General features: G+C 45.7%; 58 protein-coding genes (1 of these 58 running past the window's edge). 47 read left to right on the top strand and 11 right to left on the bottom strand.

All coding sequences use genetic code 11. The annotated features are described in order from the left end of the window. Positions 1-284 precede the first annotated feature (284 nt). A complete protein-coding gene (locus tag BLS65_RS03595) occupies positions 285-806 on the top strand; it encodes an Imm49 family immunity protein (protein ID WP_139180945.1) in 522 nt (173 codons plus the stop codon). 385 nt (positions 807-1,191) lie between these two features. On the opposite strand, the gene hydF is transcribed toward BLS65_RS03595, so the two are convergent. The 3 genes from hydF to BLS65_RS03610 all read right to left on the bottom strand — a co-directional run bounded on the left by hydF (position 1,192) and on the right by BLS65_RS03610 (position 4,642). Beyond that, positions 1,192-2,418: a [FeFe] hydrogenase H-cluster maturation GTPase HydF gene (gene hydF / locus BLS65_RS03600; RefSeq protein ID WP_092436096.1), complete on the bottom strand. Its 1,227-nt coding sequence runs from the start codon at positions 2,416-2,418 to the stop codon at positions 1,192-1,194. Between the two features lie 131 nt (positions 2,419-2,549). After that, positions 2,550-3,716 (bottom strand): sigma-54-dependent transcriptional regulator, encoded by a 1,167-nt coding sequence (locus BLS65_RS03605; protein ID WP_092435949.1) that lies wholly within the window; start codon positions 3,714-3,716, stop codon positions 2,550-2,552. Positions 3,717-3,718: 2 nt separating this feature from the next. Then, entirely contained in the window at positions 3,719-4,642 is a 924-nt protein-coding gene (locus tag BLS65_RS03610) for a Ppx/GppA phosphatase family protein (protein WP_092435951.1), read from the bottom strand. Positions 4,643-4,886: 244 nt separating this feature from the next. Here BLS65_RS03610 and BLS65_RS03615 point away from each other — a divergent pair, with 244 nt between their 5' ends. The 3 genes from BLS65_RS03615 to BLS65_RS03625 all read left to right on the top strand — a co-directional run bounded on the left by BLS65_RS03615 (position 4,887) and on the right by BLS65_RS03625 (position 7,042). Continuing rightward, a complete protein-coding gene (locus BLS65_RS03615) occupies positions 4,887-5,408 on the top strand; it encodes an RNA polymerase sigma factor (protein ID WP_092435953.1) in 522 nt (173 codons plus the stop codon). Further along, entirely contained in the window at positions 5,398-5,976 is a 579-nt protein-coding gene (locus tag BLS65_RS03620; RefSeq protein ID WP_092435955.1) for a hypothetical protein, read from the top strand. The genes BLS65_RS03615 and BLS65_RS03620 overlap by 11 nt, the downstream gene beginning before the upstream one ends. Positions 5,977-6,058: 82 nt before the next feature. Next, entirely contained in the window at positions 6,059-7,042 is a 984-nt protein-coding gene (locus tag BLS65_RS03625) for a polysaccharide deacetylase family protein (protein WP_092435957.1), read from the top strand. A 42-nt stretch (positions 7,043-7,084) separates the two neighbouring features. On the opposite strand, the gene BLS65_RS03630 is transcribed toward BLS65_RS03625, so the two are convergent. From BLS65_RS03630 to BLS65_RS03655, 7 genes are all read right to left on the bottom strand, one after another. Next, complete coding sequence (locus BLS65_RS03630) at positions 7,085-9,007, bottom strand: M1 family metallopeptidase (protein ID WP_092435960.1); 1,923 nt, start codon at positions 9,005-9,007, stop codon at positions 7,085-7,087. A 185-nt stretch (positions 9,008-9,192) separates the two neighbouring features. Continuing rightward, the gene (locus tag BLS65_RS03635; protein ID WP_092435962.1) at positions 9,193-10,785 is read right to left on the bottom strand and encodes an Ig-like domain-containing protein; all 1,593 of its coding nucleotides are present in this window, start codon (positions 10,783-10,785) and stop codon (positions 9,193-9,195) included. A 227-nt stretch (positions 10,786-11,012) separates the two neighbouring features. Further along, on the bottom strand, positions 11,013-13,340 hold the full coding sequence (gene pbpC, locus BLS65_RS03640; RefSeq protein WP_092435964.1) for a penicillin-binding protein 1C: 2,328 nt from the start codon (positions 13,338-13,340) through the stop codon (positions 11,013-11,015). Positions 13,341-13,610: 270 nt separating this feature from the next. After that, entirely contained in the window at positions 13,611-14,726 is a 1,116-nt protein-coding gene (locus tag BLS65_RS03645) for a methyl-accepting chemotaxis protein (RefSeq protein ID WP_092435965.1), read from the bottom strand. A 200-nt stretch (positions 14,727-14,926) separates the two neighbouring features. Continuing rightward, on the bottom strand, positions 14,927-15,241 hold the full coding sequence (locus BLS65_RS17920; protein ID WP_125869758.1) for a hypothetical protein: 315 nt from the start codon (positions 15,239-15,241) through the stop codon (positions 14,927-14,929). 536 nt (positions 15,242-15,777) lie between these two features. Continuing rightward, positions 15,778-21,354, bottom strand: a complete 5,577-nt coding sequence (locus BLS65_RS03650; protein ID WP_092435967.1) for an alpha-2-macroglobulin — start codon at positions 21,352-21,354, stop codon at positions 15,778-15,780. A gap of 286 nt (positions 21,355-21,640) precedes the next feature. After that, on the bottom strand, positions 21,641-22,978 hold the full coding sequence (locus tag BLS65_RS03655; RefSeq protein WP_092435969.1) for a T9SS type B sorting domain-containing protein: 1,338 nt from the start codon (positions 22,976-22,978) through the stop codon (positions 21,641-21,643). Between the two features lie 454 nt (positions 22,979-23,432). Between BLS65_RS03655 and tnpA the strand changes: the two genes are divergently transcribed. From tnpA to BLS65_RS03695, 8 genes are all read left to right on the top strand, one after another. Beyond that, entirely contained in the window at positions 23,433-23,888 is a 456-nt protein-coding gene (gene tnpA / locus BLS65_RS03660; RefSeq protein ID WP_092435971.1) for an IS200/IS605 family transposase, read from the top strand. Between the two features lie 248 nt (positions 23,889-24,136). Beyond that, positions 24,137-26,485 (top strand): ATP-dependent helicase, encoded by a 2,349-nt coding sequence (locus BLS65_RS03665; protein ID WP_092435973.1) that lies wholly within the window; start codon positions 24,137-24,139, stop codon positions 26,483-26,485. A 92-nt stretch (positions 26,486-26,577) separates the two neighbouring features. Continuing rightward, positions 26,578-27,180, top strand: coding sequence for a DUF4290 domain-containing protein (locus BLS65_RS03670; RefSeq protein WP_092436098.1), 603 nt, complete (start codon positions 26,578-26,580; stop codon positions 27,178-27,180). Positions 27,181-27,192: 12 nt separating this feature from the next. Next, the gene (gene murA / locus BLS65_RS03675) at positions 27,193-28,500 is read left to right on the top strand and encodes a UDP-N-acetylglucosamine 1-carboxyvinyltransferase (protein ID WP_092435975.1); all 1,308 of its coding nucleotides are present in this window, start codon (positions 27,193-27,195) and stop codon (positions 28,498-28,500) included. Positions 28,501-28,588: 88 nt separating this feature from the next. Further along, a complete protein-coding gene (locus BLS65_RS03680) occupies positions 28,589-29,155 on the top strand; it encodes a nucleotide exchange factor GrpE (RefSeq protein WP_092435977.1) in 567 nt (188 codons plus the stop codon). 21 nt (positions 29,156-29,176) lie between these two features. Further along, complete coding sequence (gene dnaJ / locus BLS65_RS03685) at positions 29,177-30,328, top strand: molecular chaperone DnaJ (protein WP_092435979.1); 1,152 nt, start codon at positions 29,177-29,179, stop codon at positions 30,326-30,328. A gap of 336 nt (positions 30,329-30,664) precedes the next feature. After that, positions 30,665-31,597, top strand: a complete 933-nt coding sequence (locus BLS65_RS03690; RefSeq protein ID WP_092435981.1) for an ABC transporter ATP-binding protein — start codon at positions 30,665-30,667, stop codon at positions 31,595-31,597. A gap of 101 nt (positions 31,598-31,698) precedes the next feature. Then, positions 31,699-33,042 carry an ABC transporter permease gene (locus tag BLS65_RS03695; RefSeq protein ID WP_092435983.1) on the top strand — a complete coding sequence of 448 codons (1,344 nt, stop codon included), beginning with the start codon at positions 31,699-31,701 and terminating at the stop codon, positions 33,040-33,042. A gap of 625 nt (positions 33,043-33,667) precedes the next feature. On the opposite strand, the gene BLS65_RS03700 is transcribed toward BLS65_RS03695, so the two are convergent. After that, positions 33,668-35,824, bottom strand: a complete 2,157-nt coding sequence (locus tag BLS65_RS03700) for an elongation factor G (RefSeq protein ID WP_092435985.1) — start codon at positions 35,822-35,824, stop codon at positions 33,668-33,670. A gap of 370 nt (positions 35,825-36,194) precedes the next feature. On the opposite strand from BLS65_RS03700, the gene rpsL reads away from it, so the two are divergent. The 35 genes from rpsL to BLS65_RS03875 all read left to right on the top strand — a co-directional run. Then, positions 36,195-36,620 (top strand): 30S ribosomal protein S12, encoded by a 426-nt coding sequence (rpsL, locus tag BLS65_RS03705; protein ID WP_092435987.1) that lies wholly within the window; start codon positions 36,195-36,197, stop codon positions 36,618-36,620. Between the two features lie 20 nt (positions 36,621-36,640). Beyond that, positions 36,641-37,117 carry a 30S ribosomal protein S7 gene (rpsG, locus tag BLS65_RS03710; protein ID WP_092435990.1) on the top strand — a complete coding sequence of 159 codons (477 nt, stop codon included), beginning with the start codon at positions 36,641-36,643 and terminating at the stop codon, positions 37,115-37,117. A 29-nt stretch (positions 37,118-37,146) separates the two neighbouring features. Beyond that, positions 37,147-39,258 (top strand): elongation factor G, encoded by a 2,112-nt coding sequence (fusA, locus tag BLS65_RS03715; RefSeq protein WP_092435993.1) that lies wholly within the window; start codon positions 37,147-37,149, stop codon positions 39,256-39,258. 24 nt (positions 39,259-39,282) lie between these two features. After that, complete coding sequence (rpsJ, locus tag BLS65_RS03720) at positions 39,283-39,588, top strand: 30S ribosomal protein S10 (RefSeq protein WP_092435995.1); 306 nt, start codon at positions 39,283-39,285, stop codon at positions 39,586-39,588. A 31-nt stretch (positions 39,589-39,619) separates the two neighbouring features. Then, on the top strand, positions 39,620-40,240 hold the full coding sequence (gene rplC, locus BLS65_RS03725) for a 50S ribosomal protein L3 (RefSeq protein WP_092435997.1): 621 nt from the start codon (positions 39,620-39,622) through the stop codon (positions 40,238-40,240). Continuing rightward, positions 40,240-40,872, top strand: coding sequence for a 50S ribosomal protein L4 (rplD, locus tag BLS65_RS03730; RefSeq protein ID WP_092435999.1), 633 nt, complete (start codon positions 40,240-40,242; stop codon positions 40,870-40,872). Before rplC ends, rplD begins: the two co-directional genes overlap by 1 nt. Before the next feature lie 10 nt (positions 40,873-40,882). Further along, positions 40,883-41,173, top strand: a complete 291-nt coding sequence (gene rplW / locus BLS65_RS03735) for a 50S ribosomal protein L23 (RefSeq protein ID WP_092436001.1) — start codon at positions 40,883-40,885, stop codon at positions 41,171-41,173. Between the two features lie 5 nt (positions 41,174-41,178). Continuing rightward, positions 41,179-42,003: a 50S ribosomal protein L2 gene (gene rplB, locus BLS65_RS03740; RefSeq protein ID WP_092436003.1), complete on the top strand. Its 825-nt coding sequence runs from the start codon at positions 41,179-41,181 to the stop codon at positions 42,001-42,003. Between the two features lie 18 nt (positions 42,004-42,021). Next, positions 42,022-42,291, top strand: coding sequence for a 30S ribosomal protein S19 (rpsS, locus tag BLS65_RS03745; RefSeq protein WP_092436004.1), 270 nt, complete (start codon positions 42,022-42,024; stop codon positions 42,289-42,291). 29 nt (positions 42,292-42,320) lie between these two features. After that, complete coding sequence (gene rplV / locus BLS65_RS03750; protein ID WP_092436006.1) at positions 42,321-42,737, top strand: 50S ribosomal protein L22; 417 nt, start codon at positions 42,321-42,323, stop codon at positions 42,735-42,737. Continuing rightward, complete coding sequence (gene rpsC, locus BLS65_RS03755; RefSeq protein ID WP_092436008.1) at positions 42,737-43,504, top strand: 30S ribosomal protein S3; 768 nt, start codon at positions 42,737-42,739, stop codon at positions 43,502-43,504. The genes rplV and rpsC overlap by 1 nt, the downstream gene beginning before the upstream one ends. 26 nt (positions 43,505-43,530) lie before the next feature. Next, a complete protein-coding gene (gene rplP / locus BLS65_RS03760) occupies positions 43,531-43,950 on the top strand; it encodes a 50S ribosomal protein L16 (protein WP_092436010.1) in 420 nt (139 codons plus the stop codon). A gap of 12 nt (positions 43,951-43,962) precedes the next feature. After that, positions 43,963-44,163 (top strand): 50S ribosomal protein L29, encoded by a 201-nt coding sequence (gene rpmC / locus BLS65_RS03765; protein ID WP_092436012.1) that lies wholly within the window; start codon positions 43,963-43,965, stop codon positions 44,161-44,163. An 11-nt stretch (positions 44,164-44,174) separates the two neighbouring features. Beyond that, complete coding sequence (gene rpsQ / locus BLS65_RS03770; protein WP_092436014.1) at positions 44,175-44,432, top strand: 30S ribosomal protein S17; 258 nt, start codon at positions 44,175-44,177, stop codon at positions 44,430-44,432. Between the two features lie 2 nt (positions 44,433-44,434). Further along, positions 44,435-44,800, top strand: a complete 366-nt coding sequence (gene rplN, locus BLS65_RS03775) for a 50S ribosomal protein L14 (protein ID WP_092436016.1) — start codon at positions 44,435-44,437, stop codon at positions 44,798-44,800. Between the two features lie 19 nt (positions 44,801-44,819). Then, positions 44,820-45,143, top strand: a complete 324-nt coding sequence (rplX, locus tag BLS65_RS03780; protein WP_092436018.1) for a 50S ribosomal protein L24 — start codon at positions 44,820-44,822, stop codon at positions 45,141-45,143. After that, on the top strand, positions 45,143-45,700 hold the full coding sequence (gene rplE / locus BLS65_RS03785) for a 50S ribosomal protein L5 (protein ID WP_092436020.1): 558 nt from the start codon (positions 45,143-45,145) through the stop codon (positions 45,698-45,700). The genes rplX and rplE overlap by 1 nt, the downstream gene beginning before the upstream one ends. A gap of 6 nt (positions 45,701-45,706) precedes the next feature. Next, positions 45,707-45,976: a 30S ribosomal protein S14 gene (rpsN, locus tag BLS65_RS03790; protein ID WP_092436021.1), complete on the top strand. Its 270-nt coding sequence runs from the start codon at positions 45,707-45,709 to the stop codon at positions 45,974-45,976. Positions 45,977-45,998: 22 nt separating this feature from the next. Continuing rightward, complete coding sequence (gene rpsH / locus BLS65_RS03795; protein ID WP_092436023.1) at positions 45,999-46,394, top strand: 30S ribosomal protein S8; 396 nt, start codon at positions 45,999-46,001, stop codon at positions 46,392-46,394. Positions 46,395-46,405: 11 nt separating this feature from the next. Beyond that, the gene (gene rplF, locus BLS65_RS03800) at positions 46,406-46,963 is read left to right on the top strand and encodes a 50S ribosomal protein L6 (protein WP_092436025.1); all 558 of its coding nucleotides are present in this window, start codon (positions 46,406-46,408) and stop codon (positions 46,961-46,963) included. A gap of 17 nt (positions 46,964-46,980) precedes the next feature. Continuing rightward, a complete protein-coding gene (gene rplR / locus BLS65_RS03805; protein WP_092436028.1) occupies positions 46,981-47,340 on the top strand; it encodes a 50S ribosomal protein L18 in 360 nt (119 codons plus the stop codon). Positions 47,341-47,346: 6 nt separating this feature from the next. Further along, on the top strand, positions 47,347-47,868 hold the full coding sequence (gene rpsE / locus BLS65_RS03810) for a 30S ribosomal protein S5 (protein WP_092436030.1): 522 nt from the start codon (positions 47,347-47,349) through the stop codon (positions 47,866-47,868). 10 nt (positions 47,869-47,878) lie between these two features. Further along, positions 47,879-48,061, top strand: coding sequence for a 50S ribosomal protein L30 (gene rpmD / locus BLS65_RS03815; RefSeq protein WP_092436032.1), 183 nt, complete (start codon positions 47,879-47,881; stop codon positions 48,059-48,061). A 25-nt stretch (positions 48,062-48,086) separates the two neighbouring features. Continuing rightward, positions 48,087-48,533 carry a 50S ribosomal protein L15 gene (gene rplO / locus BLS65_RS03820; RefSeq protein WP_092436034.1) on the top strand — a complete coding sequence of 149 codons (447 nt, stop codon included), beginning with the start codon at positions 48,087-48,089 and terminating at the stop codon, positions 48,531-48,533. A gap of 3 nt (positions 48,534-48,536) precedes the next feature. Further along, positions 48,537-49,871, top strand: coding sequence for a preprotein translocase subunit SecY (gene secY / locus BLS65_RS03825; RefSeq protein ID WP_092436035.1), 1,335 nt, complete (start codon positions 48,537-48,539; stop codon positions 49,869-49,871). Between the two features lie 23 nt (positions 49,872-49,894). After that, complete coding sequence (gene map / locus BLS65_RS03830; protein ID WP_092436037.1) at positions 49,895-50,674, top strand: type I methionyl aminopeptidase; 780 nt, start codon at positions 49,895-49,897, stop codon at positions 50,672-50,674. Positions 50,675-50,679: 5 nt separating this feature from the next. Next, positions 50,680-50,898: a translation initiation factor IF-1 gene (gene infA, locus BLS65_RS03835; RefSeq protein ID WP_092436039.1), complete on the top strand. Its 219-nt coding sequence runs from the start codon at positions 50,680-50,682 to the stop codon at positions 50,896-50,898. Positions 50,899-50,910: 12 nt separating this feature from the next. Next, entirely contained in the window at positions 50,911-51,027 is a 117-nt protein-coding gene (rpmJ, locus tag BLS65_RS03840; protein ID WP_092436041.1) for a 50S ribosomal protein L36, read from the top strand. Between the two features lie 33 nt (positions 51,028-51,060). Next, on the top strand, positions 51,061-51,441 hold the full coding sequence (rpsM, locus tag BLS65_RS03845; protein ID WP_092436043.1) for a 30S ribosomal protein S13: 381 nt from the start codon (positions 51,061-51,063) through the stop codon (positions 51,439-51,441). 12 nt (positions 51,442-51,453) lie between these two features. Beyond that, positions 51,454-51,843 carry a 30S ribosomal protein S11 gene (gene rpsK, locus BLS65_RS03850; protein ID WP_092436045.1) on the top strand — a complete coding sequence of 130 codons (390 nt, stop codon included), beginning with the start codon at positions 51,454-51,456 and terminating at the stop codon, positions 51,841-51,843. A gap of 52 nt (positions 51,844-51,895) precedes the next feature. After that, complete coding sequence (rpsD, locus tag BLS65_RS03855) at positions 51,896-52,504, top strand: 30S ribosomal protein S4 (RefSeq protein WP_092436047.1); 609 nt, start codon at positions 51,896-51,898, stop codon at positions 52,502-52,504. A 17-nt stretch (positions 52,505-52,521) separates the two neighbouring features. Then, the gene (locus BLS65_RS03860; RefSeq protein ID WP_092436049.1) at positions 52,522-53,514 is read left to right on the top strand and encodes a DNA-directed RNA polymerase subunit alpha; all 993 of its coding nucleotides are present in this window, start codon (positions 52,522-52,524) and stop codon (positions 53,512-53,514) included. A gap of 8 nt (positions 53,515-53,522) precedes the next feature. Next, positions 53,523-54,008: a 50S ribosomal protein L17 gene (rplQ, locus tag BLS65_RS03865; protein ID WP_092436051.1), complete on the top strand. Its 486-nt coding sequence runs from the start codon at positions 53,523-53,525 to the stop codon at positions 54,006-54,008. Positions 54,009-54,099: 91 nt separating this feature from the next. Continuing rightward, positions 54,100-55,392 carry a phosphopyruvate hydratase gene (eno, locus tag BLS65_RS03870; RefSeq protein ID WP_092436053.1) on the top strand — a complete coding sequence of 431 codons (1,293 nt, stop codon included), beginning with the start codon at positions 54,100-54,102 and terminating at the stop codon, positions 55,390-55,392. A 453-nt stretch (positions 55,393-55,845) separates the two neighbouring features. After that, a protein-coding gene (locus BLS65_RS03875) for a ligand-binding sensor domain-containing protein (RefSeq protein WP_092436055.1) crosses the window boundary here: on the top strand, positions 55,846-57,062 show its beginning. It continues 2,083 nt past the right edge of the window; only the first 1,217 of its 3,300 coding nucleotides appear in the window; the start codon lies at positions 55,846-55,848; the stop codon falls past the right edge of the window.

Genomic DNA, 57,062 nt, shown 5'->3' on the forward strand with positions numbered 1-57,062 from the left:
AAGTTGCAAACCATAGGGGGAGCGAAAAACGGAAGAAGTGACGCAAAGAAGGGCTATGTCGAACCAAAAAAATGGCAAAATATCCACCAAGCAAACCTAAATACGCTAAGATTTAAAACCTAGCAATCGACCTGCGGATTTAAGGTTTAAATTCTTTTTTTGAAGAAAATAATATTAATAAAGCAAAGCAATACTTCTACAACTGTGGTTTGCTTGATGCATATTGTGTAATTAACTATCAAGATAGGCTATTCGATTACGATATCCATTCAATTGGCTATGCAATGCTATCGGATAATTTGCCTTTTATAAAAGATGTTTTTGCAAAACTTACCTACAGTGGTTTTTATTACGAAGATAAAACGTATCAGAAAATTCCTGTAACCATGGAAGATAATGTATTGCAAGGCGAAGGTGCGATTTTCACTCACACCATGCAACAGTTTTTATTAGGTAATAATGCCCTTGTTGAAAGAAATTTGGAAATTATGGAAAGGGTTTATTTCAGCAAGTCTCACGAAAATAGCACCATGCAATACGACGTAAATTATTTTCGCGCTTTATATCTAAATGATGTATCAAAATGTGAGAGAATATTGAATGACATGGTTAGCCCAAAAATTCACCAGAAAAGAAACGATGATGCACTTTTGAAGAAATATATATCAATGCCTGCTTTAGGTTATGCCAAATTAGCCTGGCTTAAGGGTGTCGAAGTTGAAGTAAAGTCTAAACTAATACCAAAGGAACTGCTGCCAATTTCTCCATTAGAAAAATATGAAATACCGTATGATTTTCTGAAGTAAATTAATAAAACCCCGCTCTCGCGCGAACATGCTGGTCGTGCCTTGCAGGCCTAGGACAATGCAACAAAACAGGCGCTTTGCAGCAATCTTGCATAACCGCAGCCTAGCCCCGCCGAAAAGGCGGGCCCGCCTTTTTGGCGGGGGCGAGGCAGGCTATGCTGCCCAAACTGTAAACTTGCCAAGCGCTTATAGCCAAAGGCTGCTGTAGCTGGACGAAACGTCCTGAATACCTATCGTTCACTTATTGAGGCTGCGCAGCTGCAACCAGCGTTCAACTATTTTGCTACATTTACATCTGCCGTGGCTTGTATGGCACGGAAGAGGAATCAGTCCACGCGAGGATTCGGCCTATTCTAAGTAGCCTCGGTTTTGTAAGGTTAATCTGCTACAAATACTCCTTCGGATTCGATTGCTGCTGGGTGAATGGGGCAATGGCCCGGTTGTAGATTCCTTGCACGTAGGCAATGGCCATGCCATAGTTGGTTATAGGGATGCCGGCCTCAATGGCAGGCTGCAGCCTGTTGAATATTTGCTTGCGGGTAATCATACAGCCACCGCACTGAATAACCAGCGCATAGTCGGTAATGTTGGGTAACTGGTCGAGGCCGGTAACTACTTTAAACTCTAGTTTCTTTCCGGTGTATTTGTTCAGCCAGTTGGGGATTTTAAACCTTCCAATGTCGTCGCATGAAACGTGATGCGTGCAGCTTTCCAGTATCAGTATTTTGTCGCCATCGCGGAGCTCGGAAATCTTTGGGGTTCCTAGCAGGTAGTTGTCAAAATCGCCCTTAAGCCGTGCCAGCAGCGTGCTAAAACTGGTGAGGGGAATCTCGTGCGGAATGGCGGCATCGGCCTTGTTGAAAACCTGGCTGTCAGTAACTGCCAGTGCTGGTCTTATCCCCGTTTTCTTCAGGAAATTTACAACTTCGTTTTCCTTTAACACAATAGCCACTGCATCGTTGTCGAGCACATCGCGGATGGCCTGAACTTGAGGGAGGATCATCCTTCCGGCGGGTGCTTCTGTGTCGATGGGGGTGATGAGCAATACAATGTCGCCGGCCACAATTAAATCACCCATAAGCGATGGGTTTGCGTAGCTGCGCTCGGGAATCGTCTCTTTTATAGCCGTGATTAGCGGTTCGAGCCCTTCTTTTTTGAAGGCGCTTAGGGCCACCACCGGCGATTTGAAGCGCTCCTTTAGCTGCGCCGCAAATTCGGGCAACAACGGCTCCCGGTCGCTATGGTTGTGGACTATCACATAGGGGGTTTCATATTTGGCAAACTCTTCTATTAGGTGCTCCTCATTCTCGTCGAGGGTATTATTGGTGATAACCAGTAGGGCTAAATCCACGTGCTTAATGGATTCCTTCGTTTTCTGAATGCGCAGTTGACCCAGCTCACCCACATCATCAATCCCGGCTGTGTCAACCAGCACTACGGGGCCAAAGTCGAGGATTTCGAGCGTTTTTTTTACCGGATCGGTAGTAGTTCCTGCAATATCAGAGACAATGGCCACATCCTGGCCAGTTATAAAGTTTATGGTGGCACTCTTTCCGGAGTTGCGCTTGCCGTAAATACCAATATGTGGGAATGATGCTTTTCCTTTTGGCATAATTTTTTTTGTAAAGATAAAGGATGTTCGGGGAGAATTGTTCACGATTAATGCTAAAACCGGTTTTTGTGTTGTAAATCCGTGTGTCTTACCGTAGGCACGGCACGTTAAAACATGGGGATTAGTTCACCCTATCCAAACGAAGCCGTGGCAAACATTTTAACGTCCGCTAAGCTAATTTCGGGACCACTGAGGATTATTAATCGTTCCACCACATTTTTTAACTCCCGAATATTTCCGCGCCATTGGTGTTCTTGGAGTTCTGCCATTGCCTCAACTGAAATGTTTTTGCGGGCTACCCCTAGTTCGGTGCAGAGCTGCGTAAGAAAGTGATTTACCAGTAGTGGAATGTCTTCTGTGCGCTCGTTTAGCGAAGGGACCTTTATCACGATAACGCTAAGGCGGTGGTATAGGTCTTCGCGGAAGTTGCCCGCCTCAATTTCATTGAGTAGGTTCTTGTTGGTTGCGGCTATTACCCGAACGCTGACATCGATATCCTTATCGCCCCCAACTCGGGTAATTTTATTCTCCTGCAATACGCGTAAAACCTTAGCTTGGGCCGAAAGGCTCATGTCGCCAATTTCGTCTAAGAAGATAGTTCCTCCATCGGCCTGCTCAAACTTACCCTTGCGCTGCTTAATGGCCGTAGTAAAAGCCCCCTTCTCATGTCCAAATAGTTCGCTCTCTATCAGTTCCGACGGGATGGCTGCGCAGTTTACTTCAACAAAATGGGATGCTGCGCGGCTGCTGAGCTCGTGCAGCTGGCGAGCTACCAACTCTTTTCCGGTACCGTTGCTGCCGGTTATGAGTACGCGGGCATCGGTGGCTGCAACCTTCTGAATAAACTCTTTTACCTGATTAATGGCTACTGAATTTCCAACCATTTCGTAGGTTGGACTCAGCTGCTTGCGAAGCATGCGCGTCTCCTGCAGCAGCTTGCACTTATCTGTTGCATTGCGCACGGTCACCAATATGCGGTTGAGATCGAGTGGTTTCTCCAGAAAATCAAACGCTCCCTTCTTAATTGCATCCACGGCAGTGTCGATATTTCCGTGGCCGGAGATCATCACTACAGGCATTTCGGGGTGAGTGCGGGTAGCCTCTTGCAAAACCTCTATTCCATCGAGGCCGGGCATTTTCACATCAAGAAAAACTAGGTCGAATCCGTTGTTTCGCAGGTGCTCGAGGCCCTCTTCGCCGGTTGCAGCAATCTCAACTTCGTGCTTTTCGTATTCGAGAATATCTTTAAGCGTATTTCTAATGCTTCGCTCGTCGTCTATTATCAGTATTCTTGCCATGGTTATTTCAAATGGTGATGAACAATATCCCAAACTGCACCTTCTTTCAGTGCGTAGCACGACTGTACCATGTGGGTGATACCAATCTTCTCAATAACTAATCGGGTAAAGATGCTTGCCAGCACAATCATCTCCACGCGCATTGGTTCCATTCCTGGCATCGTCAATCGCTCCTCCATATTGGATTTTAGCAGTTGCTTGTGCAGTTGAAGGTAGTCTTTAATCTCTATTTTAAAGGAAGGTGGTTTGCAGGGGTCTTCTCCCTTGGTAAGCACCGAGCGATAGGTGTCGAAACTGCCTGATGAACCAACAAGCACTTTAGGCATATGGGTTGCAGCCGCATCGAAAAGTAGCTGTAACTCTTTTTCGAGATACTCTTCAACACGCGCTACCTCATCGGCTGTAATAGGGTCGGATGGGGTGAATTTGTCCAGAAGTCGAGATATGCCAAGAGGGAAGCTATGCTTGAAAAAAATCTCTTTGTGGTTGGCGATTATAAGCTCATTACTGCCACCGCCAATATCCATGATTAAATGCTTCTGGCTCGAAAGATCAACGGCTTGGGCAACGCCGTGATAGATTAATTCCGCTTCGCGATTGCCGGTAATAATCTCCACCTGCACGTTGTAATTTTCCTTTATCAGGTTAATGAAATTGTTGCTGTTGGTGGCGTTGCGAATGGCTGAGGTTCCGTAGGCGTAGATATTGTCAACACCCATGTGGGTGATAATCTGCATATGCGCTTCAATGGCTTTCAACCCACGTTCAATAGCATCGGGCAGAATGGTCTTATTATTTATTCCCCCTTTGCCTAGCTGCACGGCATGCTTGGCGCTCATTTCTATAGTAAATGACTTGTTGTCGTTTACATTAGCGATAAGCAAGTTGAATGTATTTGTTCCGAGGTCGATAACGGCTATGCGCATAAAATCAGTTGAGGTAATCCTTTTGCAAATATCGTGCAATAAATCTACTAAACAGAATCGTGTTTGAATACTGTTCTACTTGCTCTGTTTATTCGAAATTGGTATGCTAAAGTTAATCAATAAACCTCTGTTTTGTTAGGGCGTGGATTGTTAATTCTTTATCAAACTAAAATATTTTGCCCACTTTTGTAACAGTTGCGAGTAACAATCAACTAATATAGCAGATTCAACAAAAAAGTCTTCGATGAAGGAGAGGGAAAAGGTCTTTAAGGAGTTGATCTCGGACAATGAGCATAAGATTCGCCGAGTTTGCTCCTACTATGCACATTCGGAGGAGGATCGGAAGGATCTTTATCAGGAGATTTTAATCAACGTTTGGAAGAGTTTTGAAACATTTCGGGGCGATTCGGCCGTGGGTACCTGGCTTTATAGGGTTGCATTAAATACTGCGTTAGGGTTTTCGGGGAAGGAGTTTAAGCGGTTACGCTTCAATGTCGATTTTGATTCTACCCGTCTGAACAACCTAGGGTGCGAGGATAAGGCCAGTGACGCAATGGTGCTGGAGCACAAGTTTGCGCTCCTTCAGAATAGGATGAACCAGCTCTCGGTAATTGATAAGGCCATAATTTCGCTGGTAATGGAAGGCTTGCCCATGCGCGAGATTGCCGATGTAATTGGACTTACCGAACCCAATGTAAGGGTGAAGGTGCACAGAATTAAAGAATCGCTACGCGAAGATTTAAAGGGAGGTGACTATGACTGCTAAGGATATAATGAAGATATGTGAAGGTGAATCCATCGCCAATATCGATGAATTTGTTACAAAAATGAAGCGTGAGGACGCCCATAACCTTGGGATTGCCAAGAAATTGTATGTGGTCTACTTTTTGGGAACATTCCTCTACGGTGGTTTATTCGTTTTAAGCATCATGGCGGGGGATGGATTTTGGAAAGCCTTTTCGTGGTTCCTGTTCACGCTGGCCTTTGTAGTTTGCGCCGTAGTTTTTCGAATGAGTAAGACTTTATACAACAGGGTTGATTACTCGGTTTCGGTGATAGAGATGTTGCGGCAAGCAAGGTTTCGGTATCGTTTTTGGCAACCTATGGTATGGTTAGCCCTCCTTGGGGTTTTGCTCGTGGATATCGGTGCCAGCATCAACATGTCTTTTCATATGGAAATGGGCTGGAGCATGTGGACAAATATTGGAGTAATCAATCTGTTTCTAGTTCCTCTTTTTCTTGGTGCCTTCTTTTTTGGATGGAGAAAGTGGAAAAAGCGCAGCAAACCCATATACGACTATGCCTCCGAAGTGCTAAAGGATGCCGAGCAGTAAGCTAAATAAATGAAAGGGAGGATGCTCCCTTTCGCTTGCTAGTGAAACTGGGTTATCTTTGCATCCTAATTTAAAACGGATTATGAAGGGGAAGTATATCTTAGTACTGGCGTTAGTGCTCACCACCTCCGCTACTCTTTCTGCACAGGTGGTTACCATCGCACGCTATAAGGAGTATAATGGGTATGCCGTTTCCCAACAAGGAGATTCGCTCCTCATTTTGCGTTCTTTTCTTGAGAATAGTATTCGCAAGTATTTGTTAATTAATTCTTACACCCTTCGGACGACAATAGTTGAAGAGGAAGGATTGATGACCACGCGGCTTAAGCGACCCCTGCTGGTGGAGTTGTTTCGTAATACTCCATATATTAAAGCACTAAAGGTAGCCGAATACACCTCCGATAAAGTAACCAATGCCGGCGTAAGGCGATTTCAACGTATAACGGGAGGCGTGGATCTCACCATCGACCTTTGCCCCTCCAAGCTGCCTCTCGATCGTGAATTTTTTGTTGAAATGGTGAAGAGCCTTAGTATGGTGCAAAAACCGGTACCCATGGCCATCTCGGTAACCGGTACTTGGATGAAGGGGCACCCTTCCGATTTTGTATGGTTGCTCGATCGGGTTAAGGCTGGCGAGATTGATATTACGTGGATAAACCACTCCTATAGCCATCGGTTCAATATAGACCTTCCTCTTAAGGAGAATTTCTTGCTCGAAAAGGGCACTAACCTTCGATCGGAGATTCTAAGGACAGAAATTACCATGCTCGAACATGGCGTTATTCCCTCTCCTTTTTTTCGATTCCCGGGGTTGATTTCCGATAAGGCGGTGTTTGATGCCGTGCTCTCCTATGGCCTTATTCCCATCGGGACCGATGCGTGGCTTGCTAAACGGCAATTTGCTAAAATGGGCAGCATTGTTTTGGTGCATGCCAACGGCAACGAACCGCTTGGACTCAAGAAGTTTCAAAAGTTGCTCGAGACTCAGCGCGACAGCATTCTTGCAGGAAAATGGATGCTGTTCGATCTTAGGGAGAGCATGGCCACTGAACCGGTTAATAAATAGTTAACCGCCCTAGAGTCGAGACGTGGTATCGTTACGGCTTTACTATTCTTTCACCATTTTAAAGTTGGTTGCAACTCTCTCGTGGGTTATTGTTCCTAAGTAGATGCCCTTAATCCAGTTGGAGGTGCTGATTTCCTGCCTCTCCTTACCTAGCGTGGTGCGGTAAGCTATTCTACCCGAAAGATCGTGGATGACCAGCGCCGCTCCAACCATCGTTGGGTTAACTTCAACAATAAAATCATCCTTGGCAGGATTGGGGAAAACCCTTACCTGCGATAGTCGGGTATTCTCGTTTATGTCTACCGGTGCTCCATTTCGTTTAATAAGCAGCTCGTTTTGTGGATCGAGCACAATGGTGGTAGGAGCGCCTCCCGTTTTTACCTTAAATTCTTGGTTGTTCGCGGTCCATACAAGTGTTGTATCCGTTACAACTCCATTGGTGGTGAAGCGCACATCCATGCTCATACGGAAGAAGGGCGTGGCTACGTTGCTGGCTGTTTGTTTTAGTGTTAGCGCTACTGTATCGTTGGCGTACTTGTAGGTAGATGATACCGTTGGATATCCCTTTCCGTAGTACCATTGGTCGAAAAACCAGGTGTAATCTTTTCCAGTGTAGGTATTAATCGTATTCAGAACATCCATGCCAGTAGCCGTGCTGTGTCCGAAAGTGTTTAGGAATAGACGTAGCGATCCGTAGAACTTCTCGTCGTTATCGATCTCTTTCCTCAGCATATGAATGATAACCGCCCCTTTCTTGTAGCTGAGCGTGTAGCTGAAAATTCTGCTTTCACTGTTAATTTCTGTTATGGGGATATACACACTGCCGTTGGGTTCCTGAAGGGCATATTGCCTAGCCTCTGTCATCCAATTTGAGGCAGCCACTGTTTGGTTGTTGTTTTCAAGATAGATGTATTCGAGGTAGGAGGCAAAGCCCTCGTTTACCCAAATGTCTTGCCAATTGGCGCAGGTAACATAATCGCCAAACCATTGGTGTGCCAATTCGTGGGCAATAAGGGTATACCCAAAACTGCTGAGCGTGGTAAGTGTTTGGTGTTCCATGCCGCCACCAATGGGTGCCATAACGTGGCCATATTTTTCGTTCTTGAATGGATATGGAACAAAGAGCTGAGAGTATAGTTCTACCATTCCGGGTGTTGCATCAATTGCCGTCTTATTGCTTTCGAGGCAGCCCGCTGTGCTGTAAACAAAGTGTTGGATAGGCATTGTTGTCCCGTCGATGGAGGCCGAGTTGTTGTACTGCGTATAGTTGCCAACGGTCATCGAAAGGAGATAGTAATCGATGGGGTAGTAGGTTTGCCATTCGAATCGCTTCTTGCTATTTCCCATGTCGGTAACCTTTTTAAGAAGCCCGTTTGATGCGGCAGTAAGGGTCGAAGGAACGGTAAGCCAAACGTAGGCAGAGTCGGCCTTGTCGGTAAGGTCTTGCTTTACCGGAAACCATTCGTAGGCGTGGTACGATTCCGATAGGGTCCAGAGGATGGTTTGGCTCCAACTGTTGTCTCTTGTGCTTTGTATACCTTCAAGACCCGTTGGCGTTCCCGAGTAGGTTACCTTTACTGTGGCGTATTCGTTTTGGGCAATGGGAGTATTCGGGGTTATTCTCAATTCGTCGCCGCTGCGGCTAAATGTGGCAGCCTGTTGGTTTACCACTACCGCCGAAACGGCAAGTTGGCTGGTGAGTTGCAGCACAATAAGCGAAAGGCTTGCAACCTTCGATTGCATTTTAATGGTCGTGCTTCCTGCAAGTGTCGTGGATGTATTTGTAACCGAAAGGTCGATATGGTAGAACTTTACATCGTAGTTGGCCATATCCGAAAGCTGCCGGGTAGATGGCTTTTGCCCACTTTGGCTAAACATTGGCATACTTCGTTGGGCGAAAACCTCAGTGTTTGCTGAGAGGGCCGAGGCGGCAATGGCAAAAACGGTGAGTATCTTTTTTATCATGGTTGGTTGGTTTTAGCGGAACCTAAAGTAGCGGATTTTATATAAAGTACAATACGTCTTATTGCAACACCTTTCTGGGTTCGAAAACCATGCAGAGGTCCACCCCAAGCCAGTAGTTCCTAGCAAAAAAAAGAGCAGTGCGTATTGCACTGCTCGTTTTTCTATAATGTGAACTGATACTCTAGTTATCTTCCAGCAACCATCAGCTTCATTGCAATGCCGTTTACTTTCACCATGTACACACCCGGTTGTAGGTGGCTGATGTTTATTGGTTGGGCGGGTGCTAGGGTTTGGGCTAGCATTAGCTGCCCTGTGGTGCTGTATACTTCCACCAAAGTAGGTATCTCAACACCCTTAATGAATACCTCGGCCATAGCCGGGTTGGGGTATAGCCCCAAGGTAGTGGCTGTTTCAGTTTCCACGCCAGTGGTGGAGGTTACCGTAACCACACAGTTGGCCTCGTAACCTCCGTCCTCCGTTTTAGCAGTAATGGTTGCGGTACCAGCGCTCCCTCCGGTAACCAATCCGTTGTTATTCACGGTAGCAATGGCGGTGTTGGCACTGCTCCATACTACCCCCTTGTAGGTAGAGTTGTCTGGCTTTACTGTAGCGGTTAGGGTAATGGTTTTGCCAGTTTCTACGGTTGCGGTAACTTTATTGAGTATTATCTCTGTGGCGAGTACTATAGGACTCCCGCATGTATAGATGCCTGTGGTGGGGATAATGCTATTATCATCGTAATTCACCACCCAACCTTTGGCCGTAGCATTGCTAGTATTGCTGGCCAGTACAAAGGCGTTGTTAGCATCAGTGCTGTTATAGGCGGGGCGTATAATTGCATTATCTGCTGCGGCGCGGAAGGGTAGGCTGCAGTAGAGGGCATCGATAGCTGCGGTATTGAGTGGATTTGCGTAGCAGTATATTTTTGTCAACTCTGTATTCTTGGAAACATCCAGTGCGGTAAGTTTGTTGCCGTCGCAGAGTAGGTATGTCAGCGCGGTGTTCGTGGACACATCCAGCGCGGTAAGTTGGTTGCTTCCGCACCATAGGGATGACAGTGCAGTGTTCTTGGACACATCAAGTGCGGTAAGTTGGTTGCCGTCGCATTCTAGGCCTGTCAGTGCGGTGTTCGTGGACACATCCAGCGCGGTAAGTTGGTTGCTGTGGCACCATAGGGTTGTCAGTGCAGTGTTCTTGGACACATCCAGCGAGGTAAGCTTGTTGCTTCCGCAGCCTAGGTCTGTCAGTGCGGTGTTCGTGCACACATCCAGCGTGGTAAGTTGGTTGTAACTGTAGTATAGGGTTGTCAGTGCGGTGTTCGTGGACACATCCAGCGTGGTAAGTTGGTTGTAACTGCAGTATAGGCCTGTCAGTGCGGTGTTCTTGGACACATCAAGTGCGGTAAGTTGGTTGCCGTCGCATTCTAGGCCTGTCAGTGCGGTGTTCGTGGACACATCCAGCGCGGTTAACTTTTCTTTATTCCACTCACAGTTGAAAAATGTGATGGCTCCATACACCTTTATAATAGTTCCGGTGGCGGTGTAGGTATTGTATATACTTCCTGTGCCAATATTAATAGTAGTGTAGGTGCCGGGGGTGGTTTCTACCCATGCAGGGGTGTTGTTCGCGGCAGCAGCCATCCTAAATGTTATGGTGGCGTTGTTGGTAACGGTAAGGGTTATCACCGGAGTGCCAGCAGGGGGCGTGGTTTGCGCTTCGGCAGTAATTGTTACTATAAGCAGCAATGCTAGGGTGGTAAGCTTGTAGAGTATTTTCATCGGGAAATAGTTAGTGTATTCAGTTTTAAAGTTATTCTTATTTATTTAATCTGGAACTTTTGAGCCGCCAAATATACGGTAGTTTTTTGGTTGCAAGATTCAACTCACAAATGCAACTTGGCTCAATCTCTTTCGTTGTCACATAATTGAATCTTTTGTCCTGCTGCTGCGTTTGTGTTGCAAGTCTTTCATGAGTATGTTTTGGCTGAATGCATTGTTTTGTAATCCTATCTTTTCCCAATTATCTCAATCCATATGGCATACGATTCGCCCTTGTCGTCCACCAGCAGGAGCAGGTGCTTGCCAACCTCGGCTTCCACCTCAAGGTCGTGCGTGCCGGTGGTTTTACCAATGAACTTGTCGTCGAGATGCCAGAAGATAGTGGCGGTGCTGCTGCGGTGCGATGCTCTCCAAATGGTTTTGGTGCGTGTACCGTCGGCCTGAAATGGGAGGTATAGCTTGGTTCCGGGGTAGGGGTAAATTAGTCCAATGGGGTGGTTGGAGGTGAGGTTGTCCTGACATCCGGGCATGTAGTTGGGCAGCGGTTGGTAGTCGCTGTGCGATTTTCGGTAGAAATATTCCTGCACGGGAGGTAGCACAAACCAGCTGCGGGTAACCATCTCTGCAACCGCCACGCAGCGGTCGGTGACGCGGAAGTGTTCGCTCTTGTCGAGGTGTATGGTGGTGTGATAGGGGCACACCTTGGTAAGGTTGGCCACATCGGGTATGGTTTGCACGGCAGTTTCGGGGCAATTCATCCCAGCAATATGGCCGCTTTTTAGGCATATCTTTACCGACTTCATGTCGAAAATTGGTTCGGTAAACCACTCCGAGGTTGGCATCAGCGCAAAGATATCGAACATAACCGGAGCAGCGTACCCAACACCGGTGAGGCCGGGCCTTCCTTCACCGTCAGCGTTGCCCACCCATATGCCCACGGCATACTTTGGGGTTACACCAATGGCCCAAGCATCGCGCGAGCCAAAGCTGGTTCCTGTTTTCCATCCAACTTTTTGGGGGGAGAAGAAGTAGCGCCAAGTTCCCTCCTCCTCGGGGCGGTGAACCTCGGTAATGGCGTTCAGCGTAAACCAAATGGAGGCTGGTGATATTCTTGCGGTTGAGGCATTAAGTGTGGGAGCAACTTCGTTCTCCCTCGAATAGGATACGGATAGGCTATCGTTGTAAGGTTTTAGCAACTTATGGGCGAATGAACCATAGATGGATGTTAGCTCAAGCAGCTTGCCCTCGGCACCTCCAAGAATAATGGAGAGCCCGTAGTAGGAGGCTGGCTTACGGAGCGTTGTCATGCCCATGTCCTTGAGCTGTTGGTTGAACTTCTCGATGCCATAGCTGCGCAGCATCATCACGCTGGGTACATTGAGGGAGCGAGCCAGCACTTGGTTGGCGGGCACTACTCCCTCGTAACTCTTGGAGTAGTTGGCTGGGCTGTAACCCGAAATGGAGATGGGAATATCGTTTACCAACATCTGCGGCAACAGCATTCCCTCGTTGAGCATGGAGGCGTAGAGTAGGGGTTTCAGAATGCTGCCGTAGCTCCGCTCGGAGTTGAGGATATCCACTCTTCCGCCGTTTTGTGCCCCTTCCACGGGGGTGTTTCCAACATAGGCAAGCACTTCGCCGGTTTTAATGTCGAGGACAACAGCGGCGGCGTTGTTTATGCCATTGGCCTTGTATATGTTGAAGTAGCGGGCAATCGTCTGCGATACGCGCTTTTGTAGGTTAAGGTCGATGGTGGAGTGAATGCGCTTACCCTTCATATTCTCCGAAACGGATCGGGCCAGCAGGTGCGATGCTAAATCGGGAAGCGGATGCGGAATCCCCGGAACAGGTTCTTCCATGGCCAGCGAGCAGGTTTCTGCATCAATAATGCCTTCGTGCTGCATCTGCTTCAGTAGCATGTTGCGCTTGGCTATCAGTCGCTCTTGATTCTTTCCGGGATAGATAAGTGATGGAGCGTTGGGCAGTACTGCCAACGTGGCTGCCTCGGCCCAGCTGAGGTTTTCGGGTGGAATGCCAAAGTAGCGCCAAGCGGCTGCTTCAATCCCCACTACATTTCCGCCGAAGGGCGCATGGGAAGCATAGAGACGAAGGATGTGTGCCTTGCTAAAGACTAGTTCGGTGCGTAGGGCAATCACCGATTCTATTAGTTTCTCTAGGATATTTCGACCTTTTCCCTTGCGTGCAATGCGCACCAGCTGCATGGTGATGGTGCTTCCACCGCTTACCACTTTGTGCTGCTTTATATTTTGCACCAAGGCTCGCCCAATGGAAATAGGGTTTATGCCGGGATGGTGAAAGAAGTGTTTATCCTCGAAGCAGGTTACTGCCTTAATGTAGCGCAAGGGTAGACTGTCGCTCTCGGGAAAGCGCCACTGTCCATCTTGTGCCACACGCGCTCCAAGCAACTCATCGTTGCGGGCTAGCAGTACTGTAGAATTTGGGTCGTGAAAGCGGGCCGGACGAATGGCTATAAATGCCAGTAGTAGAACTAAAGTGGCAATAACCCATCGCCTCTTGAAAAAGGATAAGCGCATTTTGTGTGCAGAGGTTAAATCAGGCTGCAAGGTAGGGTTTCAAAAAGAATTTATACGGAAGTTAAACTGAAATAAACGGAAGTTATCGGAATGATAGAAAGTCAACGAAGGTTGAAGAGCGGGCTCGCGAATTGGAATTTAGAGAAGGCAAAGGATTTAAAGAAGTTATAGGATAAGGGTGTCTGTTTTTGGGAGATATTAAAAGAGCCCAACCCCTTTCGCGATTGGACTTTCTTAGTTGAATTGGCATATTGTCACATCGTTGAACCCCTATACCTTAAAGAACTGAATGGAGTCCAGCAGCGTTTCGGCATGCTCCCGTAAACTGTCGGCCGCGTTTACCAGCTCTTCGGCAGTGCGCGACGAATCCTGCGATTGATTATTCACTTGGTTTATTGCCATGTGAATTTGCTTAGTGCCGTGGCTTTGCTCTGCACTAGCAGCGCTAATCTCCTTTACCAACTGGGTAGTTTTCTCGATTTGGGGAAGCACCAGGGTAAGGTTTTTCATGGCCAAAGAGGAAACGTCGACGCCCTGCTTGGATAATTTTGTGATTTCGTCGGCCGCCAGGCGACTTCGCTCGGCGAGCTTTCGCACCTCGGCGGCTACTACGGCAAATCCACGTCCCGATTCACCGGCCCGCGCAGCCTCTACCGCCGCGTTAAGTGCGAGAATATTTGTTTGAAAGGCTATGTCCGAAATCACAAGCACTTTTTCTGATATGTTATGGGTATAGTTGAGCGCCGAGGTTATGGTGGTGTTGCTCTCGTTCAACTTGAGGGAAGCATTTACCGCTAGTGTCTCTGTCTCCTTTGCGTTGGAGGCGTTTTGCGAAATAAAGGTGGACATATCCTCCATGCTGCTGGAGAGCTCTTCAATGGCGGCCGACTGCGACGAGGTGCTATCCGATAGGCTGGCCGCGTAGCTGGATAGGTCGGCGCTCATGGTTGTAACGCTGCTGGCGCAGCTGTTGATGCCGGTAACTACGGTGCGAATCTCCTCCTGCAGCAGCTTTACCGAGTGCGCAATCTGGCCCACCTCGTTGTTGAGGTCGAGGGTCGATTGGCTAATGGTAACCCGAAGGTTGCCCTCCGATATCCGTTTTATTTTCTCGTTTAGCTCCTTTATGGGCTTCTGAATAATCGCCTTTGCCACACGATTCACGCTCACCAGCCATACTAAGCATACAGGAACGGCCCACGAAACATGTATAAACCCTTTGTTACCCACAACGAATGCTACAATGGCACAACCCATAGAGGCAATAAATACGGTAAGTGCGGTAGACTGGATCACCGTTTTTCGGTAAAGAAACCACACAACGGCGTATCCGAATGGAAGAAGAACAAAAACTACAAAGAGGGCGAATTTTAATACTGGATCCATTTTGTTATACTCTTTAAGGTTAGGGCACTAAAGAATTGAGCAAATTGGGTCAACTATTGCTGAACAAATAAACTGAGTTCAACCGCAGAAAAAGCCAAGTTCAAAGATATTATTATTCGTTTGAGAAGCACCATAAGGGTTTATTATTTTTAGCAGCAATGAGAGTAGGTTGTTATTGTATGAGCATTCGATAGAATTATCTAGTGATATGGTTGTTGCACGGTGCTATACCTCCGTTGCCTCTTGCTTTTTTCAGAAGAAAGAAACGTTAGCAATACATGAATGGGAAAAACAGAATGAGGAGCCATAACTCCCCGGAGTGTGGAGTAGTAACTCCCCGGAGTAGGGAGTAGTAACTCCCCGGAGTAGGGAGTAGTAACTCCCCAGAGTAGGGAGTAGTAACTCCCCGGAGTAGGGAGTAGTAACTCCCCAGAGTAGGGAGTAGTAACTCCCCGGAGTAGGGAGTAGTAACTCCCCGGAGCAGGGAGTAGTAACGCTCGATAGTGTGGCCACATAACACCCGACAGTATGGCCACATAACGCTCGACAGTATGGCCACATAACGCCCGATAGTGTGAATAGAACATCCATTAAGCCATAATGTGACACACATGTTGAATAGTCAGGGTGCGACTAGTATGCGGACGAGAAGAAGTCGTGCCCTGACTCTGGTTTAATAACGGATATGCGATTGCGGCGCAGGGTTGGTTAGCCTCATTTGCCTCCAGTTGGTGTGTGCGCCGCTGCTCGTTGGCATACATTTACCCCGGGTGACAAGCCTGATAGCTGGTGAACCCGGGGCTAATGATATTTAAGGCCTACGGCCTAATTGCTTCTGTGCTGCTTTGAAAAGCCAGGGTGCGACTTGTATGCAGATGAGGATTAGTCGCGCTGTGACTGGCTCGTGCCCTACGCACTTACCCAGCACGTTATTTGGCACATAATGTTATTGTCTCATTCCCCCATTAAACAAAGAGTCCCAACCCCTTTCGAAATTGGAACTCCTTTTTTTATTGACTAATTGTCGTATTGTCACATTGAATTCATTGTCTTATTCTGTTACCACTTCAACCCACATTCCTTTTTCCTTAGCGGAAATGGTGTTGTCGTACATGGCCTCGCAGTATGCTCCAGGGAAGTAGAACTTGCCTGCGTAGGTGGCAGTTACCATCAGCACGTAGCGCTTGGTTTCGCCCGGACGGAGGCCAAAGTAGGTCATTACCCTATCGTCGCGGTAGTCTTGGTAATCGCTTGCTGCGCTGCCAAGGCTTGGCTCGTTGCCCTCCATGCGGGTGTTGCGAATTTCCCAGCCCGATGGGAACACCTCGGTAAGCGCAAGCTCCTTATACTCCCTCATCACGCCGGGGTGGGTGAGGGTTACCTCTACCATAAACTCGGTGCCTTGCTTTAGGCGGCTCACATCAATGCTGTTGCCATCGCGCAGGAACCGAACGGTCATGTTGATGTTGCTGCGGGTGGCAGCCTCTTCGCCGGGAAGTGGCACACCCACCTCACGTAACTTTACAAACAGCATGCCCTTGCTACGGTTGTTCACCAAAAGGGCATTGCTGCTCTCCTTAATGGCAATGGATTGATCCACCATGCTTAAGTCGGAGTCAATGCTCTCCTGTTTCCCGTTGATGGTTATGGAGGCCTTTAGGCCCTTTTCGCCCTTGGCATTTCCTTGATACTTGGCAATGGCCATGAGCGAGTAGGCTGTTTCCTGCGTGCTCATCCAGCGGTTGGAGTTCATCTCAACGGCCAGCTCTTTGGCTACAGATGCTGCCTGTGCTGTTTTATCCAGCTCGGTGAGGGTTTCCAGAATCATTGCTCGGTCCCTAAAGTCGGAGCCATAGGTGTAGCTCCACTCACGGTACACTGGTATGCGGTCGGGGAGTGAGGCTATCATTTGCGTGGCCACATCGCGTTTTCCTGCAAGGGCATAGGCCGCTGCAAGCCTCCACTGCGATTGGATACTCAGGTCTTTTATCTCCTTAAGCTTGTTCATGGCTCCCAACTCGGGCGATCCCGCCAAGGCAAGGGTGTATAGTCGATACGATTGGGCTAGTTCTGTATAGCGATAGGTGGCGTCCGAAGTCCAACGGCGAGCGGTAGTGGTCTGATACTCCTTCCACTTGCTAAGCATTTGGTCGGGCACCGAGTAGCCCATCTTCTTGGCCTCGAGTAGGAAGTGTCCCACGTAGCTTGTGCTCCAGTCGTCGGCGGTGCGGTATGAGCCGGGCCAATACATAAAGCCGCCATCCACGGTTTGGAACTGCATGAGCCGATCGATGCCATACTTCACGTTAACTTCGGTTCTCTCGGCCTTATCCTTAGGCAGCGAAATAAGTTTGGCCAAGTAGAGTTGAGGGAATGCTCCGGAGGTAGTTTGCTCCACGCATCCGTGAGGATAACTAATGAGGTAGTCGAGACGTTCGCCCAAGTTAATGGGTGGAATGGCCGAAAGTTCCACCGAAACCTTGTTGGTTCCTGCAATTCCAAATGGTTGAAAGGTGTTGTTCCAACTCTTACCGGGAGCAAGCTCCATGTCGGTAACCTTGGCCATAGGCACATTGGCGTTGCGTATCTGCATGTCGATGGTGTAGGTCGATTTGTTGCCTGCACCATTAGCGTAGACCTCAACCTTTGCATTACCTACGGATGGGCGTGCCTTTAGTCGGAAGAATACCACCTTGTCGCCGGGCTTGTCGAAGGTAATGTTTTGGCTATTGTTTCCCACAATTTGAAGCAGGCTGCTGGTTTTTACCTTTATGCTCACCTGCTTCACGCTCTTTTCCATGGCAAATACATTCACCGGGAGGAGAACTTCTTCGGCCGGACCAAGAACGCGGGGCAGCGTAGCCATTACCATTAGGGCTTGTTTTACGGGGGTTGCTTTCTCTGCAAAACCATAGGCTCCCTTGTTTGCGGCAACTATCATGGTTCTTACGGAACCCACGTAGTTTGGCATTCGGAACTTGTGGGTGGCCTTTCCACCTTTAAGGGTAAACGGACCCATAAACTTAACCACAGGTTTAAAACGTATGGCATTGCCATCCTCTTCGGCCTTTAAGGCTTCGTCGCCTCCAAGCGAAAGCAAACGAGCCATTTCGCCGCCAAAGGCACCAATGATATCGTCGTAAAGATCGAACGATTTTACACCTAGCGCTTCCTTTGCATAGAAGTTGCTCCACGCGTCGGGTGTCTTAAAGCGAGTAATGTCGAGTAATCCTTCGTCCACTACGGCAATGGTATAGGTCATGGGCTTACCATCTTTTTCCGAAACCGTGATGGCTACCTCTTGCTCTGGCTTGAGCGATTCGGCCATTTGGATTTGGGGCGTAAGCTTAGTTTTAGGGTCGATTACCTCCAGCGGAACGATACCGTACTGCCGTATAGGCATGTCGTTGTTCTTACGGAGATGTGGTTGAACTAGGGTTACATGGATAAATACGTTGGGGGTCATCTCTTCGGTAGCCTCAATTTCGATGGTGTTGTCGTTTTTGTCGGCATCAACCCAAAAGGCCTTAATGATTCGCGAACCGTTTTCGATGGAAATCAATGCGCGTGCCTTTTCGGCTCCCGGGATGGTAACCTTAACATCGTCGCCAACCTTTACGCTACTCTTGTCGGTGGAGAGCGAGAGCATGGTGGCCCCGCCCGGCATATCGCCCTTCGAGCGTCCGCGCGACATTGGCCAGTCCATGTAGATTATTTCACCGCAACTTTGGCCAGTCTCGGGGTTGATAACCCTCACGTAGTAGCGGCCCCAATCGGGATAATTAATCTTGAAGTCCACGCTGCCTTTGCCGTTGGAGGTGTTGGCCGTAGTGTTAATGACGGGTCGTTTGTAATCGGAGTTAACGTAGCTGGCGGCTCCATTGCCGTTGTCCTGCCACCACCAGCTCCAATCCATCTTGTAAATTTCTACCTCAAGACCTCTTACGCTAACGGGATTGCCGCTATTGTTTACTGTTACAAGGGTAATGGTTTGGTCTCTATCTACTTCTACCCACTGACCGCGGGCTGGCTGAGGGGAGCGCATACCCACATATGTGTCGAATGGGAGAATGGGCACTGTGAGGAAATCTACACTGAAATCTCCACCGGGTTCGAATACCTTTCCGCGGAAGTTGGCGTTGAGGGCCGATGGGAGCGTGCTGGAAATCTTAAGGTTGGTGCGCACTGATGCATTGCCGTTGCCATCGAGCCGTCCGTCGAATACGGGGAATGCCTCCATGGGAGCTTCAATTCCCGGATCGTCGAAGTTGAAGTTGTCGAATCCCTTAAACGTGGCGCGTGCCTTGCTTAGTGTCACATCGTAATTGGCTTCTAGGTTGCCGGCAATGGCGCCATGTAGCCAACGGGAGTTCAGGTTGGCCTGCACGTTGCCGCTAGCTCCAAATCGAACGTCTTTGTTCAGCTCAAAAGTTACCTTTAGCCTGTTTGGTTTTACCGTTTCTATCTTCAACTGTTTTGAGAAGCTGGTTCCTCCAACCTTTACGGTGGCCACGTATTTTCCAGTGGGTGCATCGGCTGTGGTAACTGGGGCAAAGGCGTAAATGCCTGTTTTGTCGTAGGTGCGCACCATGCGGCTTACCAGTTGCCCTTGTGGGTTGCGTAGCTCAAATACGATAGGGTGTCCTGCCGGTAGCAATTCCTGCTTATCCTCCACTATGAATCCTAGGAAAAGGGTGTCGCCGGGACGCCATACGCCACGTTCACCATAAATAAATCCTTTCAATCCCTTTTGAACATCAACACCGCTAATGTCGAAGTTGGAAAGCGAAAGCGAAGAACCATCGTCGAGGCGGAGGTAGCCGCGCTGCTTATCCATTTTGGCTACGAGCAAGAATGGCACCCGCTTTACGCGGAAGGAGGCCAGTCCGTCGCCATCTGTGCTTCCCTTGTATAGTGGTTGGAGCTGGTAGTCGAGCACCTCAATGTCGACCCCACTCAGCGACTTTGCGGTGCGGATATCGCTCACGGCCACGAGCATGTCGCCGCTGTTTCCCCGCTTGGCAATGAGACCAATATCGGAGGCAAGAATGTTCTGGGTAATCATCTTGTTCGAAGAGAAGTAGGCTCGGTTGCATGGATTATCTCGCTGATCCCAGTCGTAGTCTTCTCCTTCGTAGTATTCATAGTCTTCGTCGTAGTAATCGTAGTAGCCAGGACCATCGTAGGCTTTGTCTTCCTTGGCGTTGACCTCTTCGTCGTCGAAGCCGGAAAGGTTCTCTTGGCTATTGTCGATGTCGCCACAAGTCCAAATCATGTTCGATTTGCCAAAGCTAATGTTGATTTGGTAGATGGCGCCCTGCTCGGCTTTAATGAATTCGTCGAGGTTGAGGGTGAATCGGTTCCAGCGCGAAAGGTCGGCAATGCCCGAGTTGGTGAGCGGAATAGTTTTCCTGAAAACTGGGCGGCCAACACGCTTCATGTCGGAGTAGCCACTCAACCTATTTGCCTGTAGGAATTGGGGTACATTGTTTTCAAATATCTTGATGATGGTAACCTGTATCGATTTTAGGTTAACCGCCTCGAAGGGGTATACCAATCCCTCGGAGGAGGGAAGAATGGTTCCGCTCGAAACGGCACGAAGGGCTGGTTTTATGGCCTCGAAGTTATACTCCACAACAAATCCTATGGGGAGTTTCTTCCCTTCGGCATTTAGGATTCCGGCATTCACCGTGATTTTTATTTCTCCCTCAAACTGCTCGGAGAAGGTTACCTTTAATACGTTTGACTGAACCGAGAGGTGCATGGACTCATCGTGGTTCGATTCCACTAATCCGCGTAAGTCTTGACGGGGATCGAGGGGGTCGCTAAAGTAGATAAAGATGGCCTGCTCTGGGATGTTGACCATTCGGTCGCTAATCCTGCCAAAAAAGTTCTTGTCGGGAACCGAAACGGTCATATCTCCGCTATTGTCTACATTAATGGACGATCCACTCCATTTCAGCGTGAGCTCCTTCTTGGATTCGGCACGTTTGATTCCGGTGATCTTAAAGGTATGCTGCCTATTTTCCTGTTCCGAAACCCAGTCGATGGTTTTATTCTCGCCCTCGAAGGTTGCCTTTAGTATTTCGTTTAACTTTTCGGTAGCCAAGTAGTCGGCCGAGATCAGCTTGCCTTGGTAGGTATAGGTGTCGGGTTGGCGTGGGTTGTCAATTATAAGCCCTTCTTCTTGAATCTCGAAGGATTGCTCCAGCGTTCTGAAACCGAATACGAAGGTTTTAAACTCCGATTCAACCTCTTTTACCTTGCTCAGGTAGAACTTAGCTTCGTAGGTTGTTCCCGATTCCAGCAGTTTTGCCGGGCGGAACTCCACCGTTTGCGCATCAATCCAATAGGCGATACCCTCCACCGATGGCGAAAAGTCAAATAACTCCTCTGCAACAGGTTTGTTTTCGCCGGCGAAGGCGGGGGAGGCGTCGGTAAGCCTTATTGTGATGGTTGAGGCAATGGATATATTGCCGGATGTAAATGCTGAAATGTGAGCAGCGAACCGAGGGTCGGCTTGAACAATCTCGTTGGAACTTCGGCTGCAGAGCGAAATCCCGATAATGCTGGCAATTACGGCTAAACCTAGCGCAATACCAAGGACAATTTTCTTCGATTTTAGCATGAGTATGATTGTTTGGATGGGCAGTTGAACAGTGGGTTAGGGCGACAGTGTATTATGGTTGGGTAAATCTATGAAAATTTGTGGAGACGTTGTGTGTCGCTACTTCACAATTTGAAAAAATTGTGAAAGGTGAAAAGTTAAATGTGAACCGAGCGAAGCGAGATCGCCGGAGGCAAAGGATGGCTGCTGTAAAATTGTATTGATTCTACAGGTTAATGAAAAACTACAACCCGAAAATATCTGAACGCACCCTTTGGCCTAAGGGTGCGTCAGTCTTCAGTCGTTATCAATTATTTCTAAACAGATAGAAAAACCCCTTATATGGGCCACTATCGTAGCTGATGTCGTCCCAGCCTCGAGCCTTAATGATGAAGTAGTAAACCCCAGGGGCGGCTTCGGCGCCTGTTCCATCGGTCTTACCATCCCACCCGGTCCAATCTCCAACGGTTCCGGAGTAGGAATACACCTGGTTACCCCAGCGTGTAAATATTTTTATATCAAAGTCGCGGATCGATCGCACTTTCGTAGTGTCGTCGGTTTTAAATTTGAAGTAGGGGTATGTTCCTCCCGGGGTGAATACGTTGGGTATAAGGCTTGCGTCAATTTTAGATGCCAGCACGGTGGCATATTTTAGTTCCACCGTATCGCGGCATCCGCTTGAATTTTTTTTGGCAATTAACCTAAGCTTATACTTTCCCGGCAGGAGGTCTTGGGTTTCGTATTGATTGATGACGGATAGGTTTCCTACGTTCCACAGCAAGGAATCGCCACCCCTATCAAAAAGGTAGGGATCGTTGAATCCGGTCCATATTAGGCTGTCGCAGTTTTTGCTCTGGCTGGTAAGCTGCATCTTCATGGGTGCTTGAGCTTCTACTTTTTCGCCTGCGGTGCTCCAGTTGGTTCCGTTCCATATGGCTACGTCGAATTTTGCTAGTGGGGCTATGGCTGGAAGGGTTGCCGTTTGAAAGGTTGCCGACTTTCCCATTACGTCCTTTACCACTACGGTGTAGTAGGCGTCTTCCACCGGGAGGTTATCCTCCTTAAGCGTGATTATCTGCCCATAATCGAGTTCGGCTGTTTCACCGTTCTTATACCAAGTAACGTCCAATTTGTTTTTTTTACTTTTCGGGGTAAAGCTCAATTGGCTGAGATCGTAGTATAGAATGATGTATTCATAGCTCTCGGGAGCAGTATTCACGCGCATTTTCAGGTTGCTACAGGTGTTTGTAGCGGTAATATCGATAATGTCAAAGTTGTCGAGGTAAACCCATGCGGTGTCGGTCTCGATATTCCCCACGGAGGGCTCGACGGAAACCGAATAACAGCCACTTTTATTTATGGAAAGATCGGAGGAGACGGCACCCAGAGATTGATCGATTTGGACAAACTGCTTGGTAACCATATCTAACATAAACCATTTTATGCTGGAGGTAACTTTGGTAGAATGCATCGCCCTCAGATTTGCCATAACGGGTATGTGAAAAACGTAAACAGAGTCTTGATGAGGTTGCAATGAGTATTGGGTGGCCAAAGCCACATCGGAAGTAGGCGATGTAATTTGGCCGAAGCCCTCAAGCGAAGATAGGCCAACAATGGAAAGTAGCAGAACGATGTAGACGCGCATCTATGTTTTTTTGTAATTGAGCTACAATATTAAAGAATTAAGAGGCAAGAACCAAAAGATGAGCGTAGAACTCTGGTGAGTTTGTTGCATGGTAAACGAAGGGAGGTCTGTTTTATTGCCGGGCATCCGCCCCTTCTCATAGGGCTTGCCCTACGTTGGTTATGCCGGGCCGTTGGCTCTAAGATGTGGTGGTGCTGATGAGGGTGTTTCTGCTTTATCATTAGGGCGTCCGCCCCTTTTCATAGGGCTTGCCGTACGTTGGTTATGCCGGGACGTTGGCCCTCAAGCGTGGTGGAATAATATTTATATTCGTTTTTTTTCTGTAAATTTCGATTGGTGTTTGAATTGTTTGAGGCCCGAAGGGTCGATATATTTCATAGGATAGGTCGTGAGGCCTATCCTATCCGTTGTGTAAAATAAAAACCAATTGAGGCCTGAAGGGCCGACATAGCATATGCCACAATCGTTATCGCGGGTTTACGTGCACGTTGTGTTTTCAACAAAATACCGTGCAAGATACATTTCGGAGGCCATTGCTCCGGAGCTGTTCTCTTTCATGGCAGGTGTTTGCAATAATTTGGAGTGCAACCCTGTGGCCGTTGGTGGTTATTTGAACCACGTGCACATTCTCTGCCTGCTTTCGCGTAAAGTTGCCCAAATGGATTTGGTGAGCAAGGTTAAATCGAACTCCTCTCGGTGGGCTAAAGCGAAATTCCTGGAGTTGCATGACATCTTTGATTGGCAGGATGGTTACGGCATATTCTCGGTGAGCAAATCGCAGGTTGATAATGTAACTAAATACATCAACACGCAGGCCGAGCACCATTCCAACATGATTTTCGAAGATGAATTCCTTGGGCTTCTCAAAAAACACAACATCGATTACGACGAACGGTATATTTGGGATTGATTGGGCATCCGCCCCTTCTCATAGGGCTTACGCCCTACGTTGGTTATGCCGGGCCGTTGGCCCTCAAGCGTGGTGCAATCTTTTGAGGCCCGAAGGGTCGATATAACTCGAGGATTAGTCGTGAGGCATATCCTCGTTCGTGAATTATTTAGCCATTCATCAATCACCCCTAAAACCCCTCTATTTAAATTTGTAAATCCATCCTGCAACCTTACCTTTACAGCCTAATTGAAAATATAACACATCTCGTGGAAGAATTCCTCTCTCAACTCAGCGATACACAGCGCGAAGCCGTTGTCAACTTTACTGGTCCTAGCCTTATCATCGCCGGTGCCGGTTCCGGAAAAACGCGCGTGCTCACTTACCGAATTGCTTACCTGCTCAATCAAGGCGTACAACCATCATCAATCCTCGCACTAACCTTTACCAATAAGGCGGCTAAGGAGATGAAGGAGCGTATTGCGGTTACCGTGGGCGTGGCACAGTCCAAGCGTTTGCGTATGGGAACCTTTCACTCCATCTTTGCTCAAATACTGCGTGCCGAGGCCGATAAGCTTGGATACCCATCGAGTTTTACTATCTACGACACCACCGACGTGAAGAGTGTCATAAAAGCTATCGTAAAGGAGAAAAAGCTCGACGATCAGATTTATAAACCGGGGGCCGTACTCTCACGTATCTCCAGCGCCAAGAATAATCTGGTGACGCCTATGGCTTACCGTAGCAATTCCGGCGCCATGTCGCAGGATGCTGCGGCCAAGATGCCCATGATTGCGGATATCTACACTGCCTATGCCCAAAAATGCTACAAGTCGGGCGCCATGGACTTCGACGACTTGTTGCTGAATACCAACATTCTTTTCCGCGACTTCCCTGAGGTGCTTGCCAAGTATCAACAGTTGTTCAACTTTATTCTGGTGGATGAGTATCAGGATACCAACTACTCCCAATACCTCATTGTGAATAAGTTGGCCACACACCATAAGAATATTTGCGTGGTGGGCGATGATGCGCAGAGTATCTACTCCTTCCGTGGAGCAAAAATCGAGAACATCCTTAACTTCCGAAACGATTACCCCAACTATAAACTCTTTAAGCTGGAGCAGAACTATCGCTCTACACAAAACATTGTGAATGCAGCCAACAGCCTCATTGCTAAGAATAAGAATCAAATTAAGAAGGTTTCTTACAGCGAGAAGGAGTCGGGTGATCTCATCAAGGTACTCCGAGCGTATACCGATCAGGAGGAGGGGCTCATGGTGGCGGCATCCATACACCAAACTATCCTTCAGGATCAAGCGACTTACCAGAACTTTGCCATACTCTACCGCACCAATGCGCAGTCGCGTATTTTTGAAGACTCCCTGCGGAAGAAGAATATTCCCTACAAGGTTTACGGAGGACTTTCGTTCTACCAACGCAAGGAGATCAAGGATCTGCTGTGCTACTTCCGGTTGGTGCTTAACCATAACGACGATGAAGCCTATAAGCGGGTGGTGAACTTCCCTGCTCGGGGAATTGGCGAAACTACCATGTCGCGCGTGGAAGCAGCAGCCTCGGCTAAAGGGCTTAGCATTTGGGAGGCGGCATTGAATATCCGAAGCCTCGATTCGGAGGTGAAGGATGGTGCCGCGCGTAAACTGGCCGACTTTGCTGCGATCATAAAGGATCTTGCCACCGAGATTGTTACCTCCGATGCCTACAACCTCGCCTTAACCATTGCTACAAAATCGGGCGTTATCAACGATTTGCGCATGGATAAATCGCAAGAAGGCACATCGAAGTTGGAGAACCTAGAGGCGCTGCTTAACGGAATTCGTGAGTTTGTCGATGAGATGAAGCGTGCTGAGGAGCCCGATGGTGAGCCCACCCTCGACCGTTTTCTAGAGACCGTATCGCTGTTGACCGATGCCGATAAGGATAAGCCAGAGGACAAGAATAAGGTGACAATTATGACCATTCACTCGGCCAAAGGACTCGAGTTTAAATACGTATACTTGGTTGGTTTGGAAGACGAACTTTTTCCATCCCGCATGAGCATGAATACCGAGCAAGAGTTAGAAGAGGAGCGACGGTTATTCTACGTCGCCATCACTAGGGCCGAGCGCAGAGCCACCATCTCTTATGCCCTTCAACGCTATAAGTGGGGCACACCGGCTACCTGTCGCCCTAGTCGTTTTTTAAAGGAGATCGACGAGCAGTTTCTCGATATGGGCGATTCCGATCCCGACAATGAGAGTAACTCCCTGTTGAACCTCTCGACGCAAAATGGCGGTTTTACCAAAAACTACGGCGGCTTCTCCAATCCTTACCAAAAGAATGTTCCAGCTTCTCCTAATAAGATAACCTCCACGGAGGTGAAGACAAAGCTCCCCGCTGGCGCTACGGTTTTCAACGAGCCCATTGCCAAGCAATTTGTGGAATGTGCCGAGAACGATATCGTAGAGGGAGTTCAGGTTGAGCACGAGCGATTTGGCATTGGAAAAGTGATTACAGCCGAAGGGGATGGACCAAACCGAAAGGTTACCGTTTTCTTTCCTGCGGCAGGCCAAAAAACGCTGCTACTCAAATTTGCTAAACTAAAAATTGGGTTGTAATACACGGAGTTTTGTTTATTCCGTTTAATGAGTTAATTTTGTGTTTGTTAAAGTTACCCCTAAATGGGGTGTTTATACGACAATTTATTATGATGGACTATAATACTCAGCGGAGTAAACTCCCTCTTCCCGAATACGGAAGAAATGTTCAGCAAATGGTTGATTATGCTCTTACTGTTGAGGATAGGGAGGAACGTAATACCGTGGTAAAAACCATTATTTCGGTTATGGGTACGCTGAACCCACATCTGCGCGATCAACCCGATTTTAAGCACAAACTTTGGGATCACTTGGCAGTTATGTCCGATTTCAAACTCGTGGTTGACTCACCATACCCCGATCCTTCGCGTGAAAAACTGAGCGAGAAACCTCGCCCTGTACCATATGCCCCTATTCGTTTAAAGCATAAACACTATGGTCGTGTGATTCAAAGCATGGTTACCGCTGCCATGAAGCTTGAGGATGGAGAAGAGAAAGATTTTCTGGTTTACGCCATTGCCAACCAGATGAAGAAATCTTACCTCACATGGAACAAGGAATCGGTTACTGATGATATCATATTGCGTGACCTTGGCGAATTTTCGGAGGGTATGCTTAAGCTCAGTCCGGAATACAAGCTCCAAGAACGGTTCGAAATACAATCGACTTCAGCTCCTAAGAAGCGTATCCCGCAGCATCATTCCCGCAAAAAGTAATTCGGCATAAACATGGGTACCTTCGAAATAAAGGGAGGCCTTAAGCTTTCGGGTGATATTCACCCACAGGGAGCGAAAAATGAGGCGCTTCAAATTCTGTGTGCCATTCTGCTCACACCCGAAGAGGTTGTGGTGCATAATGTTCCCAGCATTCTCGACGTAAATAAGCTTATCGACCTGCTCCAAAGCATGGGTGTAGAAGTGAACAAGTTGAGCGATTCGTCTTACTCGTTCAAGGCCACCCAAGTAGATATCAACTACCTCCGTACCGATGAGTTCAGAGTAAAGGCCGCCAGCTTACGGGGTTCCATTATGGTGGTTGGTCCACTTTTAGCTCGTTTCGGCAAGGGGTTTGTTCCCCGTCCAGGTGGCGATAAGATTGGTCGACGCAGGCTCGATACCCACTTCTTAGGATTTCAGCGCTTAGGTGCCAGTTTCGATTTTAGCATTGCCGAAAATTATTACGCCGTTGAGGCAAGTAACCTACATGGTTGCAACATGCTTCTCGATGAGGCGTCGGTAACGGGAACGGCCAATATTCTTATGGCTGCCGTTATGGCCAAGGGTGTGACTACCATGTATAACGCCGCTTGCGAACCCTATGTTCAGCAACTTTGCAAGTTACTAAATAGGATGGGTGCCAAAATTACGGGTATTGGCTCCAACTTACTTACCATTGAAGGGGTAACCGAACTTCACGGTGCGGTACACACCATCTTGCCGGATATGATTGAGATTGGTAGCTTTATTGGGATGGCTGCCATGACTCAAAGTGAAATTACTATTAAGAATGTCTCCTACGATGATCTCGGTATTATTCCTTACTCTTTCGAACGAATGGGGATTAAGATGGAGCGTAGGGGCGACGATATTTATATTCCTGCTCAGGATGGCTATACCATCGATACCTTTATTGATGGCAGCATTCTGACTATTGCTGATGCCCCTTGGCCAGGCTTGACGCCTGATCTTTTAAGCGTTTTTCTCGTGGTGGCTACTCAGGCTCGTGGAAGTGTGCTTATACACCAAAAAATGTTTGAGAGTCGCTTGTTTTTTGTCGATAAACTCATCGACATGGGGGCGCAAATAATTCTTTGTGATCCTCACCGAGCCACTGTAATTGGCCAAGGTAATCGGGTGAAACTGCGCGCCACGGTAATGACCTCTCCTGATATTCGTGCCGGAGTTGCGCTGCTTATTGCAGCCATGTCTGCAGAAGGAACCTCAATTATTCACAACATTGAGCAGATCGACAGGGGTTATGAGCGCATCGATGAGCGCTTGAATAAGCTGGGTGCCCAAATTCGTCGCATCCAATAATACTTAACCGACAAAATGTCGTCTTTTGCGAAGTGGCAAGCAATTTGCAAGTGCCCTTTCGCGTAATACTTATATGATATAGTTCGATATGACCAAGCATAAGAAGCAAAGCGGTGCAGAGGAGTTGCCAAAACAGGAGGCAACCGAGACAGAGGTGAATAATCAAGAAGCCACAGAAGCAGCTAACGTTGAAGCACAAGAAATACCAGCCGAACCTACTACAGAGGAGCAGTTGGCCGATTATAAGGATCGATACATGCGGCTTAGTGCCGAGTTCGATAATTTCAGGAAGCGTACCCGTAAGGAGCGCGAGGATTTGATCAAGACAGCAGGCGAATCTGTTATTGTAAACATGCTTCCTGTAGTAGACGATTTCGATAGAGCGCTGAAAGCAATGGATGTCGCCACGGATCTAGAGCCAGTAAAAGAGGGCGTGGTGCTTATTGTTAATAAGTTTAATGAGTTTTTGAAACGTCAAGGCGTTGTTGAGATTGAGGCTGTTGGCCACTCGCTCAACACCGATTTACATGAGGCTATTACCCAAATCCCGGCTCCGAGTAAAGCGTTAAAAGGAAAGATTGTTGACGTTATTCAAAAGGGCTATCGCCTCAACGAAAAAGTAATTCGCTACTCCAAGGTTATTGTTGGTGAGTAACGCTAAAAATGTATCTGCACAATGACTAAGCGCGATTATTATGAAATTCTAGGCATTTCGAAGAGTGCCTCTGCTGCCGATATTAAGAAGGCTTACCGGCAGATGGCATTGAAATACCATCCCGATAAAAACCCTGGAGACAAAGCCTCTGAGGATAAGTTCAAAGAGGCAGCTCAGGCCTATGAGGTTCTTAGCGATGATAATAAACGTGCCCGTTACGATCAATATGGCCACGCAGGAGTTGGCGGTGCCGGAGGTGGCGGCGGTTTTAGCGGCGGTGGCATGAACATGGATGACATTTTTTCGCACTTTGGTGACATCTTTGGAGGACATTTTGGCGGGTTTTCGTCTGGCGGTTCTCGTGGGGGCGGTCGGCGCGTAAATCGGGGTTCCGATCTTCGTATTAAGGTGAAACTTAATCTTTCGGAGGTTGCCAATGGGGTTGAAAAAAAGATCAAGGTAAACAAGCACGTTGAATGCAAGAAATGTAGCGGAACTGGAGCCGAGGATGGCAGTGGTTCTTCAACATGCAATACCTGTCGAGGGGCCGGACAAGTTACGCGTATTAGCAACACTATATTAGGCCAAATGCAAACTGCCTCCGTCTGCCCAACCTGTGGTGGCGAAGGAAAGATTGTCACCAATCCATGTAAGGCTTGCAACGGCGATGGGCTGGTTCGTGGGGAAGAGGTTATTGAGATTCGTATCCCAGCTGGAGTTGGCGAAGGAATGCAACTCTCTGTCTCTGGAAAGGGGAATGCCGCGCGTAGGGGAGGAATGAATGGAGATTTACTCGTCATTATTGAGGAGGAACCGCATCCTGAACTAATCCGCGATGGAAATGATATAATTCACAACCTCTTTGTTAGCTTTCCGAATGCCACCCTTGGTGCCACGGTGGAAGTTCCTACAGTAGACGGAAAGGTGAAAATAAAAGTCGATCCAGGTACTCAGCCGGGAAAAATCTTGCGTCTTCGCGGCAAAGGAATCCCCGATGTTAATGGTTATGGCCGTGGCGATCTTTTGGTCCATATTAATGTATGGGTTCCAAAGAAGCTCACCAAGGAGGAGGAGAAGTTCGTTGAGAAGATGGCTGAGTCCGAAAACTTCATTCCAAACCCTGATGCCAACGATAAGAATATATTTGAGCGTATGAAGAATTTCTTTAGCTAGTTTAATCGGCTATTCCTTATATAATTAATGCCCCGACACTGTCGGGGCATTTTTTTTGGTGGCTATTCTCTTACATTGGGTTACGAATCTTCGACTTGTTTCGTATGGTTTCAATATATTGGATGCCTAGTTATCCCATTAGACGGAATTTATTGGTGTGGGTGAATGAAATCGAAATGGTAGTCTTTTTGTAACTTTTTTTGTTTTCTTCATACTAATAGAGCAATGTTACACTCTTGTTGAGGCGAAAAAACAAATTTGGAGTTATTTTGCCTGAAGAAATTGTAATTTAGACACCTAGAATTTAGAACGTAATTCAAACAACTGATTATTACTATGGAAATATTTAGAGCCGAAAACGTTGAAAAGAAGTTTGCCAATCACTTGGCCCTCGACAATGTCAGCATTTCTGTTCCGGCCAATACCATCTTCGGCTTGTTAGGCCCAAATGGGGCAGGAAAAACTACACTTATTCGGATAATCAACCAGATTACGGCACCCGATAAGGGCCAACTCTTTTTCGAAGGGCGCCCCATGAAAGGTAGTGATGTGTTCCAGATTGGATATCTTCCAGAAGAGCGCGGTCTATATAAAAAGATGAAGGTAGGAGAGCAGGCGCTTTACCTTGCCATGCTTAAGGGGCTTTCCAAGCACGACGCTATGGAGAAGTTGAAGTATTGGTTTCGTAAGTTTGAGATTCAAGCTTGGTGGGATAAGAAGGTGGAGGAACTCTCAAAGGGCATGGCCCAAAAAGTGCAGTTCATCGTTACGGTGCTTCATGAGCCTAAACTTCTGATTTTCGATGAGCCTTTTAGTGGATTCGATCCCATTAATGCCAATTTACTAAAGGAGGAGATTCTTGGCTTGAAGAGCCGTGGCTGCACCATTATATTCTCTACTCACAATATGGGCTCGGTAGAAGAACTCTGCGACAACATCTGCTTGATTAATAAATCCCGTAATATACTTAGTGGTCATATTGATGATGTGCGCAAGAACTACGGTGAGAACATCTACGAGGTAGGTTACCGCGGTGATATCTCTTCTCTCAAGTCGATTGTTGGTCCCGACTATGAATTGCTCAAGGAGTGGGATGATAAATACACTAAAAGAGCCACTATTAAGGTCCTTACCCCGACACAGGAAAACCGACTACTTTCGCAGTTGCTTCCTAGCGTTGAAGTGATGAGCTTTAATGAGGTTATTCCTAGCATGAACGACATCTTTATTAAGGTAGTTCAAAACTACAACAGTGAGAATAAAAACTAGTTGCAGAACTTCCAATCGTATATCACTCAAGAGCATTTGCTCATGGTTGTTTAGTTCTTATGGTTTTTTGAGTAATAGCAAATAATGTAAAAGCAATTTTTATGAATAAGATATTTCTGATAATTCAAAGGGAGTATTCGGTAAGGGTTAAGAAGAAATCATTTATCATCATGACTCTCCTTGGTCCCCTACTTTTTGGCTCTCTCATGGTAGGTCCCGCTCTAGTTGCAAAGTATGTCAAAGACGATACCATAAAGAAGATTGCGGTGATTGATGAAACGGGCAAGTTCGTAAATCTGCTGCCCGAAAAGGCCACCATCAAGTTTAAGTATTTGTCCAATACAACCCTCGAGCAGGCACGAAAAACCTTTAGTTCAGATAGTCTTTATGGGGTGCTTTATATCCCGACAGTTGTTGAACAGCCCGACGGCGTACGCTTCTTTTCGGAGGATCAACCAAACCTCGAATTGAAAAACCATATGGAAAGTTCCATTGGGAAGGAGATTGAACGGAGTAAACTGGCCACCTATAATATTGCCGATATTGATACCATATTAAAGACGGTCAAGACTGAAGTTTCCATGCGGACCATTCAGTGGAATGAAGATGGTAGCGAAAAGGAGAGTAGCACCGAGATGAATATGGGTATTGCCTATATTTCCGGTTTTGCCATTTATATGTTTATCTTTCTTTTCGGTGCCCAAGTAATGCGTGGCGTTATCGAAGAAAAGACTAGCCGTATCGTTGAGGTTATTATCTCCTCGGTTAAGCCGTTCCAGCTGATGATGGGTAAGATCCTTGGAATTGCAGCGGTAGGACTTACGCAGCTCCTCATTTGGGTTATGCTCACTACAGCCATTGTTACCATTGCCAAAGCGGTGCTTGTTGTCGATTCTTCCTCTCAAGTGCAAATTCAGAACACTATTGATCAAGCCTCTGCCAATCCCATGGCTGGCAATTCCGCAGCCATGGCTCCTTCATCCTCCAAGGTGGAAGCGATCTTTACCATGCTTGGTAATGCAAACCTCCCCTATATTATTGGTTGCTTTTTCTTCTTCTTTATAGGCGGATATCTACTCTATTCTTCCATGTTTGCAGCAGTAGGAGCTGCGGTAGATAACGAAACCGAATCGCAGCAGTTTATGCTTCCGGTTACCATTCCGCTCATCCTCTCCATCTTCATCATGATGTCTACCTTTCAAGATCCAGACTCATCGCTCTCTTTTTGGTTCTCTATGATTCCGTTCACGTCACCCATCATTATGATGGCACGCGTTCCGTTTGGAGTTCCCGATTGGCAGTTGGCTCTTTCTGCTGCAATTCTGATTGCCTCCTTTATTGGAATGACTTGGCTCTCGAGCAAGATCTATCGTGTAGGTATCTTAATGTATGGAAAGAAGACCTCGTGGAAAGAGATGTGGAAATGGATGTGGTATAGCAATTAGTCGGTAGACTTAAGGCTAAATTAGAGTTCTGTGAACTTTTTGCGAGATGGGTTCTCATGTGGAACTATTCTTAAATAAATCACCTTTCGTGTGAACTATTTTATGCTTAAATGGAGAATAGAAAATGAAAAAAAGGTTGCAGATTCTGATTTTATCGTTTTATGCCTCGGGCTTATTAATTAAGTCGCTGAGCAGTATATACCGAGATGAAATGTCTAAAATGATTCTTGGATTTTGCGAAGGCATTTCACTTGTGTTTATCCTTTTAGGATTTGCGTATATGTGCTGGTGTTTGGCAAAAAACAGAACCCATTTCCAATAAGCGATGATAGTAAAGTGCTCGGTTGACGTTACATAAATAAGAGGGAACAGTAGGGTGACGGTATCGTTTCTTTCTGCAAAATATCAAGTGGTTATTCATTTTGATTACTTCTTGAATTACTGCAACTGTTTTTTTATTTAGATCGAACTTCTGTAAACAGGAGTGCTTTACGTGTTTCAACCGAAATTTATTTTCTACGCTTTAATTGTTGTGGATTTGTTTGCCAAATTAAGGTTAGAATAGATGCTGATTAAAAAAGCCACTCCGTTTGGAGTGGCTTTTTTGTTGAATAGGTTGAAGGGATTAATCTTCCACCTGCTCGGTTTCGTAAACCTTTAGTAGTTTCTCTTGGATATCCGTTGGGACTTGTTCGTATTCAAGGAAACTCATGTGGAAGTTGGCTCGTCCACTCGTTAAGGAGGAAAGGGTAGTGGAGTACTTATGCATCTCAGAGAGCGGCACGCGAGCTATAATTTTTTCGAATCCTCGGTCGCTACCCATACCCATGATGATAGCTCGGCGATTCTGAAGGTCACCCATTACATCACCCATCTTGTCGCCTGGTACCATAATCTCTACCTCGTATACCGGTTCCATGATCTTTGGCCCAGCAATCTTAAAGGCATTCTTAAAGGCGTTGCGACCAGCAAGTTTAAACGCCAATTCGTTGGAGTCTACAGCGTGCATCTTTCCGTCGTACACCGCCACGCGAATATCGCGAGCGTAGGAGCCGGTGAGTGGGCCTTCCTCCATCTTTTCCATTATACCTTTTAAAATAGCGGGTAGGAATCGTGCTTCAATTGCTCCCCCAACAATGCAGTTGTAGTAAACGAGCTTGCCACCCCAGTCGAGCTTAACCTCTTCTTTTCCCCTGATGTTTAGGTTTATCTCCTTGCCATCGACTTTAAACTTGGTTTTGTCAGGTGCTCCCTCCACGTGAGGCTCTATCACAATGTGCACTTCCCCAAACTGACCCGCTCCACCACTCTGTTTCTTGTGGCGGTAATCGGCGGCAGCTATCTTAGTAATGGTTTCGCGATAAGGAATCTTTGGCGCCACAAAGTCCACCTCAATTTTGTGGGTATTGTTGAGGTGCCACTTCAAAATATTGAGGTGGTGTTCACCCTGCCCGTGCAGAATTGTTTGCTTCAACTCCTTGCTATACTCTATAATAATGGTGGGATCCTGCTGGTGTGTGCGATTCAGCACTTCGCTCATCTTCTCCTCGTCGGCTTCATTCCTTGCCTTAATGGCTGTGCGGAATTTTGGCTCAGGGAAAGTAATGGCCTCGAATACCCAAGGAGCACCAGGTCCATTAAGGGTATGGTTTGTTTTTGTGTTTTTCAACTTTACCGTGCAACCAAAATCACCTGCATATAGTTCCGTAACCTTGGTGCGGTTCTTTCCTGCAGAGGCAAAGAGTTGGGTAATTCGTTCCTTGGTGTCGTTGTTCATGTTCACCAAATCCATACCTTCGGTTACTTTTCCGGAGATTACCTTGAAGAAGTTCACTTCACCAATATGCGGCTCGTAGTTGGTCTTGAATACGAATATGGAGGTAGGCGCTTTGGAGTCGATGGGCACTTCCACACCGGCATTGTCGGTAGGATTAATTGTTTGGTTTGGGTAAGGGCTAACGTTAATGATGAAATCCATCAAGCGTTTGATGCCGATATTCTTTTTGCCTGATCCACAGAAAATGGGGAAAAGATCGCGGTTTGCCATCCCTCTTCTAATGCCTTTGCTCATCTCCTCTTCGGTAAGGCTTCCCTTTTCGAAGAAGATTTCCATGAGCGATTCGTCGTTTTCGGCAGCCGCTTCAACGAGCGCATTGTGAAGCTCATTGGCAGTATCCATTTCGGCAGCGGGGATTTCGTTTGTAGTGCGCTCGCCGGTATCACCCTTAAAGGTGTAGTATTTCATCATGAGCACATCGATAAATCCGTTGAAATCGGTGCCCGCATTTACTGGGTATTGAACTATGATGGCTTTTTTTCCAAAACTTTGGTGGATGCTGTCGATGGTGCTGTCCCAGTTAGCCTTGTCACTTTCGAGTTGGTTCACGAAAAACATCATAGGCTTTCCGTATTGCTCCACGTATCGGCCCTGAATCTCGGTTCCAACTTCCACACCGTTTTGGGCATTAATAACCATTACGGAAGTGTTGGCCACCCGAAGGGCCGGGATGACCCCGCCAACAAAATCGTCACCGCCTGGCGCATCGATGATATTGAGCTTGTGGTCCTGAAATTCTGTGTAAAGAACGGAAGAGTAGATGGAGCGAAGGTAAACCTGCTCAATTTCGGTGTAGTCCGACACCGTGTTTTTTGCCTCTACTGTTCCGCGGCGCTCAATCACTTTGCCTTCAAACATCATGGTCTCGGCGAGGGTTGTTTTCCCACATCCGGAGTTTCCAAGTAGAACGATGTTCTTAATTTGGTTAGTTAAGTAGCTCTTCATAGCCCAAGAATTAAATTAGTGGTTACTCTATATCATAGTAAGCTTCAATTTTTTTGAGTGACGAGTTTCAAAAATAGTGATTTTTTGATCACATCAAAGAGAATCGGCGGAAGGTTTACATATTTGGTATAAAAATAATGGTTTCTTGAAAAAGAGAAACTTAACTGAATAAGTTGTTGCTAAATCACTTTTTTATCTTACTTTTGCAACCCGGAATAACAGCGATTTCCGAAGTCTATCCTAAGTGGGAATGGTCTTTGAGTCAATTTATTCTGGTAAAAGTTCTTGCAAATCAAAAAAAAGAATACCTTTGCAAGCCATTTTGTTAAAAATATAGTATAACCAAGGATTAACGAAGTAGTTGTATTTTATGCCTACAATTCAACAACTTGTAAGAAAAGGAAGGACGAAATTGCTTGACAAGAGCAAGGCTCCCGCGATGGATGCATGTCCCCAAAAGAGAGGCGTATGTACACGTGTGTACACTACAACGCCTAAGAAACCAAACTCCGCTATGCGTAAGGTTGCCCGTGTAAGGCTAACCAATGGGTTTGAAGTTACCGCTTACATTCCCGGTGAAGGTCACAACCTTCAAGAGCACAGTATTGTGCTTATCAGGGGTGGAAGGGTAAAAGACTTACCTGGTGTGCGTTACCATATCGTACGTGGAGCATTGGATGCTTCCGGCGTTGAAGGACGTAATCAAAGACGCTCGAAGTATGGCACTAAGAAGCCAAAAGCGGGTAAGGGTGGTGCTCCAGTAAAGGGCGCTCCTGTGAAAAAAGGTAAGAAATAATAACTTTTTAGTTTAAGTCGATGAGAAAGGCAAAACCAAAAAAAAGAATTCTTCTGCCAGACCCTAAGTTTGGTGATTCTTTGGTTACCCGTTTCGTAAACAACCTGATGTATGAAGGCAAAAAGAGTACTGCTTTGTCAGTATTCTATGATGCCATCGACATGGTTGCGGTGAAGATGAAAGACTCCGAGAAGAGTCCGCTGGAAATCTGGAAGAAAGCATTGGAGAACATTACTCCTCAGGTTGAAGTAAAGAGCCGCCGTGTAGGTGGTGCTACTTTCCAAGTTCCTAGAGAAGTACGTACGGACCGAAAAATTTCGATCAGCATTAAGAATATGATCTTATATGCGCGTAAACGATCGGGAAAATCTATGGCCGACAAACTAGCTAATGAAATTGTAGCTGGTTATAACAATGAAGGCGGTGCATACAAGAGAAAAGAGGACGTGCACAAGATGGCTGAAGCCAACAAGGCTTTCGCTCACTTCAGGTTCTAGTTTAAACAATTAAGGAGAGGTTACATTCAATGAGTAAGGATCTTAATTTTACTAGAAATATAGGTATTATGGCTCACATCGATGCTGGTAAAACTACCATATCGGAGCGTATCCTATTTTATACTGGTAAAACTCACAAGATAGGAGAGGTTCACGATGGAGCCGCTACTATGGACTGGATGGTACAGGAGCAAGAGCGTGGTATCACCATTACCTCTGCTGCTACTACCACTTTCTGGATTTACAACGATCAGACCTACAAAATCAACCTAATTGACACCCCAGGACACGTTGACTTTACCGTAGAAGTGGAGCGCTCGCTTCGCGTTCTCGATGGTGCTGTTGCCGTGTTTTGTGCCGTTGGTGGCGTTGAGCCCCAGTCGGAAACCGTATGGAGACAAGCCGATAAGTATAAGGTGCCCCGTATGGCTTTTGTTAATAAGATGGATCGTGCCGGTGCCGATTTCTTTTCTGTGGTTTCACAGATTAAGGATAAGCTGGGTGCTGTTCCTGTTCCCCTTCACATTCCTATTGGCGCCGAAGAGAAGTTCCGCGGAACTGTCGATCTTATTTTGAATAAGGCCGTAATCTACTACGACGACGATAAGGTTAAGGTAAACTACAACTACGAGGACGTTCCTGCAGATATGCTCGAAGAGGTTGCTGAGTGGAGAGCCAAGTTGGTGGAATCGGTTGCAGAATACAACGATGCCCTTTTAGAGAAATTCTTCGAAGACCCGAACTCAATTACCGAGGCCGAGTTAGTTGATGCTATCCGTAAGGCTACCATCGACATGAAGATTGTTCCTGTTCTTTGCGGAACCGCATTTAAGAACAAGGGCGTTCAAAAACTCCTTGATGCCGTTATCGAATTTCTTCCAACCCCGCTTGATGTGGAATCCATTACAGGTGTTAATCCTGAAACTGGTGAGGAAGTTGTTCGTCATCCTAGCGTTAAAGATCCTTTCACCGCTCTTGCGTTTAAAATTGCTACCGACCCATTCGTAGGCCGTCTAGCATTTATGCGTATTTATAGTGGTAAACTGGAGTCTGGATCATATATCTACAACACCCGCACAAGCAAGAAAGAGCGTATTTCGCGCCTTTACCAAATGCACGCCAACAAGCAAAACCCAATGGAGGTTATTGAAGCTGGTGATATTTGTGCTGCAGTAGGTTTTAAAGATATTCGCACAGGTGATACCCTATGCGATGAGAAATATCCTATTACTCTTGAATCGATGACCTTTCCCGAGCCCGTTATTGGACTCGCTATTGAGCCTAAAACTCAAAAGGACCTCGACAAGTTGGGTATTGCTCTTGGTAAACTTTCCGAAGAGGATCCTACTTTCAAAATACACACCGATCATGATAGTGGACAAACCATTATTAGCGGTATGGGTGAGTTACACCTTGAAATTATCGTAGACCGTTTGCGTCGCGAGTTCAACGTGGAAATTAGCCAAGGTGCACCACAGGTTAACTATAAAGAAGCACTTAAGGGCAAAGCCGATCACCGTGAAACGTTCAAGAAACAATCGGGTGGTAAGGGTAAGTTCGCTGATATTATTGTTTCCATTGGTGCTGCCGATGAAGGAGTTACTGGACTTCAGTTCGTTGACGAACTTAAGGGTGGTAATATTCCTAAAGAATTTGTGCCCTCTATTAAGAAGGGTTTCGAGTCTTCAATGAAGAACGGTGTACTTGCAGGTTATCCTATCGATAGCATGAAGGTTACTCTTAAGGATGGTAGTTTCCACGCAGTGGACTCTGATGCACTTTCGTTCGAAATTTGTGCTCGTTATGCCTTCCGTCACGCTGCTATCAAAGCCAATCCAATTCTTATGGAGCCGGTTATGGCAGTAGAAGTAGTTACCCCTGAGGAAAATATGGGTGATGTTATCGGCGACTTCAACAAGCGTCGTGGACAGATCACTGGTATGGAATCTCGTGGTGGTGCTCGCGTGGTAAAGGCTAAAGTTCCGCTATCCGAAATGTTCGGATATGTAACCGTTCTTCGTACAATCTCCTCAGGTAGGGCAACTAGCACGATGGAATTCTCTCATTTCGATGAGGTTTCATCTAACCTTTCTAAGGAAATCATGGAGAAGGCAAAGGGAAATATTAAGGAAATAGAATAATACAACCCGTTTAAGCAAGCTGCAATGAGCCAGAAAATCAGAATTAAGCTTAAATCTTATGACCATAGCTTGGTAGATAAGTCGGCAGAAAAGATAGTAAAAACGGTGAAGGCAACTGGAGCAGTAGTAAGTGGACCTATTCCACTGCCTACTCACAAGAAAATCTTCACAGTGAATCGTGCAACCTTCGTGAACAAGAAGTCGCGCGAGCAGTTTGAGCTATCTACCTATAAAAGGTTGCTCGACATCTACAGCTCTACTCCTAAGACAATTGATGCGCTAATGAAGCTTGAGCTTCCTAGCGGAGTAGAAGTGGAAATCAAGGTTTGATAATTGTTAAGTAGTCTAACGCGAAAAAGCAATGCCAGGAATTATTGGAAAAAAAATCGGAATGACTTCCGTGTTCGGTGCTGATGGTAAAAACATACCATGCACCGTTATTGAGGCTGGTCCTTGCGTAGTTACGCAGGTTAAAAGTGTAGAAACCGATGGGTATACTGCACTGCAACTTGCCTATGACGAAAAGAAAGAAAAGCGGACCAACAAGAGCCTTTTAGGTCACTTCAAGAAGGCCGACACTACCCCTAAGCGCAAGCTTGTGGAGTTCCAATCTTTTAAAGATGGACGCAAACTCGGTGATGTTATCACTGTTGCGGATATCCTAAAAGAAGGAGACTGGGTAGATGTTACCGGTATCTCTAAAGGAAAGGGATTTCAAGGAGTTGTGAAACGCTACGGCTTTGCCGGAGTTGGTGGAGCAACCCACGGACAACACAACCGTTTGAGAGCTCCTGGTTCTTTGGGTGCATCGTCTTGGCCATCACGCGTGTTTCCAGGGAAGAGACTTCCAGGACGCATGGGTGGAGATCAAGTAAAGGTGCTTAACCTTAAAGTTCTTAAGGTTATCCCAGAAAACAACCTACTGTTAGTTAAGGGATCTATTCCCGGTGCAAAGGGTTCTTACTTAATTATTGAGGAGTAATGGAATTAGCAGTATTAAATATCGAGGGTAAGGATACCGGAAGAAAGGTAGTGCTCGAAGATTTTATCTTTGGCATCGAACCCAACGATCATGCTATTTACCTCGACGTAAAGCAATACCTAGCTAACAAGCGACAAGGTACTCACAAGTCGAAGCAGAGAAACGAGGTTTCCGGTAGCACTAGGAAAATTAAAAAGCAAAAAGGTACAGGTACTGCCCGTGCCGGTAGCATTAAATCGCCCCTTTTCAGAGGCGGTGGACGTGTTTTCGGTCCAGTTCCTAGAGACTATAGCTTTAAGCTCAACAAGAAGGTAAAACAGTTGGCTCGTAAGAGTGCCCTTACCTACATGGCTCAGAAGAACCAGATTGTTGTTGTAGAAGAATTTATCTTGGACGCTCCTAAAACTAAGGAGTTTATCAAGATCAGAACCAACCTCAAGGTTGACAATCGCAAATGTACATTTGTGTTGCCTGAGGTGAATTCTAATGTTGTTCTTTCTGCCCGCAACATCGCTGATGCTAAGGTAATGTTGGCTTCCCAACTCAACACCTACGAAATTATGAACGCTGGTAACCTTGTTATTTCAGAAGGTTCGGTAGGCGCGATAAACAGATTGTTTGGTTTTTTGTAAATACGTAGAGATGGAAATCTTAATTAAGCCAATTGTAACCGAGAAAATGACGATTCAGGGCGAAAAGTTGAATCGTTACGGTTTTGTAGTCGAGAAGACTGCCAACAAGCTGCAGATTAAGCAAGCGGTTGAGGAAATGTACTCAGTTACAGTGTCCGACGTTAACACCATGCGCTATGGCGGCAAAGTAAAGTCACGCTTTACTAAAGCCGGCTACCTTGTAGGACGCACAAACTCCTTCAAGAAAGCAATCATAACGTTGAAAGAAGGTGATAAAATTGATTTTTATAGCAACATCTAAGGAACATGGCTGTAAAGAAATTTAGACCGATAACTCCTGGTCAGAGACATAAGATCATTAGCACATTCGATACAATTACAACTAACAAGCCTGAAAAGTCTTTGTTGGTAGCTACCAAGCGGTCGGGCGGACGTAATAACTCCGGTAAGATGACCATGCGCTATATTGGTGGTGGACACAAGAAAATGTATCGTCTTATTGACTTCCAACGTAATGTTGATGGTCAACCTGCTACTGTAAAAACTATCGAGTACGATCCAAACCGCAGCGCACGTATCGCGCTTGTTGTTTATGCCAATGGCGAAAAGAGCTATATTCTTGCACCTCAAGGGTTGCAAGTTGGACAAACCATTTTGTCTGGAACAGGTGTAGCTCCTGAAGTTGGTAACACTCTCTATCTATCCGAATTACCGCTTGGAACTGTAATTCACAACATCGAACTTCGTCCTGGACAAGGTGGAATTATGGCCCGCAGCGCAGGTAGCTATGCACAGCTTCTTGCACGCGAAGGTAAGTATGCAGTAATTAAACTTCCATCGGGCGAAATCCGTATGATTTTGGTTACTTGCCGCGCTACCGTTGGCTCTGTTTCTAACCCTGACCACGCTCTCGAGCGCTCAGGAAAGGCTGGTAGATCTCGTTGGTTAGGTCGCCGTCCAAGAGTACGTGGTGTTGTTATGAACCCTGTTGATCACCCAATGGGTGGTGGTGAAGGCCGCTCTTCTGGAGGTCACCCACGTTCACGTAAGGGTCTACTTGCTAAGGGTCTTAAGACTCGTAACAAGAAAAAGGACACCAACAAGTTCATTATCGAAAAACGGAAAAAATAACAGTTTAATCCAAGCGTTATGAGCAGATCACTTAAAAAAGGTCCTTATATAGCATTTAAGCTGGAGAAGAAGGTTCTTACCTTGAACGAAAGCAGCAAGAAGGCAATTGTGAAAACATGGTCACGTGCCAGTATGATTTCCCCAGATTTTGTGGGTCATACCATTGCAGTTCATAACGGGAACAAGTTCATTCCAGTTTACATTACCGAGAACATGGTAGGTCACAAGCTGGGAGAGTTTGCCCCAACCCGCACCTTCAGAGGACATTCAGGTAATAAGAAGAAATAACAGCAAGTAACTGAAAATATTTCTTAGAAATGGGTGCAAGAAAAAGATTAAGAGCAGAGAAAGATAAAGCGGAGAGAAAAGAGAAGGCAGGCGCAATTTTGCGGAACTGCCCCAGCTCTCCCCGGAAGATGCGATTAGTGGTAGATTTAGTTCGCGGCATCGAAGTTAACAAGGCATTAGCCATTCTTCGTTACAGCACTAAAGAGGCCTCACGTAAAGTTGAAAAGCTTGTATTGTCGGCTATGGCCAACTGGGAAGCAAAAAACGACGGCGTGCGCATTGAGGATAGCAATGTTTACGTAAAGGAGATCTTTGTAGACGGCGGAAAAATGTTGAAGAGAATCAGAACCGCTCCTCAGGGACGCGCTCATCGCATCCGCAAGAGATCTAACCATGTTACGGTTGTACTAGGTAGTAAAAATGCTAACGACACTGAAGCAAAATAATGGGACAAAAAGTTAATCCAATAGCAAACAGGCTTGGAATCATCCGTGGATGGGATTCAAACTGGTACGGTGGAAAAAATTTCTCCCAGAAGCTTGTTGAAGATTACAAGATTCGCGAGTATCTAAACGCGCGTCTTGCTAAAGCAAGCCTCTCGAAAGTGGTTATTGAAAGAACCCTGAAACTTATCACCGTAACTGTTTACACTGCTCGTCCAGGTATTATCATTGGAAAAGGCGGTCAGGAAGTTGATAAGCTCAAGGAAGAGTTGAAGAAGATTACCAAAAAGGAAGTCCAAATCAACATCTTTGAGGTGAAGCGTCCTGAAATTGATGCCACCATTGTAGCCAATAACATCGCTCGCCAAATTGAGGGACGTATCTCTTACCGCCGGGCCATCAAAATGTCAATTGCTTCTACCATGAGAATGGGCGCAGAGGGTATTAAGGTGGGTATTGCTGGTCGTTTGGGTGGTGCTGAAATGGCTCGTACCGAAACTATTAAGGAAGGAAGAATTCCACTTCACACCTTCCGTGCTGATATCGATTACGCTTTAGCCGAAGCCGTTACCAAGGTGGGTGTAATCGGAATTAAAGTTTGGATTTGCACCGGTGAGGTTTACGGAAAGCGCGATTTGGCGCCTAACGTAGTGGCCAACAACCAGCAAAGCGGACCATCTTCTCCAAGAAATTACCCAGATAACAACAACCGTCCTCGTGGTGGTGGTGGTGCTGGTGGTGCTGGAGCAAGAAAAAAAAGAAGCAAATAGTGCTAATCGCTTAAAGGTACAGAGAAATGTTACAGCCTAAGAAGACCAAGTATAGAAGGATGCAAAAGGGCCGCATGAAAGGTGTTGCCCAGAGAGGAAATCAGTTGGCATTTGGCTCTTTCGGAATTAAAGGACTCGAGGATGCCTGGATCACTGGTCGTCAAATCGAAGCTGCCCGTCAAGCGGTAGTTCGTTTTATGAAACGTGAAGGTCAGATCTGGATCCGGATTTTCCCCGACAAGCCTATTACCAAAAAACCTGCCGAAGTTCGTATGGGTAAAGGTAAAGGTGCCCCTGAAGGATTTGTTGCTCCCATCACGGCGGGCCGCATCCTGATCGAAGCAGATGGAGTTTCATTGGAAATTGCAAAAGAGGCACTTCGCCTTGGAGCACAAAAACTTCCAATAGCTACTAAGCTCGTTATTAGACGTGATTACACCGAATAATCTTTGTGAGTGATGAAGAATTCAGAGATAAGAGAGTTGACCGTCAGGGAAATAGAGGAAAGAATTGACGTAGAGCGCGGTGAACTTCACCGCCTCCACATGAACCATAGCGTTTCGCCTCTTGACAACCCTATTAAGCTGCGTGAGCACCGCAAAACAATTGCGAGAATGCTTACTGAGCTGACTAAGAGATCTAATCAAGAGAAAAAGTAATTCAGCTGAGAATGGAAACGAGAAATCTTCGCAAAGAAAGAGTCGGCGTGGTAATGAGCAACAAAATGGAAAAATCCATCGTTGTTGCCGTTAAACGTAAAGTTAAACACCCGATCTATGGTAAATATGTCAATAAAACCACTAAATTTGTGGCCCACGACGATAAAAACGAGTGCAGCATAGGCGACACCGTTAGTATTATGGAAACCAGACCTTTGAGTAAAACAAAGCGCTGGAGACTAGTTGAAATTTTAGAGAAAGTTAAGTAGCCATGATCCAGCAAGAAAGCAGATTATCTGTAGCAGACAACAGCGGAGCAAAGGAAGTGCTCTGCATCCGTGTGCTCGGAGGCACAGGGAAAAAGTATGCAAGCATTGGCGATAAAATTGTTGTTGCCGTTAAAAGTGCTATTTCTACTGGCGATGTTAAGAAGGGAATTGTAACCAAGGCGGTAATTGTAAGAACTAGCAAAGAAATCCGTCGCTCTGATGGTTCTTATATTCGCTTCGACGACAACGCTTGCGTTCTCTTAAACGCCCAAGGCGAAATCCGCGGAACTCGTATTTTCGGCCCTGTGGCTCGCGAACTTCGTGATAAATACATGAAAATAGTTTCGCTTGCACCCGAAGTGCTTTAACACCTTTAAATTACAATCAATGCAAAGGAAGTTACACATAAAAAAAGGGGACGTCGTTTTTGTTAACGCTGGCGACGATAAAGGTAAGCAAGGTAAAGTGCTTGAAGTTTTTCCAAGCGAAGAGCGCGCCATTGTTGAAAGTATCAACATGGTTACCAAGCATACCAAGCCCAACGCCAAGAGCCCTCAAGGTGGTATTGTAAAGCAGGAAGCCCCCATTCATATTTCTAATTTGAATGTGCTCGATCCCGCCACCGGAAAACCTACCCGTATTGGACGTAGGTACAACGAAAAGGAAAAATTAGTGCGTTTCGCTAAAAAATCTGGGGAGGAAATTAAGTAATGGAATACACACCTACCTTAAGAACTAAGTACCGGGAAGAGATTGTTCCTGCTCTTATGAAAGAGTTTGGATACAAGAGCATTATGCAGGTGCCTAAAATCAGCAAGATTGTTATCAACCAAGGCGTAGGCCAAGCGGTTGCCGACAAGAAACTGATCGACATCGCTCTCCAAGAATTAACTACAATAACCGGTCAAAAGGCTATTGCTACCTATTCTAAGAAGGATATCTCTAACTTTAAACTCCGCAAAGGCATGCCTATTGGGGTTAAGGTTACTCTCCGTAAAGAACGTATGTATGAGTTCCTCGAAAGGCTTATTGCCGTTTCGTTGCCTCGTATTCGTGACTTTAAGGGCGTAGAAGAGAAATTTGACGGTAGAGGTAATTACTCTCTCGGCATTCGTGAGCAAATCATTTTTCCAGAAATGGACATCGACAAAGTCACTAAGATTTTGGGTATGGAGATTTGCTTCGTAACTTCTGCAGAGTCAGACGAAGAGGGTTTCGCACTACTTCGTGAGTTCGGTATTCCTTTTAAAAACATCAAAAAGAACTAGTGCTATATGGCAAAAGAATCAATGAAGGCTCGCGAGGTGAAACGCCTCAAGCTTGTTGAGAAGTTCGCTGAGAAGCGGGCTAAGCTTAAAGCCGACGGTGACTATGTTGGTCTAAGCATGCTCCCTAAAAATTCGAGCCCAGTACGTTTGCACAATCGTTGCAAAATTACTGGTCGTCCTAAGGGATACATGCGACTTTTTGGCGTAAGCAGAATTCAATTCAGAGAAATGGCTTCTAATGGCCTTATTCCCGGAATTAAGAAGGCAAGTTGGTAATTTATAAATAAAAGGTTAAGCAATGACTGATCCTATCGCAGATTTTTTAACCCGTATTCGCAACGCTGTAAGCGCTAACCACAAAGTGGTGGAGATTCCTGCTTCTAACATGAAGAAGGAACTTACGCGAATTCTTTTTGAAAAGGGTTATATTCTAAGCTATAAGTTTGTTGAGGAAGGTCCACAAGGTTACATCAAAATCGCCTTGAAGTACCATCCGGAATCCAAGAAACCGGCTATTAAACACATTGAGCGCGTCTCTTCTCCTGGTTTACGTCAGTATGCCGGTGTAGATAAAATGCCACGCGTACTCAATGGTCTTGGTATCGCTATCATCTCTACGTCTCATGGTGTTATTACCGATAAGGAAGCCAGAACGTTGAAAGTTGGTGGTGAAGTTATTTGTTACGTTTACTAAAAAAGAGTGTAATGTCGCGAATTGGAAAACAACCTGTAAACTTACCACAAGGCGTAACCGTTAAGGTTGCTGCTGGTAATGTGGTTAGCGTAAAAGGCCCACTCGGTGAGTTAAAACAGAAGGTTGATAGGGATATCACCGTTACCGTAGAGGGAAATGTACTACATGTTACCCGCCCCACAGAACAACCTCGCCATAGGTCGATGCACGGCCTATACAGAGCGTTGATCCACAACATGGTTGTGGGGGTTTCTGAAGGTTTTACTGTAAAGCAAGAACTCGTTGGTGTCGGTTACAAAGCCGAAGCTAAAGAAGGCGTTCTCGAACTTGCCTTAGGGTTCTCGCACGAAATTCACTTGAAAATGCCCGCCGAAGTAAAGGTGGAGGCTAAGACGGAGAAACGTGGTAACCCTATTGTTACTCTTACTTCGTACGATAAGCAACTCCTCGGAATGGTGGCTGCTAAGATTCGGTCGCTACGTAAGCCTGAACCATACAAAGGAAAAGGTATTCGTTTCGTGGGTGAAGTGGTTCGTAAGAAGGCTGGTAAGTCGGCTGGTGTTAAATAACATAAAAGTTTGAAGCTATGGCCTTGACTAAAATTGAAAGAAGACTAAGGATTAGAAGAAGAATCCGCAAAATAGTAAAGGGTGTTCCCACCTGCCCCCGCTTAAGCGTATTTCGCAGCAACACGCAAATTTATGCACAGCTCATTGACGATTCTACTGGAAAGACGCTGGTTGCTGCCTCCTCACTTGAGAAGGAAATAATGGAACAATCGGGATTGACCAAATCACAATGTGCTCAATTGGTTGGCAAAAATGTTGCTGCCAAAGCGTTGGCTGCTGGGATTACCGAAGTTGTTTTTGACCGTGGCGGTAACCTTTACCATGGTCGTGTTAAATCGTTAGCTGACTCTGCCAGAGAAGGTGGACTTAAATTTTAACGTGCTATGTCGACAAATACTAGTATACGTAAAGTAAAAAGCAGCGATCTCGAGCTTAAGGATAGGTTAGTAGCCATCAACCGTGTAACCAAGGTTACTAAGGGTGGACGTACTTTCAGTTTCTCTGCAATTGTTGTCGTTGGCAACGAGAATGGGATCGTAGGTTACGGCTTAGGTAAAGCAAGTGAAGTTACCGTTGCCATAACCAAGGGTATTGAGGACGCCAAAAAGAACCTCATTAAGGTGCCAATTAACAAGGGAACTATTCCTCACGAGCAGTTAGCTAAGTTCGGTGGAGCTAGGGTTTTTATGAAACCTGCTGCACACGGAACTGGTGTTAAGGCTGGTGGTGCTATGCGCGCCGTGCTCGAGAGCGTTGGTGTAACTGACGTACTTGCTAAATCAAAGGGATCTTCGAACCCTCACAACTTGGTAAAGGCCACCTTGCAAGCTCTTATGGAGCTTCGCGATGCGCGTGCCGTTGCTCATGTGAGAGGTATCAAGCTCACCAAGGTGTTTAACGGATAGAAATCTTACCATGACAAAAGTAAAGTTAACACAGGTTAAGAGTATGATTGGCAGCACAGAGCGCCAAAAGAGTACTCTAAAATCGTTGGGTCTTGGAAAGATGCACCGTAGTTCAGAGAAAGACGCTTGTCGCGAAATTCTCGGAATGGTTGAGAAAGTTAAGCACCTCGTTAAGGTGGAAGAGATAAAATAAGCTGGTAACTCAATAAGAATTTGCTATGGAATTGAGCAATTTAAAGCCTGCTAAGGGTTCAACCCACAAGGTAAAACGGATTGGAAGGGGACAGGGATCTGGCCACGGTGGTACTTCTACAAGAGGCCACAAGGGAGCTAAGTCTCGCTCTGGATACTCCAAAAAAGTTGGGTTTGAGGGCGGTCAAATGCCTATTCAACGCAGGCTACCGAAATTTGGTTTTAAGAATCCTTTTCGGAAAGAGTATAAGGGCATTAACATTGGATTGATTGATGAGGTTGCCAAGAATATGGGCCTTACTGTGATCACGAAAGAAGTTTTGGTTGAAGCTGGCCTAGTTAGCAGAAATCAACTTTATAAGGTTCTCGGTAGTGGCGAACTAACTACTAAGGTAGAAGTTCATGCCAACGCTTTTTCTGGCACTGCCATTAAAGCCATCGAATCGTTACAGGGTAATGTTGTAAAACTCTAACGAATGAGAGCGCTCATCGAGACCATCAAGAATATCTTCAAAATTGAAGAGCTTCGTAGAAGAATTCTCTACACGTTAGGGATTCTTTTAATATACAGGCTGGGCAGCTTTGTTGTTATTCCAGGAATCGACCCAACACAACTGATCCACAGCGATTTGAAAGCTCAAACCGCTAGTGGTATCATGGGACTGTTGGATATGTTTTCTGGAGGTGCATTTAGTAACGCATCAATTTTTGCTCTTGGCATCATGCCATACATTTCAGCATCGATTGTAGTGCAGTTGCTGGGCATTGCTGTTCCCTATTTTCAGAGACTTCAGAAGGAAGGCGAGAGTGGCAGACGCAAGATCAATCAAATTACCCGGTTTCTAACTGTTGGTATTTTGTTGTTTCAAGCTCCAGCTTACTTAGCAAACCTTCACATGCAAATACCAGCGTCTGCGTTTGTTGTTGATGTAGCGTATTTCACGATAGTTTCTACACTTATCCTTATTGCCGGAACTTTATTCATCATGTGGCTTGGTGAAAAAATTACCGACAAGGGAATTGGTAATGGTATCTCTCTCATCATCATGATTGGTATTATCGCAAGATTGCCATTTGCCTTCGCGGCTGAGTTTGGCTCCAGAGTTTCGGAGCAGACTGGAGGGCTTGTAATGCTTCTTGTGGAACTCATCATGCTGTTCCTTGTGGTGGCTGGAACTATCCTGCTCGTACAAGGTACCCGAAAGGTGCCAGTGCAATATGCTAAACGCATCGTCGGAAACAAACAGTATGGCGGTGTTAGGCAGTATATTCCGCTTAAGATTAACGCAGCTGGTGTAATGCCTATTATTTTCGCTCAGGCCCTGATGTTCATCCCAATGATGTTCTCGAGGTTGGATAGCGCATGGGGGCAAAGCATCGCGGCGGCTTTCTCAAGCTATACTGGATTTTGGTATAACTCTGTCTTTGCTTTCTTGATCATTGTGTTTACCTATTTCTATACGGCAATCACAGTAAATCCGGTGCAAATGGCTGAGGATATGAAGAAGAATGGCGGTTTTATTCCTGGGGTTAAACCTGGAAAGAAAACGGTTGAGTATCTCGATACTATTATGTCAAGAATTACGCTTCCGGGCTCATTCTTCTTGGCTTTAGTAGCTATTCTTCCTGCATTTGCCATGATCTTTCATGTTAATAACCAGTTTGCTCACTTTTTCGGCGGAACATCCTTGCTCATTTTGGTGGGGGTAATCCTTGATACATTGCAGCAAATTGAGAGTCACCTTCTGATGCGTCACTACGATGGATTAATGAAGAGCGGTTCTCGGATTAAAGGCAGATCTGGCATTTAGCCAAGTATAAGGTTCTTTTTCTGATGATAAACTTAAAGAATGACGAAGAGATTGAACTCCTGAGGGAGAGCAACATGCTAGTGTCTTTGACACTAGCAGAAGTTGCCCGCCATATTAAACCAGGAGTTCCAACTCTATTGCTCGATAAGATTGCCGAAGAATTTATTCGCGACAACGAAGCAGTTCCAGGTTTTCTCGGCTATAACGGATTTCCAGCCACCCTTTGTATCTCAGTTAATGAGGTTGTGGTGCACGGATTCCCCAGTAGCAAAGAGTTAGCCGATGGAGATATTGTTTCTGTCGACTGCGGGGTAATCAAGAATGGTTTCTATGGAGACTCTGCTTTTACCTTCGAAGTTGGAAACGTTGCGGATAATATAAAAAAACTTTTAAAAGTTACCAGAGAATGTTTATCTTTGGGCCTCGAAAAAGTTGTATTAGGGAATAGAATTGGTGATATATCCCAAGCGGTACAAGAGAATGCGGAGAAAAACGGATACTCTGTAGTACGCGAAATGGTTGGTCACGGGCTTGGGCGCAATCTGCATGAAGCGCCAGAAGTACCAAACTACGGAAAGAAAGGGCAAGGGCCCGTTCTTCGAAATGGAATGGTAATTTGTATTGAGCCAATGATTAATCTGGGTAAGCGTCAGATCTTTCAAGAACGTGATGGGTGGACAATACGAACCCAAGATCGATTGCCAAGTGCTCATTTCGAGAAGGCAGTTGCAGTAAAGAATGGGGTAGCAGAAGTGCTGTCTACTTTTAAGTTCATTGATGAAGTTTTAGCAAAAAAGGAATAGAATGCATGGCTAAGCAAACTGCTATTGAGAAAGATGGAACAATCATTGAGGCGCTATCTAACGCAATGTTTCGGGTAGAGTTGGACAATGGACACGTTATAACTGCACACATCTCAGGGAAAATGAGGATGCACTACATCAAAATTCTCCCGGGTGATAAGGTTAAAGTGGAAATGTCCCCTTATGATTTAACCAAAGGCAGAATATCTTTTAGATACAAATAAAACGTTGCAAAAATGAAGGTGCGTGTTTCCATAAAGAAGCGTAGTGACGATTGTAAAATCGTTAGACGTAAAGGTCGCTTATATGTGATCAACAAGAAAAATCCGAAGTATAAGCAGCGCCAAGGATAAAATCGTTAATTTTGTAAAAACTTAAGGATCACTATGGCTAGAATTGTTGGTGTTGACTTGCCAAAGAACAAAAGAGGTGAAATTGGACTGACCTACGTTTTCGGGGTTGGACATAACACCGCTCGTAAGATCCTCTCTGATGCCGGCGTTGATTACGACACCAAGGTTAAGGACTGGAACGACGAACAGATTGCTGCGATTCGTAATACGATATCGGGCATGGGAATCAAGTTAGAAGGTGAACTTCGCTCCCAAGTTCAAATGAACATTAAACGTTTAATGGACATTGGATGTTACCGTGGTATTCGCCATCGTATTGGACTACCTCTTAGAGGTCAAAAAACCAAGACGAATGCTCGTACTCGTAAGGGAAAGAAGAAAACTGTTGCTAACAAAAAGAAGGCTACTAAATAAGAGCTAGTAATTATGGCAAAAAAAACAGGGACCGTTAAGAAAAAGGTCGTAAAAGTAGAGCCAGTAGGGCAAGCTCATATTCATTCTTCTTTTAACAACATTATCGTCACTCTTACGAATGCTGAAGGACAGGTTATTTCTTGGTCTTCTGCTGGTAAGATGGGATTTAGAGGTTCGAAGAAGAACACTCCCTATGCCGCTCAAACCGCTGCGCAGGATTGCGCTAAAGTGGCTTACGATAGTGGCTTACGCAAGGTTAAAGCGTATGTAAAGGGTCCTGGTTCAGGTCGTGAATCTGCTATCCGTACCATCCATTCCGCTGGAATAGAAGTTACTGAAATTGTAGACGTAACTCCACTGCCTCACAATGGATGCCGCCCACCAAGCAAACGGAGGGTTTAATGCTGAATATTGTGAGTTTAAGTGTTAATGTTATTTTAAATTTTTAGTTTACATGGCTAGATATACAGGACCTACTTCGAGGATTTCCCGGAAGTTTGGGGAGCCAATTTTTGGAGCTGATAAAGCTTACGAGCGTAAGAGTTATCCGCCCGGACAACATGGCCAAAGCAAAAAAAGAAAAAAGCTTTCCGAATACGGTGTGCAACTGCAGCAAAAGCAAAAGGTAAAATACACTTATGGTCTTTTGGAGCGTCAATTCTCCAATACCTTTAAAAAGGCAGAGCGTATGCGTGGTGTTACTGGTGAATGCTTACTCATGCTGCTTGAGGCTCGTTTGGATAATGTTGTTTATAGATTAGGTATTGCCCCTACACGCCGCGCTGCTCGTCAGCTTGTTGGCCACAGACACATCGTGGTTAATGGTGGTGTAGTTAACATTCCTTCCTATTCAATGCAACCTGGCGATATCATCAGTATTCGTGAAAAATCAAAGTCTCTTGAAGTAATTCAGGATTCAATTTCACGTGGACGTCAAGGGAAGTTCTCTTGGCTCGAGTGGGATCAAACTGACCTTACCGGCAAGTATTTGAACCACCCTGAAAGAACTGAAATCCCTGAGAATATCAAGGAACAGCTCATCGTTGAACTTTACTCCAAGTAATAATACCTGAAGTTGTTATGGCAATACTTGCATTCCAGAAACCTGATAAGGTAATAATGGTGGAATCCAGCGAAACCTATGGAAAATTCGAATTTCGTCCATTGGAACCTGGATACGGCATTACGGTGGGGAATGCCCTCCGGAGAATTCTTCTCTCTTCCTTGGAAGGTTATGCAATAACGTCGGTGAAGATCGCTGGTGTAGATCACGAGTTTTCTACTATTACCGGCGTGCTTGAAGACGTTACTGAGATAATACTCAACCTAAAACAGGTTCGTTTCAAGCGTACAGTTGAAGGTGTAGAGCACGAGAAAATAACCGCGAATATTTCGGGGGAAACCGAGTTCAAAGCCGGATTGCTCAACAACTTCCTTTCTTCATTTGAGATTCTTAATCCTGAGTTGGTTATTGCCCATATGGAACCGAATGTTAAGGTTCAAATGGAATTTACCATTCAAAAGGGTAGGGGATATGTTCCATCAGAGGAAAACAAACCTGTAGATGCAGAGTTTGGTGTTGTTCCGGTGGATGCAATTTTTACCCCTATACGGAATGTGAAGTTTGCAGTGGAAAACTATCGCGTAGAACAGAAAACGGACTACGAGAAGTTATTACTTGAGATCACCACTGACGGCTCTATTCACCCGAAAGAGGCTCTGAAGGAAGCTGCCAAGATTCTCATTTACCACTTCATGCTATTCTCCGACGAGAAGATCACTTTGGAACCAGACGAGAAATTCTCTGGCGAAGAGTTTGACGAAGAAGTTCTGCACATGCGGCAGATGCTTAAGACCAAACTTACCGATATGGATCTTTCTGTAAGAGCTCTTAACTGCTTGAAAGCAGCAGAGGTGGAAACACTTGGCGAATTGGTGAAGTTCAATAAGAATGATTTATTGAAATTCCGGAATTTTGGAAAAAAATCACTTACCGAATTGGATGAGCTCCTAGAAGGTCTTAACCTGAACTTCGGTATGGATGTTACGAAGTATAAACTTGACAAGGAATAAGTTGAGAGATGAGACACAATAAAAAGTTTAACCATTTAGGACGTCAAAGTGCTCACCGCAAAGCCCTTCTGGCAAACTTGGCTATATCGTTGATTTTGCACAAACGCATTACAACAACCGTAGCTAAGGCAAAAGCACTTCGTTCTTACGTTGAGCCTCTGATCAGCCGCTCAAAGGAGGATTCTACACACTCCAGGCGTATGGTCTTCAGCATGCTTAAAGATAAGTACGCTGTAACTGAATTATTTAGGGAGGTTGCTCAAAAAGTCGCTACTCGTCCAGGCGGATATACTAGAATTTTAAAAACTGGTAACCGTTTTGGTGATGCCGCAGAAATGTGCTTCATCGAGTTAGTTGACTATAACGAAAGCTACAACAAAGTTGCTCCAGCCAAAAAAGCTAAGACTACTCGTCGCGGCGCTGCTAAGAGCAAAGTTGAGGCACCTGCAGCTAAGGCTGTTGAGCCTGCTGCTGAAGAGACAAATCAAGAGTAATACGAAGATTGTTTCAACTGCATTGCTAGAGGGGAAGGGTTTGAAACCTTTCCCCTTTTTTTTTGTTTAAGATTTCAAACATATATATACTATGGGACAAATTCTTAATCTTCACGCACGTCAAATACTTGACTCGCGCGGAAATCCTACCGTCGAGGTAGAGGTTATTACCGAAGATGGCGCTTTTGGACGTGCTGCGGTTCCTTCGGGAGCTTCAACGGGCGTTCACGAAGCAGTTGAACTTCGTGACGGTGATAAAGGACGTTACCTTGGTCGAGGCGTTTTGAAAGCAGTTGATAATGTAAATACGACCCTTAATGAAGAGTTGCGCGGTATGGATATTACCGATCAAAAGGGTATCGATATGGCAATGATTGAACTGGATGGTACGGAGAACAAGGCAAACCTTGGTGCTAATGCCATTCTTGGTGTTTCGCTAGCTGTTGCTCATGCTGCCGCCCAAACTACTGGACAAGCACTATACCGTTATATTGGAGGTGTGAATGCCTGTACCCTTCCCATTCCAATGATGAATATCATTAATGGAGGCTCTCATGCCGATAATAGCATAGATTTTCAGGAATTTATGATTATGCCGGTAGGTGCCCAGAACTTTACCGAAGCCATTCGCATGGGAGCGGAAGTTTTCCACCACTTAAAGTCCGTTTTAAAGACTGCAGGTTACTCAACCAATGTTGGTGATGAAGGTGGGTTTGCACCTAACCTTAAATCCAACGAAGAAGCTGTTACTGTCATTCTTCAGGCTATAGAGAAGGCTGGTTACCGTCCTGGTGAGGATATTTGCATCGGGCTCGATCCAGCTTCTTCAGAATACTATCTAGCCGATGAAAATGTTTACCACCTGCACAAATCTACCGGAGATAAGCTTACCCCAGCACAAATGGTTAGCTATTGGGCCGAATGGGTTAAGAAATACCCTATTATTTCTATTGAAGATGGTATGGCCGAAGATGATTGGTCTGGTTGGAAGTTACTTACTGATGCCGTAGGTGCGAAGTGTCAGTTGGTGGGAGACGATCTTTTTGTTACCAATACAAAGCGTCTTCAAATGGGTATTGACAAAGGGGTAGCCAATTCCATCCTTATTAAAGTGAATCAAATTGGAACCCTTACGGAGACAATTGAGGCGGTTCGCATGGCAGACATCAACAATATGACCTCAATTATGAGTCACCGTTCTGGTGAAACTGAGGATGTTACGATTGCTCAACTCGCAGTTGCCCTGAATACGGGACTTATCAAAACCGGTTCTGCTTCTCGTTCCGATAGGATTGCTAAATACAATGAGCTACTTCGTATAGAGGAGATGCTTGGAGTAAATGCAAGATACTTAGGACGCGATTTTAAATATTTTAAGCGTTAATCTTATTGATAGGTTAAACGGCCGTTTCTTAACTGAAACGGCTTTTTTGTTTTTTATCCTGCTGGATTTGCGTCTTATTGTTTTTTGTGTCTCATAAAGCAACATCATTTTTGCCAGTTTTTTATCTACATTTACTTAATTCCGCTAGTCCGAAATGGAAAGAAGGAGGTCACACCTAAATTAATATTGTATTCCGTTTCTTCGGTTATTAATACTGGCGAGTTCGAAACCAGATTCATTTGGAATAATAGTATTCTGTCTTTTTGAATGTCATAGTAATTATGTATCTACAAAACATGTTGTTATAATACGTTGCTTTTTTTTTCAAATAATTCCGTTTCTACGACGCAATTAATCTCCATTTTTATTAAAATGGATTTTAGCATAAAAAAAATCCTACATTAATGAGATATATCAATTTGTATGAACTGTTAATAATGCTAAATTAGCATAATGCAAATTAAGAGATTCGTCATTGTTTTTGTTACTGTAGTATTGAGCTTTGCTCCTTATTGGGGAAATGCTCAATTTGTTGCGCCTATAAATAATGTTCAACGTTTTTCCATTGATAATGGGCTTTCGCAGTCTGCGGTTCAAAGTTTATACCTAGATAGCAAAGGCTTCTTATGGATAGGTACTCAGGATGGACTGAACCGCTATGATGGCTATTCCTTCAAGGTTTATCGGAATAGGCCCATGGACTCGACTTCTGTTTGTAATAATTATATATACTCAATTAGCGAGGATTCTAATGGCAATATGTGGTTCGGAACACAGGAAGGGGTTTGCCGGTATAATCGTAGTTCAGACAACTTTAGTAACTTCTATAGCATCCGAACTGGCAAAAATTCCCTTTCAAGTAAGTCTGTTTACTATGTGTATGTGGACAGGTTAGGTAAGGTGTGGATGAAAACTTTTGAAACTATAAATTGTTTTAACCCAGACAATAAAAGTGTTACGATTTACCACCACTACAATGATCCTTTTAATACTGCCATCAATAGTAATGATTTCTGTATCTATGAAGATAAAGTGGGTCGGCTTTGGGTCGGAACCAAGGATGGACTCAATATTCTGGATAAGAAACGGGGCATATTTAAGCGCTATTCTTCCAACTCCAATCCATCCTCGCTAAGCAATGATCGTGTAAAGCATATATTTGAGGATTCAAAGGGTCGCTTATGGGTGAGTACCCAGGATGGAATTAATCTTTTCGATCCGAAGAGTGATTCTTTTATGCGTTTTTTTCCTGGCGACAAATTGCATCCCGGATGGAATGTAGCCAATCTATTATTTGAATGTAAGCGTGGTGATATGTGGCTTGCATCCGACGAAGGGGTCGCTGCATTTGATCCCAATACTGGTCGAATCATTAGTTACGATAAGATATTTTCGGTTAAGCAGTTGTCTTATACGAATACTGTTACATCCATTGTTGAGGATGCCAATAGTAATTTGTGGATTGGAACATTTCAGGGTTTAATTAAATTGGATTATCGTGAGCCTAAGTTTACTACTATTTCTACAAACGCTTCTGGTGTCGACCTTTTTGGAAATAATTTGATTGCTTCTCTTTATTCCGAGGATGGCATTATTAACGTAGGAACGTGGGGAAGTGGACTTTATCGCTACAACAGGAAGAGCCATGCAATCAAACATTTTTCTACTAA

It is taken from the genome of Williamwhitmania taraxaci, from assembly GCF_900096565.1.
GTDB classification, from domain to species: Bacteria; Bacteroidota; Bacteroidia; order Bacteroidales; family Williamwhitmaniaceae; genus Williamwhitmania; species Williamwhitmania taraxaci.

What these genes read in the sequence shown, in the direction of transcription:
- BLS65_RS03595 (WP_139180945.1), top strand. Translation starts at nt 285, where the DNA reads ATGCTATCGGATAATTTGCCTTTTATAAAAGATGTTTTTGCAAAACTT.
- hydF (WP_092436096.1), bottom strand. Translation starts at nt 2,418, where the DNA reads ATGCCAAAAGGAAAAGCATCATTCCCACATATTGGTATTTACGGCAAG.
- BLS65_RS03605 (WP_092435949.1), bottom strand. Translation starts at nt 3,716, where the DNA reads ATGGCAAGAATACTGATAATAGACGACGAGCGAAGCATTAGAAATACG.
- BLS65_RS03610 (WP_092435951.1), bottom strand. Translation starts at nt 4,642, where the DNA reads ATGCGCATAGCCGTTATCGACCTCGGAACAAATACATTCAACTTGCTT.
- BLS65_RS03615 (WP_092435953.1), top strand. Translation starts at nt 4,887, where the DNA reads ATGAAGGAGAGGGAAAAGGTCTTTAAGGAGTTGATCTCGGACAATGAG.
- BLS65_RS03620 (WP_092435955.1), top strand. Translation starts at nt 5,398, where the DNA reads ATGACTGCTAAGGATATAATGAAGATATGTGAAGGTGAATCCATCGCC.
- BLS65_RS03625 (WP_092435957.1), top strand. Translation starts at nt 6,059, where the DNA reads ATGAAGGGGAAGTATATCTTAGTACTGGCGTTAGTGCTCACCACCTCC.
- BLS65_RS03630 (WP_092435960.1), bottom strand. Translation starts at nt 9,007, where the DNA reads ATGATAAAAAAGATACTCACCGTTTTTGCCATTGCCGCCTCGGCCCTC.
- BLS65_RS03635 (WP_092435962.1), bottom strand. Translation starts at nt 10,785, where the DNA reads ATGAAAATACTCTACAAGCTTACCACCCTAGCATTGCTGCTTATAGTA.
- pbpC (WP_092435964.1), bottom strand. Translation starts at nt 13,340, where the DNA reads ATGCGCTTATCCTTTTTCAAGAGGCGATGGGTTATTGCCACTTTAGTT.
- BLS65_RS03645 (WP_092435965.1), bottom strand. Translation starts at nt 14,726, where the DNA reads ATGGATCCAGTATTAAAATTCGCCCTCTTTGTAGTTTTTGTTCTTCTT.
- BLS65_RS17920 (WP_125869758.1), bottom strand. Translation starts at nt 15,241, where the DNA reads ATGTGGCCACACTATCGAGCGTTACTACTCCCTGCTCCGGGGAGTTAC.
- BLS65_RS03650 (WP_092435967.1), bottom strand. Translation starts at nt 21,354, where the DNA reads ATGCTAAAATCGAAGAAAATTGTCCTTGGTATTGCGCTAGGTTTAGCC.
- BLS65_RS03655 (WP_092435969.1), bottom strand. Translation starts at nt 22,978, where the DNA reads ATGCGCGTCTACATCGTTCTGCTACTTTCCATTGTTGGCCTATCTTCG.
- tnpA (WP_092435971.1), top strand. Translation starts at nt 23,433, where the DNA reads ATGCCACAATCGTTATCGCGGGTTTACGTGCACGTTGTGTTTTCAACA.
- BLS65_RS03670 (WP_092436098.1), top strand. Translation starts at nt 26,578, where the DNA reads ATGGACTATAATACTCAGCGGAGTAAACTCCCTCTTCCCGAATACGGA.
- murA (WP_092435975.1), top strand. Translation starts at nt 27,193, where the DNA reads ATGGGTACCTTCGAAATAAAGGGAGGCCTTAAGCTTTCGGGTGATATT.
- BLS65_RS03680 (WP_092435977.1), top strand. Translation starts at nt 28,589, where the DNA reads ATGACCAAGCATAAGAAGCAAAGCGGTGCAGAGGAGTTGCCAAAACAG.
- dnaJ (WP_092435979.1), top strand. Translation starts at nt 29,177, where the DNA reads ATGACTAAGCGCGATTATTATGAAATTCTAGGCATTTCGAAGAGTGCC.
- BLS65_RS03690 (WP_092435981.1), top strand. Translation starts at nt 30,665, where the DNA reads ATGGAAATATTTAGAGCCGAAAACGTTGAAAAGAAGTTTGCCAATCAC.
- BLS65_RS03695 (WP_092435983.1), top strand. Translation starts at nt 31,699, where the DNA reads ATGAATAAGATATTTCTGATAATTCAAAGGGAGTATTCGGTAAGGGTT.
- BLS65_RS03700 (WP_092435985.1), bottom strand. Translation starts at nt 35,824, where the DNA reads ATGAAGAGCTACTTAACTAACCAAATTAAGAACATCGTTCTACTTGGA.
- rpsL (WP_092435987.1), top strand. Translation starts at nt 36,195, where the DNA reads ATGCCTACAATTCAACAACTTGTAAGAAAAGGAAGGACGAAATTGCTT.
- rpsG (WP_092435990.1), top strand. Translation starts at nt 36,641, where the DNA reads ATGAGAAAGGCAAAACCAAAAAAAAGAATTCTTCTGCCAGACCCTAAG.
- fusA (WP_092435993.1), top strand. Translation starts at nt 37,147, where the DNA reads ATGAGTAAGGATCTTAATTTTACTAGAAATATAGGTATTATGGCTCAC.
- rpsJ (WP_092435995.1), top strand. Translation starts at nt 39,283, where the DNA reads ATGAGCCAGAAAATCAGAATTAAGCTTAAATCTTATGACCATAGCTTG.
- rplC (WP_092435997.1), top strand. Translation starts at nt 39,620, where the DNA reads ATGCCAGGAATTATTGGAAAAAAAATCGGAATGACTTCCGTGTTCGGT.
- rplD (WP_092435999.1), top strand. Translation starts at nt 40,240, where the DNA reads ATGGAATTAGCAGTATTAAATATCGAGGGTAAGGATACCGGAAGAAAG.
- rplW (WP_092436001.1), top strand. Translation starts at nt 40,883, where the DNA reads ATGGAAATCTTAATTAAGCCAATTGTAACCGAGAAAATGACGATTCAG.
- rplB (WP_092436003.1), top strand. Translation starts at nt 41,179, where the DNA reads ATGGCTGTAAAGAAATTTAGACCGATAACTCCTGGTCAGAGACATAAG.
- rpsS (WP_092436004.1), top strand. Translation starts at nt 42,022, where the DNA reads ATGAGCAGATCACTTAAAAAAGGTCCTTATATAGCATTTAAGCTGGAG.
- rplV (WP_092436006.1), top strand. Translation starts at nt 42,321, where the DNA reads ATGGGTGCAAGAAAAAGATTAAGAGCAGAGAAAGATAAAGCGGAGAGA.
- rpsC (WP_092436008.1), top strand. Translation starts at nt 42,737, where the DNA reads ATGGGACAAAAAGTTAATCCAATAGCAAACAGGCTTGGAATCATCCGT.
- rplP (WP_092436010.1), top strand. Translation starts at nt 43,531, where the DNA reads ATGTTACAGCCTAAGAAGACCAAGTATAGAAGGATGCAAAAGGGCCGC.
- rpmC (WP_092436012.1), top strand. Translation starts at nt 43,963, where the DNA reads ATGAAGAATTCAGAGATAAGAGAGTTGACCGTCAGGGAAATAGAGGAA.
- rpsQ (WP_092436014.1), top strand. Translation starts at nt 44,175, where the DNA reads ATGGAAACGAGAAATCTTCGCAAAGAAAGAGTCGGCGTGGTAATGAGC.
- rplN (WP_092436016.1), top strand. Translation starts at nt 44,435, where the DNA reads ATGATCCAGCAAGAAAGCAGATTATCTGTAGCAGACAACAGCGGAGCA.
- rplX (WP_092436018.1), top strand. Translation starts at nt 44,820, where the DNA reads ATGCAAAGGAAGTTACACATAAAAAAAGGGGACGTCGTTTTTGTTAAC.
- rplE (WP_092436020.1), top strand. Translation starts at nt 45,143, where the DNA reads ATGGAATACACACCTACCTTAAGAACTAAGTACCGGGAAGAGATTGTT.
- rpsN (WP_092436021.1), top strand. Translation starts at nt 45,707, where the DNA reads ATGGCAAAAGAATCAATGAAGGCTCGCGAGGTGAAACGCCTCAAGCTT.
- rpsH (WP_092436023.1), top strand. Translation starts at nt 45,999, where the DNA reads ATGACTGATCCTATCGCAGATTTTTTAACCCGTATTCGCAACGCTGTA.
- rplF (WP_092436025.1), top strand. Translation starts at nt 46,406, where the DNA reads ATGTCGCGAATTGGAAAACAACCTGTAAACTTACCACAAGGCGTAACC.
- rplR (WP_092436028.1), top strand. Translation starts at nt 46,981, where the DNA reads ATGGCCTTGACTAAAATTGAAAGAAGACTAAGGATTAGAAGAAGAATC.
- rpsE (WP_092436030.1), top strand. Translation starts at nt 47,347, where the DNA reads ATGTCGACAAATACTAGTATACGTAAAGTAAAAAGCAGCGATCTCGAG.
- rpmD (WP_092436032.1), top strand. Translation starts at nt 47,879, where the DNA reads ATGACAAAAGTAAAGTTAACACAGGTTAAGAGTATGATTGGCAGCACA.
- rplO (WP_092436034.1), top strand. Translation starts at nt 48,087, where the DNA reads ATGGAATTGAGCAATTTAAAGCCTGCTAAGGGTTCAACCCACAAGGTA.
- secY (WP_092436035.1), top strand. Translation starts at nt 48,537, where the DNA reads ATGAGAGCGCTCATCGAGACCATCAAGAATATCTTCAAAATTGAAGAG.
- map (WP_092436037.1), top strand. Translation starts at nt 49,895, where the DNA reads ATGATAAACTTAAAGAATGACGAAGAGATTGAACTCCTGAGGGAGAGC.
- infA (WP_092436039.1), top strand. Translation starts at nt 50,680, where the DNA reads ATGGCTAAGCAAACTGCTATTGAGAAAGATGGAACAATCATTGAGGCG.
- rpmJ (WP_092436041.1), top strand. Translation starts at nt 50,911, where the DNA reads ATGAAGGTGCGTGTTTCCATAAAGAAGCGTAGTGACGATTGTAAAATC.
- rpsM (WP_092436043.1), top strand. Translation starts at nt 51,061, where the DNA reads ATGGCTAGAATTGTTGGTGTTGACTTGCCAAAGAACAAAAGAGGTGAA.
- rpsK (WP_092436045.1), top strand. Translation starts at nt 51,454, where the DNA reads ATGGCAAAAAAAACAGGGACCGTTAAGAAAAAGGTCGTAAAAGTAGAG.
- rpsD (WP_092436047.1), top strand. Translation starts at nt 51,896, where the DNA reads ATGGCTAGATATACAGGACCTACTTCGAGGATTTCCCGGAAGTTTGGG.
- BLS65_RS03860 (WP_092436049.1), top strand. Translation starts at nt 52,522, where the DNA reads ATGGCAATACTTGCATTCCAGAAACCTGATAAGGTAATAATGGTGGAA.
- rplQ (WP_092436051.1), top strand. Translation starts at nt 53,523, where the DNA reads ATGAGACACAATAAAAAGTTTAACCATTTAGGACGTCAAAGTGCTCAC.
- eno (WP_092436053.1), top strand. Translation starts at nt 54,100, where the DNA reads ATGGGACAAATTCTTAATCTTCACGCACGTCAAATACTTGACTCGCGC.